We start from the raw sequence: 57671 nt of genomic DNA, 5'->3' as shown, positions 1-57671 counted from the left end.
GTTGGCGTGGTGCCTCTTATAATGATGCGGTGGTAGCATTTTCGAGTGAAAAAGCCTTGATGATGCCACAAGGATCATGGGCATTAGCGGCAATTAATCAACAGGATCCAAAATTTGAGGTGGGGATGTTTGCCTTCCCAGGAGAAGAAGTAGGAAAAGAAGTCACTGTTGGTGCAGGAGACATGGCATTATCAACTTCAGCTACTACCAAACATCCGAAAGAAACCGAAGAATTTATCAACTATATGACTAGTCCAAAAGCTATGCAGTCATACTATGATGTAGATGGATCACCTGTTGCGGTAAAAGGCATACAGGAAAAAGAAGATTCAGCGCTTGCAGATATTTCTAAACTGGCGTTTACGGATAAACATTATGTTTGGTTGGGCCAACGCTGGAACTCTGAAGAAGACTTTTTTAATCTAAGTGCAGGTTATCTGATGGATAAAAATCTGAAAAATATGGCAAACAATCTCAATGCTTTCTTTAATCCAATGAAGGCAGATTTGGACTAGAATAGGAGTTAAGATGATATGGCTATTCGAAAATTTTTAAATAAATACTGGGGTTGGACATTTTTGCTTATCCCGCTTGCTTTACAAGCGATCTTCTTTTACTTTCCAATGGTACAAGGTGCTTTCTATAGTTTGACTAACTGGACTGGATTGACCTATAATTATAAATTTGTTGGTTTGAATAACTACAAATTGCTGATGATTGATGGGAAATTCTTCACAGCCATAGCCTTTACTTTGATTTTAACTCTGGCATTGATTATTGGAGAGATTACGATTGGGATGGTTGTGGCACGAGCCTTAAATTCTAAGATGAAGGGACAGACCTTCTTTAGAGCTTGGTTCTTTTTCCCGGCTGTTTTATCTGGTTTGACAGTTTCCTTGATTTTTAAACAATTTTTCAACTATGGTCTTCCAACGATTGGAAAAATTTTAGGGATTAGTTTTTTACAAGAGAGTCTATTAGGAACACCTATCGGAGCGGTAGTGGCAACTATTTTTGTTCTTCTATGGCAAGGAGTAGCAATGCCAATTATTCTCTTTCTTGCTGGTCTTCAGAGTATTCCAAATGATATTTTAGAGGCGGCATCAATTGATGGTGCAACAAGTAAACAAACCTTTTGGAAGATTGAATTGCCCTATTTGCTTCCAACGATCTCTATGGTTTTTATCTTGGCCCTTAAGTCCGGTTTGACAGCCTTTGACCAGATTTTTGCATTGACAAGTGGTGGTCCAAATAATGCTACAACATCTCTTGGACTTTTAGTCTACAACTATGCCTTCAAGAGTAACCAATATGGATATGCGAATGCAATTGCCTTGATTTTATTCTTAATTATTGGAATTGTTTCTCTTATCCAAATCAAGCTATCTAAGAAATTTGAAATCTAATAGAGGAGTCCTACACATGAAAAAAGAAGAAAAATTGAATCAGTTTTGGAAATATGTCCTCTTGATAGTCGGTGGTATTCTTATACTTGTTCCTTTGTTGGTAACAGTATTTAGTTCTTTCAAAACAACTAAGGATATCATGAATCATTTCTTTAGTTTGCCTAATCCTTTTACATTAAGTAATTATGAACGCTTGATTTCGGATGGGATTGGAGGCTATTTCTGGAATTCAGCTGTTATTACGGTGTTATCATTGATTGTAGTAGCTTTCTTTATACCAGCTGCAGCTTATTCCATTGCTCGAAATATGTCCAAGAAAAAAGCCTTTGCAATTATGTATTCGCTCTTGATCTTAGGGATATTTGTTCCATTTCAGGTGATTATGATTCCCATCACAGTTATGATGAGTAAACTAGGTCTAGCAAATATGTGGGGGCTAGTAATACTCTACCTAACTTATGCTATTCCACAGACTCTCTTCTTGTATGTCGGTTATATAAAAATCAGTGTACCAGATAGTTTGGACGAAGCTGCGGAAATTGATGGGGCTGATCGTTTTACAATTTATCGTCGAATCATTTTTCCAATGTTGAAGCCCATGCATGCGACAACTTTGATTATCAATGCCCTCTGGTTCTGGAATGACTTTATGTTGCCACTGTTGATTCTGAATAAGGATTCCAAGATGTGGACTTTACCTCTTTTCCAATACAACTACCAAGGTCAGTACTTCAATGACTATGGCCCAAGTTTTGCATCTTATATTGTGGGAATTGTAACGATAACCATTGTCTACCTCATCTTCCAAAAACATATCATTTCAGGAATGAGTAACGGGGCAGTGAAGTAAGAAAGTGCTTAGGAAATCTATAATTTCAGATACAGAGGAACAGTTCAGTTTGTTGCCAATTCTATGTAGAAAAAAGTAGTACTTTGTAGCTTGCAGTCTATATTAGTACGAGTTCGATGTGAACAAAAATCTAAAAATATCTTTCATTTACGAAGCCAGGTCATATGAGACTTGGCTTTCATCAGAAAAAGGAGACCATCTATGTCCATTCAAAATAAAACTATGTTGATTACTTACTCAGATAGTCTTGGAAATAACCTTAAAGACTTATATGCGAATTTGGAAGAACATTTTGGCGATGCTATTGGGGGAGTTCACCTTCTACCATTTTTTCCGTCAACAGGTGATCGTGGATTTGCGCCTGTTGACTATGACGAAGTGGATCCAGCTTTTGGTGATTGGGAGGATGTTAAGCGTTTAGGTGAGAAATATTATCTTATGTTTGACTTTATGATTAACCATATTTCTCGCCAATCGAAATATTATAAGGACTATCAAGAAAAACATGAAGCCAGTGAATTTAAAGATCTCTTTTTAAACTGGGACAAGTTTTGGCCAGAAAACCGTCCGACACAAGCTGATGTAGATTTAATTTACAAGCGTAAGGATCGTGCACCAAAGCAAGAGATTATTTTTGCAGATGGTTCAGTAGAACATTTGTGGAATACCTTTGGTGAGGAGCAGATTGATCTTGATGTGACCAAGGAAGTAACAATGGAATTCATCCGTAAGACCATTCAGCACCTGGCAAGTAATGGGTGTGATTTGATTCGTCTAGATGCCTTTGCTTATGCAGTGAAGAAATTGGATACCAATGATTTCTTTGTGGAACCAGATATTTGGAATTTATTGGATAAAGTCCGAGATATCGCTGCTGAGTATGGGACAGAGCTCTTACCTGAGATTCATGAACACTATTCGATTCAGTTTAAAATAGCGGACCATGATTACTATGTTTATGATTTTGCCCTTCCAATGGTAACCCTTTATACTCTTTACAGTTCCAGAACAGAGCGTTTGGCTAAGTGGTTAAAGATGAGTCCGATGAAGCAATTTACGACACTAGATACTCATGATGGAATTGGAGTGGTGGATGTCAAAGATATCCTGACTGATGAGGAAATTGACTATGCTTCAAATGAGCTCTATAAGGTTGGAGCGAATGTCAAACGTAAGTACTCTAGTGCAGAGTATAACAATCTAGATATCTACCAAATCAATTCAACCTACTATTCTGCGCTTGGAGATGATGATGTCAAGTACTTCCTCGCTCGTCTGATTCAAGCCTTTGCTCCAGGCATTCCTCAGGTTTACTATGTGGGTCTATTAGCAGGAAAAAATGACTTAAAATTATTAGAAGAAACCAAAGAAGGTCGAAATATTAATCGTCATTACTATAGCAATGAGGAAATAGCAGAAGAAGTTCAACGTCCTGTGGTGAAGTCTCTTCTCAATCTATTTTCTTTCCGTAATCAATCGGAGGCCTTTGACCTAGAAGGGACTATTGAGATAGAAACACCGACAGCTCACAGCATTGTAATCAAACGTCAAAATAAAGACAAGTCCGTAACAGCAGTAGCAGAAATTGATTTGCAAAGTCAGACCTATCAAGTATTAGAAAACGGCAGAAAAATTCAGTTCTAGTGCTATATTAATGAAACAGTTTTTTTGTGGCGAAAACGTGTTCATTGTTCCCAAATGACGGAAAAAATGGTAGAATATAAAGATAGTTTAGCATTTATCTTCTGGAGAAATCCAGAACAGAAAGGATCCGTTTTGAAATCAATTGGATTACTGGATAAGATAAGAGGGCTTTCGAAAAAAGATTTCTTTTTGTATTTGATGATCATAAGTATCTTTTTACCTTTTTATTTATTCTTAGCGCTCTTTGCTTTATATTTGATAGGTTTACTTGTTACTGGGGAGATGAAGGGAATTATCAAAGGATTAATCAAACATCCTGTACTTCTCTTTTTTATTGCCTACAGTAGTATCATCTCTATCGTCGCCAAGAACTGGCTTGGATTGGTTGCATCTTTACTGATGTTTCTCTTCCTCATTTTCTTTAGTTTTTACCAGAAACGTCTGACACATGCTTTCTTTCGACTGATACTGCAGACAATCTTGTTTGGTAGTGTGCTCTCGGCTGTTTTTGCTACTTTGGAGCATTTCCAAATTGTAAAGAAATTTAACTATGCCTTTCTTTCGCCCAATATGCAAGTATGGCACCAGAACCGTGCAGAGGTGACCTTCTTTAATCCTAACTACTATGGGATTATCTGTTGCTTCTGTATTATGATTGCCTTTTACCTCTTTACAACGACGAAGTTAAGATGGTTAAAAATCTTTTGTGTGCTAGCAGGCTTTGTGAATCTATTTGGTTTGAATTTCACGCAGAATAGAACAGCCTTTCCTGCTATCATCGCTGGTGCAATCATTTATCTTTTTACAACAATTAAAAACTGGCGTGCCTTCTGGCTCAGTATTGGAGTTTTTGGGATTGGCCTTTGTTTCCTCTTCTCAAGCGATTTGGGTGTCCGTATGGGAACACTAGATTCTTCAATGGAGGAGCGTGTTTCAATCTGGAATGCGGGTATGACTTTGTTCAAGCAAAATCCGATCTGGGGTGAGGGTCCACTGACCTATATGAATTCCTATCCGAGAATCCATGCACCTTACCACGAACACGCACATAGTCTTTACATTGATACTATCTTAAGTTATGGTTTGATTGGAACCATTCTCCTATCCATTTCTTCGGTTATCCCGGTTCACATGATGATGGATATGAGTCAGGAGTCTGGCAAACGACCAATTATCGGTCTTTATCTGTCTTTCCTTACAGTAGTCGCTGTACATGGAATTTTTGACCTGGCTCTCTTCTGGATACAGTCAGGATTCATCTTCTTGCTGGTTATGTGCAGTCTACCACTGGAACATCGAACACTGGTGTCCGAAATGACAGATTAAGTTGATCAAGATTAGAGATCTTCTACTTTAGGTAGGAGGTCTTTTTTTGTTTGGTGGAAATTATTTCTAAATCGAAATAGTTGACAGATGGAATGGTAAGTATTACAATGGAATATAATTCGATATAGAAATAAATTGGAGAAGTCATGAAAGATAGTCATTTAGTAGCCCATCATATTCGTTTGTTAAATGGGCGGATTTTTCAAAAGTTACTGAGTCAGGATCCTGAGGCTCTTTATCGGAGTGAACAGGGCAAGATTCTCACGGTGTTATGGAATAGTGAGACAGGTTGCGCTACAGCCACAGATATTGCACTAGCGACAGGACTTGCTAACAATACGCTAACAACCATGATAAAGAAACTTGAGGAGCAAAACCTAGTCATCATTAGTCCATGTGGAATAGATAAGAGGAAGAAGTATGTCAAGCTAACGGAGCAAGGTTGGTCCCAGAAAGAAGTGGGCCATCGTGTCAGTCAAAAGTTGGATGCAATTTTTTATAAAGGATTCACTGAGGAAGAAATTCGTCAGTTTGAAGCTTTTCAAGAAAGAATTTTGGTCAATCTGAAAGAGAAGGAAAATGAGGTTTAGAATAGATTCAATTAGTTATTAAGAGGTTGGTAACTTGATCAACCGAGTGAAGTTTTAAAAGGAGATACTAAGATGAAAGCTGTGTTTGTCAAGGAAGCTGGAGGACCAGAAGTTCTGCAGGTTGTGGAAGTTCCAAAACCGACTGTTAAAGAAGGTTGGACCTTGGTCAAGGTGCAAGGATTTGGAATCAACCATAGCGAGATTTTTACTCGTCAAGGACTATCGCCGTCCGTTCAATTCCCACGGATTTTAGGAATTGAATGTGTGGGACTTGTAGAGGAGACCAATCGTCCCGATTTGCAGGTCGGGCAGCAAGTCATCTCCATAATGGGAGAAATGGGGCGCGCTTTTGATGGTGGTTATGCTGAGTATGTTTTGCTACCAGATGAACAGGTTTATCCTGTGAGGACGGAGCTTGATTTGGAAAGTTTAATCGCTCTGCCTGAAACCTACTATACAGCATTTGGCTCTTATCTCAATCTCAAGATTGAAGAGGGAGATCGAGTTCTGGTTCGAGCAGCGACTAGTGGTGTTGGGATTGCTTTTGCAAAGCTTCTCAAAGGGCAATTTCCAAAAGCCTATCTGGCGGGAAGTAGTCGTAGTCTGGGCAAGGAAGAGCAACTAAAAGAGGCAGGATTTGACCAGGTGATTTTGGACAAGGATGGTGTCTTGCAAACGGAAGAGCAGTTTGACAAGGTCTTGGATCTTGTCGGTCCGAGTGCTATTCTTAATACATTTGCTCGGACGGCAGATTGTGGTATCATCTGTTCTTGTGGCTTGCTGGGCGGTCAATGGACTATTCCAGACTTTGACCCGATCGAAATGCTTTACCGCAATCTCTACTTGACAACCTTTGCTTCTGGTAATGTGTCTCAAGACAAGCTTCAAGTTTTGGTGGACTTTGTGGAGCGTTATCGGGTAGATGTACGACCTGAAAAAGTATTTTCTATTGAACAAATCCAGGACGCGCATGCTTATCTGGAAAGTAGCCAATCTTTTGGCAAGGTTATCGTAAAAATTGAGGACAAATAATGATTGAATATAAAAATGTAGCGCTACGCTATACAGAAAAAGATGTTTTGAGAGATGTCAATTTACGGATTGAGAATGGGGAATTTATGGTTTTAGTTGGGCCTTCTGGGTCCGGTAAGACGACCATGATTAAGATGATTAACCGTCTTTTGGAACCGACTGATGGAAATATTTATATGGATGGCAAGCGCATCAAAGACTATGATGAGCGTGAACTTCGTCTTTCTACTGGTTATGTTTTACAAGCCATTGCTCTCTTTCCCAATCTAACAGTTGCAGAAAATATTGCTCTCATTCCTGAAATGAAGGGGTGGACTAAGGAAGAGATTGCTCAGAAAACAGAAGAGCTTTTGGCTAAGGTTGGTTTACCAGTAGCTGAGTATGGACATCGACTTCCTAGTGAATTATCTGGTGGAGAACAGCAACGGGTGGGCATTGTCCGGGCCATGATTGGTCAACCTAAGATTCTCCTCATGGATGAACCTTTTTCGGCCTTGGATGCCATTTCGAGAAAACAACTACAGGTTCTGACGAAAGAATTGCATAAAGAGTTTGGAATGACAACGATTTTTGTGACCCATGATACGGATGAAGCTCTGAAATTGGCGGACCGTATTGCTGTCTTACAGGACGGAGAGATTCGTCAGGTGGCGAATCCTGAGACGATTTTAAAAGCTCCTGCAACGGACTTTGTAGCAGACTTGTTTGGAGGTGTTCAACATGGCTAATTTGTTTTCTACCTTTCAAGAGCGCTTTGGCGAATGGTTGGCAGCCTTAGGGCAACATCTCCAGCTATCTCTTCTGACCTTACTTGTGGCCATCTTCCTGACTATTCCGCTCGCTATCTATCTCAATGGTCACAAAAAAGCAGCCAATTGGGTACTGCAAATTGCAGGAATCTTTCAGACTATTCCTTCAATGGCCTTGCTGGGTCTCTTTATCCCTCTCATGGGGATTGGTACACTGCCAGCACTGACTGCTCTGGTGATTTACGCTATTTTCCCAATTTTAGAAAATACTGTCACGGCTTTGGATGGGATTGATTCTAGTTTAGAGGAAGCTGGAATCGCCTTTGGGATGACCAAGTGGGAGCGACTCAAAAAGTTTGAACTACCTCTAGCTATGCCCGTCATCGTATCAGGAGTTCGGACGGCAACAGTTATGATTATCGGGACAGCGACTCTGGCAGCCTTGGTTGGAGCTGGTGGACTAGGTTCCTTTATCCTTCTAGGAATTGATCGTCGCAATGCCAGTCTGATCTTGATTGGAGCAATTTCATCCGCAGTTTTGGCTATTCTTTTTAACAGCCTCCTTAAATGGATGGAAAAGGCCAAGCTTCGGACGGTTTTTGCAGCTTTTGCGGTCTTAATCCTCGGACTAGGCGCTTCTTACTCGCCGAGTCTGATTCCAAAGCAGGAGAAGGATCATCTGGTCATTGCTGGGAAATTGGGGCCAGAGCCAGAAATTCTTATGAATATGTATAAACTTCTCATCGAGGAAAATACGGATATGACTGTGACGGTCAAACCAAACTTTGGTAAGACTGACTTCCTTTATCAAGCACTGAAAAAAGGTGATATTGATATCTATCCTGAGTTTACCGGTACGATTACTGGGTCTCTCTTGCAGCCTGCTCCAAAGGTCAGCAATGATGCAGAAGAGGTTTTTGAAGCAGCGCGTGATGGAATCAAAAAACAGGACAATCTAGTCTTGCTCAATCACATGGCTTATCAAAACACCTTTGCCATTGCAGTACCTAAGAGTGTCGCCAAAGAATACAATCTTAAAACCATCTCTGATCTTAAAGCAGTCCAAGACAAGCTTAAAGCAGGTTTTACCCTAGAATTTAACGACCGTGAAGATGGGAATAAGGGGCTTCAGTCGGTCTATGGACTCAATCTCAATGTATCAACTATGGAGCCAGCCCTTCGCTATGATGCGATTAAATCAGGTGATATTCAGATTATGGAAGTCTACTCAACTGACCCTGAAATTGAGCGCTATCAACTTCAGATTTTAGAAGACGATAAACATCTTTTCCCTCCTTATCAAGGGGCACCTCTCATGAAGGCTGAATTGTTAGAAAAACACCCAGAATTGGAATCTATTCTCAATAAACTAGCTGGTAAAATTTCTGAAAGCCAGATGAGCCAGATGAATTATCAAGTCGGCATTGAAGGCAAGTCTGCAGAACAAGTAGCCAAGGCATTTCTACAAGAACAAGGATTGTTGAAGAAATAAATAGAGAGGAAAGCCAGTGGGAGCCACTAGCAATTTTCTTCAGCAGACAAAATCCCATCTCGAATTATAGACGAGATGGGATTTTTAATATTAGAGTAAGATAAACAAGAGAGCAATCAAAGCCGCTAGTGTGCCCCTTATAATGTGGTGCGATATATGTTGGTTTTCTTGTTGTCGCCCATTCCAGTAAGCACCGTAGCAGATGATGCTAGAGCCCACTATCCATAAGATGATCGTTGCTAGTGGAACGAAGAAAAAGATAGCAAGAGCTAGTGAAGTGAGACAACTGCCGACCAAGATGCAAGTGTTTCCCAGACTGTAGTTCTTTTGTTTCATGGCTGCGAAAGCTGCCGCGAGATGAAGGAGGGAGAAAATAAGAGCCAATACAATCGTTAGAATTCCTAGGATAATAGAAGTTAACATGGTTGATTCCTTTCTTCGTGATAGGATTAAATTTCGAGTGATTTTGTAGAAGTCATCTCAATCACATCTAAGTAAAATCTCACCACTTGGTCTTCAGTATAAGATTTTCCTTTTTTTAGCCACCAGGTCAGTGTTTCGATAAAGTTTGTTACTACAAAATGTTTGAGGTAGGAAGCCGGAATGTTTGGATAGGACTCTTGCAAATCATCCGCCACCATGGGATAGACGTGGTGTTCGAGCTCCTTGTGTAGTTGGCGGAGGAAGTAGTCGTTTTTGGAAAAAAGAAGACTGGTGACATGGTCTTGATTTTTTTGAAAATGCAAAAAAATATGTGCGAGGTAGTCCTCGGTAGTAAAGTGTCCTTCCCTTTCAAAGAGATGATGAAAGAGGTAGCGACAGAGTTCATCTAAAAGCAGTTCCTTACTCTCGTAGTGACAGTAAAAAGTGGAACGCCCAACATCTGCCAAGTCAATGATATCCTGGACAGTAGTGGCATCATAGCCTTTGTCGTTCAAAACTTGTAGAAAAGCTTGATAAATGGCTTTTTTCGTCTTGCTAACCCGACGGTCTCTTTTTGGCATATAGACACTTGAGACAAACTGTTCAGAACTGAACATGGCTGACAGTTTGCTTCTATCCTTTCTTTGGATTTTATTAGATAATACAAATGAAAGAAGTATATATACCTATTATACCAAAGGAGGGAGAGAAATGAGTTCTAAAACATCTATCTGGTTAGCTTTTTTCTTGAATCTATCATTTTCTATTGTCGAATTTATTTTTGGGGGTATCTTCAATTCAAGTGCGGTCTTAGCGGATGCGGTTCATGATTTGGGTGATGCTCTTGCCATAGGTTTATCAGCTTGTTTGGAAACTATTTCCAATCGTCAGGAAGACAAACGTTACACTCTTGGCTACAAACGCTTCAGTTTGCTAGGTGCCATGCTGACTGCCTTGATCCTTTTGACAGGATCTTTCATGGTGCTCTTGGAGAATATCCCTCGTCTCCTATCCCCTCAGCCTGTCAACTACCAAGGGATGCTGTGGTTGGGAGTTATTGCGATTCTTATCAATCTCTTGGCTAGTCTAATCGTTCGTAAGGGTCAGACCAAGAATGAAGCTATCCTGACCTTGCATTTTTTAGAAGATATTCTGGGTTGGCTAGCGGTCATTCTGGTTGCTGGTGTTTTGTATGTGACTGACTGGTACTTTCTCGATCCACTCTTGTCTCTTTTAATTTCTAGTTTTATCCTCTGGAAAGCCATTCCTCGTTTTTGGTCAACACTTAAAATTTTCTTAGATGCTGTGCCTGAAGGGATCGAGACCGCTAAGCTAGAGAAAGAGTTAGCAGCGCTAGATAATGTTAAAAGTGTTAATCAACTTAGCATTTGGTCCATGGATGGTCTGGAAAATGACGCCATTGTTCATGTTTGCCTAGAAGAGATTGAACATATAGAGTATTGTAAAGAATCTATTCGTAATTTACTCAAAGATTATGGCTTTCAAAATGTTACCATTGAAGTTGATGCAAACCTAGCAAGTCACCAAACCCATAAGCGAAAAATTGAGGAGTTGGAAGTAGGTCAAAGTCATGGACATCATCATTCATAAGAAGTCGATTTTCCATTTGTTGATTATTTTTGATGAATTGTAAATGTAACATATTTACTCCAGTATGAAATTGTGATAGACTACATATATCACTGAAAGGAGATAGACGATGTTACAGCTACAACACATTTCAAAAGTCTATCATACGGGCAATCAAGAGTTCCACGCGCTAAAGGATATCTCGATTCGTTTTCGTGAGAGTGAGTTTGTCTCCATTCTCGGGCAATCGGGTTCTGGGAAAACCACCCTATTAAATATCATCGGGGGACTCGACCAATACACATCTGGTGATTTACTCATCCAAGGAAAATCAACAAAGCAATTTAAAGACCGCGATTGGGATAGCTACAGAAACCACACCATCGGTTTCGTCTTTCAGTCTTATAATCTCATCGGGCACCAAACTGCACTCTCTAACGTAGAAATTGCAATGACTCTTTCGGGCGTTTCAAAAGCAGAACGTAAGAAACGTGCTATCGAAGTGCTCGAACGCGTAGGCCTAAAAGACCATTTATATAAGAAACCAAGTCAAATGTCTGGGGGACAAATGCAACGAATCGCGATTGCGCGTGCTCTTGTTAATGATCCAAAAGTCGTTTTAGCCGACGAACCGACAGGAGCGCTCGATTCTGAGACTTCTGTTCAAATCATGGATTTATTAAAAGACATCGCTAAGGAACGTTTGGTTATCATGGTGACGCATAACCCAGAGCTGGCACAGAAGTACTCCACACGCATCGTACAAGTATTAGATGGAAACATCTTGAGCGACTCAAACCCATGCGAACCAACAGAGGAGACAAAGCAAGTCGACATTCAGTTCACGAAGACGAAGATGAGCTTTATAACCGCCCTTGTACTTTCCTTTAATAACCTATTGACGAAGAAAGGTCGTACCTTACTAACAGCTTTTGCGGGTTCCATCGGGATTATCGGGATTGCCCTTATCTTAGCCCTTTCAAATGGTGTGAGTGACTACGTTAAAAAGGTGCAGGAAGATACTCTCGTCTCTCTCCCACTGACGATTAGCGAGCAGAACCAGAGCAACTTGTTGGCGACCTCTCCAGATTTGAGCGAGAAGCCTTACAAGGATAATCATGAGCTGGGTATCAATACGATTTTAACGAATTTATTGAAAAAACAAATCGGAAAGAACGACTTAGCTTCCTTCAAGACTTACTTGGAGGAACACGCTTCGAAGGTCGGATCTCTCACAAAAGACATTCGTTACCGATACAATTTACAACCGTTTATCTATGCAAGTGATACTTCCAACGGACCCAAAAGTATTCTGCCTTCAACCTTAGCTGATGAAGTAGAAACAGCGAACCAAACGATGAAGGGATACTTACAAAACATCAACTACTGGAGTGAACTTTCTAGTGATTCTTCAATGCTAGAAAGCAAGTACGACGTGTTGGAAGGACGCTTCCCACAAGATAAGTCCGAGCTCGTCCTTATCGTAGATGAAAACAATCAAATTAGCGATTTGTCGCTCTATAGTTTACGTATCAAAGAACCTAGTGAATTGAACGATACGAAGAAGCTCGACGAACTCTCTTCTCAAACGTATCAATATAGTGATTTTATCGGAAAAACTTTCAAAGCAGTTGTCAATACAAAGCGCTTTGTGAAAGAAAATAACTTATGGGTCAATAAGATTGATAATGCTTCTTATATGAAAACTCAAATCGAGAATGGGCTCCAACTTAAAATTGTGGGTGTCCTTCGCCAAAAAGAAGGCACAAGTTCAGGCGTGAATGCTCCTTCAGGAGGAATCGCCTACACAAGCGCCCTTATTGATTACACTTCCGAATACATTCAAAATAGTGATATCGTTAAGGAACAGGAAGCCAATCAAAATCTAAATGTATTTACGGGTAAAGACTTTGCGAAAGATCCTAAACCATTCAGTTCGGAGAATTTAACCGAAGAAGAAAAAATTCAGTTGGCTAAAATGACGCCTGAAGAACAGGCGCAGTATGTCCAACAATATAACGACAATTCGGCTTCAACTTACGAGGAAAACCTCGCAAAAATGGGCGTCATCAACAAATCCAAACCAGCTGCCATTGAGCTCTACACCTCTTCGTTCCAACAAAAACAAGACTTAAAAGAGTTCATAAACGCCTATAACACAGCGAAAAAAGAAGCTGGAGAAGACGATAAAGTACTCGCTTATTCAGATGATATCCAATCTATCATGTCTTCAATTACGACATTGGTTGGCGTAGTGACAACAGTACTCGTTGGCTTTGTGGCCATCTCACTCATTGTATCTTCTATAATGATTTCGATTATCACGTACATTTCAGTTCTCGAACGTACAAAAGAAATCGGAATCCTACGTGCAATGGGGGCTTCGAAGAAAGATATTCGTCGTATCTTCACTGCTGAAACAGCCATTGAAGGATTGATCTCTGGGGTGCTCGGTATCACGATTACCTTTCTTGCGACATTCCCAATCAATGCGATTGTTGCGAAAATGACAAATGTGGGAAATGTAGCACAATTACCAATAGAAGTAGCTCTAATCCTTATCGGTATTTCGATTGTCCTTACCATGTTAGCCGGTCTAATCCCTTCACGCATCGCTGCTAAGAAAGACCCAGTCGAATCGCTTCGTAGCGAATAACAACTAAACCACAAAAAGGTGGATAAAGGAATATTTCTTTATTCACTTTTTCTATTGGCTGGAAACTATTAAAAACGTAATCGAAAAATCTCTCCTTATAAAACTTAAATCTCAAGAAGAAAAGACTATATTGGATTAAACTAGTGCCTTATCGCCGTTAATAATGATTGATACGAGCGAAAGCTTGACAAAAAGTGTATAATGAAAGTAAGAAACCAATAGAAAAGGAGTGGCTCTATGAAGAAAACAGTTTACACAAAAGCTGGTCAGGTTGGTCTTATTGAAGTGGAGCATCCGCAAATCATTGAGGCAGATGATGCCATTATTCGGATCGTTCGGACCTGTGTTTGTGGCTCTGATCTGTGGAGCTATCGCAATCCAGATATTGAAACAGGCCATCAGAATAGCGGGCACGAAGCGATTGGTATCGTTGAGGCAATTGGTGATGCAGTGACGACTGTTAAACCTGGCGATTTTGTCATTGCACCTTTCACCCATGGCTGTGGGGAGTGTGATGCCTGTCGCGCTGGCTATGATGGGACTTGTGACCGCCATATTGGCACCAATTGGTCTAATGGGGTGCAAGCGGAGTACATTCGCTTCGAATATGCCAACTGGGCTCTTGTCAAAATTCCGGGTCAGCCCTCTGATTATACAGAAGGCATGCTCAAATCCCTCTTGACACTGGCTGATGTCATGCCGACCGGCTATCATGCTGCGCGTGTTGCTAATGTTCAAAAAGGGGATAAGGTTGTCGTTATCGGTGACGGGGCTGTTGGTCAATGTGCTGTTATCGCAGCTAAAATGCGTGGGGCATCTCAAATTGTTCTCATGAGTCGTCACGAAGACCGTCAACAAATGGCTTTGGAGTCAGGGGCGACAGCTGTTGTGGCTGAACGTGGTGAAGAAGGAATTGCCAAGGTGCGAGAAATTCTTGGTGGAGGAGCAGATGCAGCTCTTGAGTGTGTCGGTACTGAGGCAGCGGTTGATCAGGCTCTTGGTGTCCTTCACAATGGTGGGCGTTTGGGCTTTGTTGGGGTTCCTCACTATAGCAATCGAGCTCTTGGTTCAACTTTTGCTCAAAATATTACGGTAGCAGGCGGAGCAGCCTCTGTAAAGACTTACAACAAACAGTTCTTACTGAAGGCAGTCCTTGATGGCGATATCAACCCAGGCCGTGTCTTTACTTCAAGTTATAAATTAGAAGAGATTGACCAAGCCTATAAAGATATGGATGAACGTAAGACGATTAAGGCTATGATTGTGATGGAATAAAAAAGAAAATCCTAATGGAGATTTGAGACTCTCTATTAGGATTTTTTGCGTTGCTATATTTGTTGAGTTATGGCAGCGTACTCTCTCTCAAAGTCAGTCTGGTTCCCAGCATGGTTAGGCTAGGGATTTTGCGACCGTGGAGAACTTCCTTGTTAAGAATATCCATACCTGCTCGGCCCATTTCCTCAGTATAGACCGTGATACTAGAGAGGGGAGGGTAGACTTGCTTGGTCAGGCTAGTGTCGTTAAAAGAAATGAGGCTGACGCGGTCTGGTAGGCTAATTCCAGCTTCTTGAAGGGCACGGAGGGCACCGATGGCTAAACTATCGCTGGCGGCGAAAAAGGCTGGTGGGAGTTGGTCTCCCAACTTGTGAATGGCCTTCTTCATCAAGTCATAGCCAGACTGGGCAGTAAAGCTTCCCTGAAAGACCAGTTCTTCATGGTAGATAACTTTTGCTTGGGTAATGTCTTTGAAATTTTCTAGTCGCTTATCCTGGATAATTTCTTCCTGGTCGGTTGTTTCCTCAAGTCCTGTGAGAATTCCGATACGGTTCATCCCTTGGCTGAGGAAATGGTCTACAACTTGTTTTACAGCAGTGTAAAAGTCAGTGATAATACAGGTGTGACCTAGTGAGAGGGTATCGCTGTCTATAAAGACTAAGGGTTTTTGGTATTCTTCAAAGGCAGAGATCTGTGCTCGGCTAAATTTTCCGATGCAGAGAATGCCAATCACTTCCTCGCTTAATGTAAAAGGATGGTCATTAAAATAGCGCAAGATATCATAGTCCAACTCTTGGGCTCTTTTTTCAATACCGAGACGAATCTGGTAGTAGTAGAGGTCGTCCAACTCCCCTTGTTCGCTGACCCATTGGATAATAGCAATCTTTTGCTTGGGTTTGTGGGATTCGCCTGTCTTGAGGTGCTTGGTGTAGCCCAGCTCTTCAGCGACGGTTAAAATGCGGTGTCGGGTTTCTTCTGTGACAGATAGGCTCTGGTCGCGATTGAGGACACGAGATACGGTCGCGATAGAGACAGAGGCTAGCTGTGCAATGTCTTTTAAGGTAGCCATAAATCCTCCTTCTTTTAGGTTAGTATATCATATTTTTCTTCTTTTTACCGATTGTTTAGTAAAACTTTAGTAAAAAGGATTGACCTTAGCAAAAGCCTTGGATACAATAGAAGAAAACGATTACACGTTAAGATGACTTAACGGACAGTCAAAGGAGAATTCATATGACACAACATCTTACTGCTGAAGCCCTTCGCAAAGACTTTCTTGCCGTTTTTGGTCAAGAAGCAGACCAAACTTTCTTTTCACCAGGTCGTATCAATCTGATTGGTGAACACACAGACTACAACGGTGGGCACGTTTTTCCAGCGGCTATTTCCTTGGGAACCTATGGAGCGGCTCGCAAGCGTGACGACCAAGTTTTGTGTTTCTACTCAGCCAACTTTGAGGACAAGGGTATCATCGAAGTGCCTCTTGCTGACCTCAAATTTGAAAAAGAGCACAGCTGGACCAACTATCCAAAAGGAGTTCTTCATTTCTTGCAAGAAGCTGGGCACGTGATTGACAAAGGGTTTGATTTTTATGTTTATGGGAATATCCCAAATGGAGCTGGCTTGTCATCATCGGCATCTTTGGAACTTTTGACTGGTGTTGTGGCAGAGCATCTCTTTGATTTAAAATTAGACCGTTTGGATTTGGTAAAAATCGGGAAACAAACAGAAAACAACTTTATCGGAGTCAACTCTGGTATCATGGACCAGTTTGCTATCGGTATGGGAGCTGACCAACGTGCTATTTACCTAGATACTAATACTTTGGAGTACGACTTGGTGCCACTTGATTTGAAGGACAATGTCGTTGTCATCATGAACACCAACAAACGTCGTGAACTGGCGGACTCTAAGTACAATGAACGTCGTGCTGAGTGTGAGAAAGCAGTGGAAGAATTGCAAGCTGCCTTGGATATTCAGACCTTGGGTGAACTAGACGAGTGGGCTTTTGACCAATACAGCTATCTGATTAAAGACGAAAATCGTTTAAAACGTGCTCGTCATGCTGTGCTTGAAAACCAACGTACCCTGAAAGCTCAAGTAGCTCTTCAAGCAGGTGATTTGGAAACATTTGGTCGCTTGATGAATGCTTCTCACGTTTCTCTAGAACATGACTATGAAGTAAGTGGTTTGGAATTGGATACTCTTGTTCACACAGCTTGGGCTCAGGAAGGTGTTCTCGGTGCTCGTATGACAGGGGCAGGTTTTGGTGGCTGTGCCATTGCCTTGGTGCAAAAAGATACTGTTGAGGCCTTTAAGGAAGCTGTAGGCAAGCACTACGAGGAAGTAGTTGGATATGCTCCAAGCTTCTATATCGCTGAAGTTGCAGGTGGCAGTCGCGTTTTAGACTAGGAGAGAAGTGTAAATGGACGCTGTAATATTTGATTTAGATGGCTTATTAGCTGATACTGAGATCATTTCTCTAAAAGTTTATCAAGAATTGCTTAAAGATTTTGGAATTCCTTTCACAGAAGAAACCTATTCTAGAGAATACAGTGGACATAGGGAAGAGGAGAATGTTCAACGATTTTTGGATACCTATGATTTACCTTGGAACTTTGACCAAACCTTGGAAAAAGTTTATGAACTGGAAGCTCGAATATTAGCCAAAGGTGTAAATTTAAAAAAAGGTGCTAAAAATTTGCTTGCTTTTTTGCAAAGAGAAGGTATTCCAATCGCTTTAGCAACTTCAAGTGTTGAATCTAGAGCTAGAATGATTTTGGATAGTAATGGTATACTGTCCCTATTTGACCATCTAGTTTTTGCAAAAGATGTAAAGCGAAGCAAACCTTACCCTGATATTTTTTTAAAAGCCTGTAGTGATTTGAATGTTTTACCAGAGAATTGCTTAGTATTAGAGGATAGTGAAGCAGGGATTGAAGCAGCGTATAGAGCTGGGATACCAGTTATTTGTATTCCAGACTTAAAAATGCCAGCACAGTCTTTCTTAAATAAAACAGAACAAGTTTTTCAGGATTTAGATGCTGTCAGAGACTATTTAGAAAGTAAGAAGGAGAATCAATGAGTCAGGGAGTTCTAGATGCATTTATCACGGAAGTCATTGCAGAAAGTTCATTTGAGGAAATGGATCGAATCTACTTGACCAATCGTGTCTTGGCACGAGTGGGCGAAGGTGTTTTGGAAGTTGAGACTGATCTAGATGAGTTGATTGACCTCAAGGACCAGCTTGTCGAGGAGGCGGTTCGATTAGAGATGATTGAGGACAGTCAGACTGCGCGTGAAATCCTTGGTGCTGAACTGATGGACTTGGTGACCCCTTGTCCAAGTCAGGTCAATCGTGACTTTTGGGCAACTTATGCCCAATCTCCTGAGCAGGCAATTGCGGACTTCTACCAACTTAGCCAGAAAAACGACTACATCAAGCTCAAGGCTATTGCTAAAAATATTGCTTATCGTGTACCATCTGACTACGGAGAGCTTGAGATTACCATCAACCTCTCTAAGCCTGAAAAGGATCCAAAGGAGATTGCGGCAGCCAAGTTGGTGCAAGCTAGCAATTATCCCCAGTGTCAGCTTTGTCTAGAGAATGAGGGCTACCATGGTCGGGTTAACCATCCAGCTCGTAGCAATCACCGCATTATCCGTTTTGAAATGGCTGGTCAGGAGTGGGGATTCCAGTATTCGCCTTATGCTTATTTTAATGAGCACTGTATTTTCTTAGACAGCCAGCACCGCCCCATGGCCATTAGTCGTCAGAGTTTTGAGCGTCTGCTGGCTATCGTAGAGCAGTTTCCGAGCTATTTTGCGGGTTCTAATGCGGACCTGCCGATTGTGGGAGGCTCTATTCTCACCCATGATCACTATCAGGGGGGGCGTCACGTATTTCCTATGGAATTGGCTCCCTTGCAAAAGACTTTCTCTTTTGATGGATTTGAGCAGGTCAAGGCTGGGATTGTCAAGTGGCCTATGTCAGTGCTACGTTTGATTTCGGATTCCAAAGAGGATTTGACCAACTTGGCTGATAAGATTTTGCAGGAATGGCGTCAGTATTCAGACCCTGAAGTGCAGATTTTGGCAGAGACAGACGGGACACCGCATCACACCATCACACCGATTGCCCGTAAACGCGATGGACAGTTTGAGTTGGACTTGGTCTTGCGGGATAATCAGACATCGCCAGAGCATCCTGATGGTATCTATCATCCCCACAAGGATGTCCAACATATCAAGAAGGAAAATATCGGCTTGATTGAGGTCATGGGCTTGGCAATCTTACCACCTCGTTTGAAAGCAGAAGTGGAGCAAGTCGCTAGCTACCTCGTAAGAGAAGAAGTCTCAGTTGCCGACTATCATCAGAAATGGGCAGACCAGCTCAAAGATCAACATCCGGACCTAGCGGATAAAGAAAAAGCCCTTGAAATAGTTAAGGACTCTGTGGGTGTTATCTTTGCTCGTGTTTTGGAGGACGCAGGGGTTTACAAGCAGACGAAACAAGGACAGGCAGCCTTTATGCGCTTTGTGGAGCAGGTCGGAATTTTGCCAGACTAGGAGCTTTCTCCTTGCACAGTCCTATAAAAAGTAGTATCATAGTGTCGTTTGAACTATCAGGAGGAAACGATGAAAGATTTTCATTTTGATGCTATATCTGCCTTTGAAAATTACGAAATAGAAAAAATGAGAGATGGTCATGTTGCGGTGACGACAAAAGTAGTGGACTCGTCGCTCAACTACTATGGCAATGCCCATGGTGGCTATCTCTTCACCCTTTGTGACCAGATTAGTGGTTTGGTGGTTATCTCGCTAGGGCTTGATGGAGTGACACTCCAGTCCTCTATCAACTACCTCAAGGCAGGAAAACTCGACGATGTGCTGACCATTAAAGGAGAATGTGTCCATCAAGGTCGGACAACCTGTGTCGTGGATGTCGATATCACCAATCAAGAAGGCAGAAATGTCTGCAAAGCAACCTTCACTATGTTTGTCACAGGCCAGCGGTCAGAAGACAGACAGGTAAGGATATAAAGTACTGAGAGTTGACCTGCACTCTAAGGGTTAAATATTTTTTGTCGAACTTTTGGAGTGCAGGTTAGTTTTGATTCTCGCAGATGAACCAACCGCTTCACTAGACCCCAAAAATTCTGAGGAGCTACTTTCTATCCTAGAATCTTTAAAAAATCCGAATCGAACGATTATTATTGCGACCCACAATCCTCTTATCTGGGAGCAAGTGGATCAAGTCATTCGAGTTACCGATTTATCTCATCGATGATAAGAGAACATTAAGTTAGAAGAAAGAGTCACAAATACACTTTGTGGCTTTTTTATTTCCGTAAAAATGGTAAAATAGTAGGAGTAGAAATGGAGTTTGAGACATGAAAGTAATCGATCAATTTAAAAATAAGAAAGTACTTGTTTTAGGTTTGGCTAAGTCTGGTGAGTCTGCGGCCCGTTTGTTGGACAAGCTGGGAGCCATTGTGACGGTAAATGACGGCAAGCCTTTTGAGGAAAATCCTGCTGCACAAAGTTTGCTAGAAGAGGGAATCAAGGTTGTCACTGGTGGGCATCCTTTGGAGCTCTTGGATGAAGATTTTGCTCTGATGGTGAAAAATCCAGGTATCCCTTATAGCAATCCCATGATTGAAAAGGCTTTGGCAAAGGGGATTCCAGTCTTGACTGAGGTAGAGTTGGCTTACTTGATCTCAGATGCGCCGATTGTTGGTATTACTGGATCAAATGGAAAAACGACTACAACGACTATGATTGGGGAAGTTTTGACTGCTGCTGGTCAACATGGTCTCTTATCAGGGAATATCGGCTATCCTGCAAGTCAAGTGGCTCAAACTGCAACAGCTAAGGACACGCTTGTCATGGAACTTTCTTCTTTCCAACTGATGGGTGTCCAAGAATTCCATCCTGAGATTGCGGTTATTACAAACCTTATGCCCACTCATATCGACTACCATGGTTCTTTTGAGGAGTATGTGGCAGCTAAGTGGAATATCCAGAACAAGATGACAGCAGCTGATTTCCTTGTTTTGAATTTTAACCAAGACTTGGCAAAAGAATTGGCTACTAAAACACAAGCCACTGTTGTTCCATTTTCAACACTTGAAAAGGTTGATGGAGCCTATCTTGCAGATGGTCAACTCTACTTCCGTGGGGAAGTGGTCATGGCAGCGAGTGAAATCGGTGTTCCAGGTAGCCACAATGTAGAAAATGCCCTTGCTACCATTGCTGTAGCCAAGCTTCGTGGTGTAGACAACCAAACCATCAAGGAAACTCTTTCAGCTTTTGGTGGTGTGAAACACCGTCTCCAATTTGTGGATGAGATTAAGGGTGTGAAATTTTATAACGACAGTAAATCAACCAATATCTTGGCTACTCAAAAGGCCTTGTCAGGGTTTGACAATAGTAAGGTCATTTTGATTGCAGGTGGTTTGGACCGCGGCAATGAATTTGATGAGCTGGTGCCAGATATCACTGGCCTCAAGAAAATGGTCATCCTCGGTCAGTCTGCAGAACGTGTCAAACGGGCAGCAGAGAAGGCTGGTGTGGCTTATGTAGATGCGATAGATATTGCAGATGCGACCCGCAAGGCTTATGAGCTAGCGACTCAAGGAGACGTGGTTCTCCTCAGTCCTGCCAATGCTAGCTGGGATATGTATGCTAACTTTGAAGTACGTGGCGACCTCTTTATCGACACAGTAGCGGAGTTAAAGGAATAATATGAAAAAAATTGTCTTTACAGGTGGGGGGACGGTTGGACATGTTACCCTCAACCTTTTGTTAATGCCTAAGTTCATCGAAGACGGCTGGGAAGTCCACTATATCGGGGATAAACACGGAATCGAACACCAAGAAATTCTCAAGTCAGGCTTGAATGTGACCTTCCACTCTATTGCGACTGGGAAGTTGCGTCGCTATTTCTCTTGGCAAAATATGCTGGATGTCTTCAAAGTTGGTTGGGGAATTGTCCAATCCCTCTTTATCATGTTACGACTGCGTCCACAGGCCCTTTTTTCAAAGGGTGGCTTTGTCTCTGTACCGCCGGTTATAGCAGCGCGAGTGTCAGGAGTGCCTGTCTTTATTCACGAATCGGACCTGTCCATGGGCTTGGCCAATAAAATTGCCTATAAATTTGCGACCAAGATGTATTCAACCTTTGAGCAGGCTGCTGGTCTCGTAAAGGTCGAGCATGTGGGGGCTGTGACCAAGGTCTCAGACCAAAAAATTCCTGAACCAGATGAATTGGTGGATATCCAAACCCACTTTAATCCTAAATTGCCTACAGTATTGTTTGTCGGTGGTTCTGCGGGAGCTCGTGTATTTAACCAATTGGTGACAGATCATAAGCAAGAACTGACAGAGCGCTACAATATTATCAATCTCACTGGAGATTCAAGCCTCAATGAGTTGAGTCAAAATCTCTTTCGTGTTGATTATGTGACGGATCTCTATCAACCTTTGATGGAGATGGCAGATGTGGTGGTGACGCGTGGTGGTGCCAATACGATTTTTGAGCTCTTGGCCATGACGAAACTCCATCTCATCGTACCATTGGGTCGTGAAGCAAGTCGAGGAGACCAGATTGAAAATGCAGCCTACTTTGTTAAGAAAGGCTATGCAGAAGAACTTCAAGAAAGTGACTTGACCTTGGAAAGCTTGGAGGAGAAACTCAGCCACCTGCTTAGTCACAAGGACCAATACCAAGCTAGTATGAAAACTTCGACTGAATTGAAATCTCTTGATGATTTTTATGCCCTACTAAGAAAAGACTTATCATAAGGAAAATCAATGTCAAAGGATAAGAACAAAGAATCAAACCCCAAGAAAGAATTGTCTGAATGGCAGAAACGAAACCAGGAATATCTGAAAAAGAAGGCTGAGGAGGAAGCTGCCCTAACTGAAGAGAAGGAAAAGGAAAAACAAGCTCGAAAGGAAGCAAACTCGAAACTACTGGCGGAATCCAAGAAATCATCGAGTGAGTCAGACGAGGAATCCACAAGCCCAAGCAAGGAACCATCTGAAAAAGAAGAACAATCTCAAAAGGATGATCATAAAGTCAAAGAGGAAAAAGAGAAGAAGAAAAAAGAAAAACCAGAAAAACCTGCCAAGCCTAAAATTGCGCCTGTTCATATTTGGCGGGCAGTTAGTATCTTGGTGCCGAGTGTTCTGGTTCTCCTCCTTTCTATCTATCTCTTGACTCCTCTTTCGACTATCAAGCATATCGAGGTTAAGGGAAATGTCCAGACCCAAGCGGATGACATTAAACAGGTTTCTGGCATTCAGGATAGTGATTATACCCTGTCTTTGTTGTTGAACAAGGAGAAGCACGCTGAGAAGATCAAGTCTAATCACTGGATCGAGTCAGCAAAGATTGACTACAAATTTCCGACAAACTTTACGATTGAAGTCAAAGAGTTTGAGATTGTTGGCTACTATGTGACAGGCGAAGACCACTATCCGATTCTTTCTAGTGGAACTGTTGAGTCAAGTCCTGTCAACCTTTTGAACCTGCCTGAGACCTACCTAACAGTCACCTTTAACGATGAGCAGCAGGTGAAGGATTTGATGACGGGTCTTTCTAGCATTAGTGAGGACATAAAGAGTCAAATTCAGAAGATCGAACTAGCGCCAAGTAAGGCAACTGCTGATCTTTTAAAAATTACTATGCAGGATACAGATGAAATCTTGGTTCCCTTGTCAGAATTGAGTAAGAAATTGCCTTATTACAGCAAAATCAAGCCACAGTTAGCAGAACCGAGCTTCATCGATATGGAGGCAGGAATCTATAGCACTAGCCTGGCTGATAAACGTTTGGAAGAAGCTGAGGAAAAGGCTAAACAAGAAGCTAAAGAAGCAGAGAAGAAAAAACAGGAAGAAAAAAAAGCTGAAGAAAAGAAACAAGAATAAGAATCTTCAGTTTTTACTTGACAAGTGTCGTTATAAATAATAGAATAGTAGAAAACTTTTAAAGCAGTCCAGAGAGGCAGCTAAGGTTAGACAGTGAAAGGGTGGAGACTACCCGTTTTTCGTGGGACCTAGCTGCTAGCAGGTTCCTTTTTTTGAGCAATGGACTGTTAGCAAAGAATAGGAGAAAAGAATGCGTGAGAGTCGCCCGGTCATTGCTCTGGATTTTCCAAGTTTCGAGGAAGCCAAAGAATTTTTAGCCCTTTTTCCAGCAGAGGAAAAACTCTATGTCAAGGTAGGAATGGAAATCTACTATGCAGTAGGTCCCGAAGTTGTGCGTTATTTGAAATCATTGGGACATAGTGTTTTTTTGGATCTCAAATTGCATGATATTCCAAATACGGTCAAGTCAACCATGAAAATCTTGTCAAGTCTGGGTGTCGATATGACCAATGTTCAGGCTGCAGGTGGACTTGAGATGATGCAGGCCGCGCGTGAAGGCCTTGGTGATCAAGGGATTCTTATCGCGGTGACCCAATTGACCTCAACATCTGAAGAACAGATGCAAGACTGTCAAAATATCCAAACTAGTCTGCAGGAATCAGTGATTCACTATGCTAAGAAAACAGCTGAAGCTGGATTGGATGGAGTGGTTTGCTCAGCCCAAGAAGCCCAACTTATCAAAGAAGCTACAAACGAAGACTTTATCTGCTTGACACCAGGTATTCGACCAGCAGGTGCTGAAGCAGGGGATCAAAAACGTGTAGTGACCCCTGGTCAAGCCTATCAAATCGGTAGTGACTACATTGTAATAGGCCGTCCAATCACACAGGCAGCAGACCCTGTAGCAGCCTACCATGCTATCAAGGAAGAATGGACACGCGATTGGGTCTAAAGCGTATTTGATTATAGATTTAAGGATAAGAAGGAGTATACCATGACACTTGCTAGAGACATTGCTAGCCATCTATTGAAAATTCAAGCGGTTTATCTCAAACCAGAAGAGCCTTTCACTTGGGCATCTGGGATCAAGTCACCGATCTATACGGATAATCGTGTGACCCTAGCTTACCCGGAAACTAGAAGTTTGATTGAAAATGGTTTTGTGGATGCTATCAAAGCAGCCTTTCCAGAGGTAGAAGTCATTGCTGGTACAGCGACAGCAGGGATTCCACATGGAGCTATCATCGCGGACAAGATGAACCTACCATTTGCCTACATTCGTAGCAAACCAAAAGACCATGGGGCCGGAAACCAAATCGAAGGCCGTGTAGCCCAGGGGCAAAAAATGGTAATTGTAGAAGACCTGATTTCAACTGGTGGTTCAGTTCTCGAAGCGGTAGCAGCTGCCAAGCGTGAAGGAGCAGATGTTCTCGGTGTAGTGGCCATTTTTAGCTATCAACTAGCAAAAGCAGATAAGAACTTTGCAAACGCAGGCGTGAAACTGGTGACTCTCTCAAACTACAGCGAGCTCATCCACCTAGCTCAGGAAGAAGGCTACATCACACCAGAGGGATTGGATCTCTTAAAACGATTCAAAGAAGACCAAGAAAATTGGCAGAATGCCTAAAACATAGAAAATCAGGTAGTCACTAGGATTACCTGATTTCTTTTTATTTTCGGAAAGTATTAGTCAACTTTTCCGCCTTCAACAACAAGGTCATCTGCCTTAGCAGCGTTACCGTAGGTTGGGTGAAGTGTTTTTTCATAGGCCTTGTGGAAGAAGTTTTCCTTGCCCAATTTTTCAATGTCTTTATTGATGAAGTCAAGCAATTCTTGGTTTCCTTTTTGAACTGCTGGTGCAATGGTATCTGGGTCACCGAGGGAAGTAATACCGACTTCAAATCCTTTATTTTCGAGAGCCCAAGCTAGGACTTCAGTATTGTCAGTAGAGAAGGCATCTCCACGTCCGTCCAGAAGAGCCTGATAAGCATCACTGTATTGGTCATATTTTTGAAGTTTGACTTCTGGGTGATTTTTCTCAAAGTAGGTTTCAGCAGTGGTTCCTTTTGTGACAATCAAGGTTTTGCCTTCTAATTCTTTAACGTCTTTGATGACTTTATCTTTTGGTGACACAACACCGAGGGAAACTTTCATGTAAGGAAGGGCAAAATCAACTTGTTTCTTACGTTCGTCGGTAACTGTGAAGTTGGCAAGGGTGATATCAACCTTGTTTGAAATCAAGTATTCAGCACGGTTGGCAGCATCAACAGAAACATATTTGACCTTTACCCCCAGGTCTTGAGCTAGTTGGTTCCCCAATTCGATATCGTAACCTTGGTAAGAACCGTCGTTGTCAACATAACCAAATGGTTTTTTGTCTCCAAATACGGCGATTCGAAGCTCACCGCTTTTTTTGATTTCGTCAATAGTGCGGGCTTTGGCAGTTGCTTTTCCTGATGAAGTATCAGAGCTTCCACCTGAGCTACAAGCTGTGACAAAGATAAGCGCAAATGCTAGAGCAAAAACAGTTAGAATTGGTTTGATGATTTTCATATAAATCTCCTTTATAGATATGAGCCAAACTGGCTAAAGTCAAAGACGTTTAAAAATTCCTGTGCTCGTTTGGTTTGTGGGTTGGTAAAGAAGTCTTGAGCCGTTCCTTCTTCAGCGATTTTCCCTTGGTCGAGAAAGATAATGCGGTCTGCAATGGCTTGGGCAAACTGCATTTCGTGGGTCACCAAAATCATAGTGCGCCCTTCTTGAGCCAAGTCATTGATGAGTTCGAGAACCTCGCGCACCATTTCTGGATCCAGCGAAGCCGTCACTTCGTCAAAGAGGATAATTTCTGGATGCATGAGCAGAGCACGGACAATGGCAACCCGTTGCTTTTGTCCACCAGATAATTGTCGAGCAAAGCTGTCTTTTTTATCAAGTAGTCCGACGCGTTCCGGTAATTGCAGGGCTTCTTCCGTCACCTCTTTCTTATCTCGACCTTGTGCTTTGATAGGACCTAGGATGAGATTTTGCAGGACGTCCAGATGGGGAAAGAGTTCATAACTTTGAAAGACCATCCCAATCTTTTGGCGAACCAAGTGAAAGTCTTTCTGGTTTCCAATAATGGACTGGCCATCCAGAAGAATATCCCCACCTTGTATGCTTTCTAGACCATTGAGGCAACGAAGGAGAGTGCTTTTTCCGCAACCAGATGGTCCTAGAATGACGACGACTTCTCCCTTTTTGATATCTAGAGAAAGGCCTTGGAGGATGGGATTGTCTCCAAAGGATTTTTTTAAGTCTTTGATTTCTAAAATAGTTTCAGACATTTAGTTCCTCCAATGTTTTTCTAAGTGAGTGGATAGTTTGGAAATAGGAAAACAGACTGCGAAATACAGGACCAGAATGGTTCCATAAATCCAAAAGGAAGCGGTTGGGATGGTCAAGCGATTGCTATCAATGATTTGTTGTCCAACCTTGGTAACTTCCACAACCCCAATCAAGACAACTAAGGAAGTCGTTTTGATCATCCGAGTGACAAGGTTGATGGCTTGTGGCAGCAGTCTTCTCAAGACCTGCGGGATGATGATGTGGTAGTAAAGTTGGAAGTTGGTCAAGCCCAGCGCCTGTCCGCTTTCAAACTGATGTTTGGGAAGGGAAGTGATGGCTCCACGTACCAAGTCCCCCATCTCAGCCGTTCCCCAGAGTGTAAAAACGATAATTGCAGAAGTCTCTCCCGATATATTGATATTAAAGTTTCGAGCTAAGCCGAAATAAACAATGAAGAGTAGCACCAGTTGGGGCATGATACGGATAAATTCTAGATAAAAACGTGTTAAAAAGCGAACGACTCTAGAATGAGAGGTCATGATGATTCCCATGACCGTACCGAAAATCATGGATAAGAGGACAGAGAGGATGGAAATCCCAATCGTGACTCCCAATCCTTGTAAAATCCGCAAGAGATTATTTCCCTGAAAGAGTACTTGGATTCCCGAATCCTGCATGGCGGAGCCTCCTTTCTATCCAGCTAAAGACTAGAGAGATGGGTAGAAGCATGATCAGGTAAGCAACTACCAACATGGCTAGTGCAATGTCTGTCTCATAATAGAGTCCAATCAAGTCCTTGGCGACGTACATGAGATCGGCTAAGGCTACCGCAGAGAAAACTGAGGTTTCTTTGATGAGAAAAATGACATTGGCACTAAAGGACGGTAGGGCTACCGCAGTCGCTTGCGGAAGAACCACATAGCGAAAGACCTGTACAGGCGTTAGACCAATGGCTAAACCAATCTCGTGCTGGGTTTGACTAACTGCTTCCAGTCCGCTTCTGAAAGATTCAGCCATGTAGGAGCCACCTAAAAAGATGAGACCAACTGTTGCACAGACTTCTGAAGAAAGAACAATCCCTATTCGGGGAAGCCCGAAATAGAGGAAGAAGAGCTGAATCAAAAGGGGCGTGTTGCGTGACAATTCGATGTAGGCTGTTGCTAACTGTGAAAAGATAGGAACGCGATAATGACGAATGACACTAACGATTAGACCAACAAGGAAAGAACCCAGAATTCCCCAAACTGCGATATGTAAGGTCAGAAAGAATGCCTTTTGATAGAGTGGTAAATATTGTTCAACAATGGACCAATCCAAAATAGAACCTCCCATCTAGGAATAATATAGCTATTGTAGCACTAAAGGGCATGTTTGGATAACATGAATTTTTTATCACAATGATAGAAAATATTTATCATGTCTGTGCTTTGAAATTTCCAGACAAAATTTTTGAAAGGATTCTGAAAAAGAGGTAAGATAGTTTATGCAAGAAAAAGTAAACGCTTACTTAATAAGGAGGACACTTTATGTCATATAAAACAAGCAATGCAGAAGGACCTGTAGATTTTATTAACACTTATGATTTGGAACCCATGGCGCAGCAAGTCATTCCTAAAGCTGCTTTTGGCTACATCGCGAGTGGAGCTGAGGACACGTTCACTTTACGCGAGAACATTCGAGCTTTTAACCATAAACTTATTGTTCCTCATACGCTCTGTGATGTGGAAAATCCAAGCACTGAGATTGAATTTGCAGGCGAAAAACTATCTTCACCAATCATCATGGCGCCTGTTGCGGCTCATAAATTGGCAAATGAGCAGGGGGAAGTAGCTACTGCGCGTGGTGTGCATGAATTTGGTTCTCTATATACAACTAGTTCCTACTCTACCGTTGACCTTCCAGAAATTACGGAAGCTCTTCAAGGAACACCTCATTGGTTCCAATTTTACTTTAGTAAGGATGATGGCATTAACCGCCATATCATGGACCGTGTGAAGGCTGAAGGCTACAAAGCGATTGTCTTGACGGCGGATGCAACTGTAGGGGGCAATCGTGAGGTCGATAAGCGCAATGGTTTTGTCTTCCCAGTTGGCATGCCGATTGTTGAAGAATATCTGCCAGAAGGTGCTGGAAAATCAATGGACTTTGTTTACAAATCAGCTAAACAACGCTTGTCTCCACGCGATGTAGAATTTATCGCCGCATACTCTGGTCTTCCTGTGTATGTCAAGGGGCCACAATGCCGTGAAGACGTTGAACGTTCGCTTGCTGCAGGTGCTTCTGGTATCTGGGTAACCAACCACGGTGGCCGCCAAATCGACGGTGGGCCAGCGGCCTTTGACTCGCTTCAAGAAGTCGCTGAAGCAGTTGATAAACGTGTGCCAATTGTCTTTGACTCTGGTGTTCGTCGTGGTCAGCACGTCTTTAAAGCCTTGGCTTCAGGAGCAGACTTGGTAGCTATTGGCCGCCCTGTGATCTATGGTTTGGCTCTTGGTGGTAGTGTTGGTGTGCGTCAAGTCTTTGAGCACTTGAATGCAGAATTGAAGACAGTCATGCAATTATCTGGAACTCAGACTATTGAGGATGTCAAACACTTCAAACTCCGTCACAACCCATACAACCCAACCTTCCCAGTCGACCCTCGTGAATTAAAATTGTATTGATAATGAAGATGGCCTCCACCTTATGTGGAGGTTTTTCTTCGTGTATAAAAAGATTAAATCGTTATTAGAAACTATATAAATATATTTTCCAGTCAAATATCTTGCTAGGGCTTTCATTTTTTGCTATACTGGTCCAGTAATTAAATAATAAAGACATTTGGGGTGCTTTAGGCTGAGATGATACCCATTGAACCTGATACAGTTAAGACTGGCGAAGGGAAATGTGAAAAGGTTTTTTTCGTATGTCGAAATGAACTGTCTAATCTTGTAAGGTAAACTCTAATTCTCGTTTGTAATTGGAGTTTTTTTGTTTATCAAAAGAGGATAGGCTTGACCGCAAGTCTTTCGGTAGCTCTCCTTGAATGCCCCACTTTTCTTTAAAAAAGGAGTTTTTTATGTTGAAAAAATGGCAATTAAAAGATGTTATCTTGCTTGCTTTCTTGTCTATCTTTTTTGGTGGCGTTTTTGTGGGTTCAGGCTATCTATTTGATATCCTCAACCTAATCTTGGCCCCTCTTGGTTTACAGGCTTTTGCCAATGAAATCCTCTTTGGTCTCTGGTGTATGGCTGCGCCCATTGCGGCCATCTTTGTTCCAAGAGTCGGAAGTGCAACGATTGGAGAAGTGCTCGCTGCGCTTGCTGAAGTCCTTTATGGTAGCCAATTCGGTCTAGGCGCTCTTTTGTCTGGCTTGGTTCAAGGCTTGGGAAGTGAATTTGGTTTTATCGTAACCAAGAATCGCTATGAAAGTTGGCTCTCTCTAACTGCTAATAGTATTGGGATTACTCTTTTTAGCTTTGTCTATGAATACATTAAATTAGGTTACTACGCCTTCTCCCTTCCTTTTGTCCTTTCCTTGCTGGTGGTGCGTTTTATTTCCGTCTTTTTCTTCTGTACCATTTTGGTTCGTGCCATTGTCAAACTCTATCATCAGTTTGCGGCTGGAGGAAAGGCGTAGATGGGGCTGGAACTACGGGGGATTCAGTCCCCAATCTTTTCGGAGCCAATTGATTTTACTTTTCATGCGCAAGCTTTTACCTTGTTAGTTGGGAGCAGTGGTTCAGGAAAATCCAGTCTCTTTCAAATCATTGCTCAAGTCAGTTCCTTGCCCTATAGTGGTCAAGTCCTGATAGAGGGAAGCCAGATCAGTCAGCTTTCTATCGTTGAACGTGTCCAAACAGTAGGTATTCTCTTTCAAAATCCCAATCATCAATTTACCATGGAGAACTTGTTTGAAGAGCTAATTTTTACCTTGGAGAATATCGGACATCCTGTGCAAGAGATTGATGCTAAAATAGCAGAGGTGGTCCGGCAATGTCGCTGCGAGGCAATCTTACACCGTCCCATCCATCACTTATCAGGTGGGGAAAAGCAAAAGGCTGCACTGGCTGTTCTCTTTGCCATGAATCCTAGGGTCTATCTCTTGGATGAACCCTTCGCTTCCATTGACCGCAAGAGCAGGCTGGAGATATTAGAGATTCTAAAAGAGTTGGTCCTTGATGGGAAGACAGTCATCCTGTGCGACCATGATTTATCAGACTATGAAGCCTACATTGACCATATGGTGGAGCTGAGAGACGGGCAACTAAGGGAAGTGTTTCAAATCCCTACCTCTGAGATGACACAGGTTGCTTCAAAGGAAGTTGCCTTTAGCCCAGAATTATTCCATATGGACCGTGTGACTTGTGAGCTGGGGAATCGCCCCTTCTTTTCGATTGCAGATTTCACATTTTACCAAGGGATTTCCTGTATCCTGGGTGACAATGGTGTCGGGAAATCAACCCTCTTTCGCTCTATTCTTCAATTTCAAAAGTATAAGGGGTGCATTATTTGGAAGGGTTGGCTTCTCAAAAAGAAAAAGAGTCTGTATCGTGACTTGACGGGTGTTGTTCAGGAAGCTGAGAAGCAGTTTATCCGAGTCAGTCTGCGAGAGGAACTTCAATTAGATGGTCCTGATACTGTGAGAAATCAGCGGATTCTCCAAGCATTACAATTTTTTAATTTGGACCAGGAACTCGATAAGAGTCCCTATCAATTAAGTGGTGGCCAACAAAAGATTCTTCAGCTTTTGACCATCTTGACCAGCAAGGCTTCTGTGATCTTGCTAGATGAGCCATTTGCTGGTTTGGATGATAGAGCCTGCGACTACTTTTGTCAGTGGATGTTGGAGGAGAGCAATCAAGGAAGAAGTTTTTTGATCATTAGCCATCGTTTAGATCCCTTGATCTCTGTGGTTGATTATTGGATTGAGATGACTAGTGAGGGGCTCAGTCATCTCCAAGACGTGACCATCAGCAAACCTCTCCCCTCTCTGAACAATGATACTCTAGGGGAGGTGAGATAGTATGATCAAAGTAGCAACCAAGACACCAGTTATCAGCCTCTTCTTTCTAATTTTATCCTTGGAAACATCTTTCCTTCCTTCGATTGCTCTTAATCTTTCTGTAGTCGCATTTTGCATCCTCTTTATGCTCTATTACCGTCGATTTAAAATGTTGGCTTGGATGCTCGTACTCGCCATTTTACCATCCTTTGCTAACTACTGGGCAGTTCAGTTACATGGGGATGCTTCTCAGGCAGTGATACTTGGAACGAGAGCTTTTGTGACCGTTTGTATCGGCCTTGTCTTTGTTTCCAGTATTTCCCTAAAAGAGCTTTTCTTGTACTTGGCCCAAAAGGGCCTATCACGGTCTTGGGCCTATGCCTTGATTGTGGTATTCAATGCCTTTCCCCTCATTCAGCAAGAAATCAAGTCTCTAAAAGAAACTTGCTTATTACGTGGTCAAGAACTGCATGTTTGGTCGCCCTTGATTTACAGCAAGGTTCTGATGACGGTCTTTAGGTGGCGCCATCTTTATCTGAGAGCTTTGTCTGCGCACGGATATGACGAACATGCACAGGTGGAGAATAGCTATCGAACCTTCTATATTCCTCAAAGGACAACATTGATTTACCTACTTTACTTTTTATTGCTTCAAACCAGCCTATTTCTATAAAGGAGTTATTATGGAATTTACAGATATTGCGATGGAATTATCCAAGGAAGCTTGGCAGGCTTCCTTTCACCATCCCTTTGTTCTACAGTTACAAGAGGGAACGTTAGAACCTTCCATCTTTCGCTATTACCTGATTCAGGATGCTTACTATCTGAAGGCCTTCTCAGAAGCTTATCACCTCTTGGCTGATAAGACTTCAAACCAAGAGATGAAAAGACTCTTGAAACAAAATGCCCAGAGTCTAGTGGAGGGTGAGTTGTTTATCCGCCAACAATTTTTCAAGGAATTGGGAATCAGTGACCAGGAAATGGAGCAACATCCAATCGCTCCAACTTGTTATCATTACATTTCGCATATTTATCGACAGTTTGCAGAGCCAAACTTGGGCATTGCTTTTGCTAGTTTGCTCCCATGTCCTTGGTTATACCATGATTTGGGCAAGGCACTTAATCGCAAACCATCCCCGAATCCTCTTTATCAACAGTGGATTGCAACCTATATCACCGATGAGTTAGAGCAGCAGATTAAAGAGGAAGAAGCCCTGGTCAATCAGCTCTATCGCGAAAGCAACGAGACAGACAAACAAAAAATGCTAGAGGCCTTCCACCGAAGTGTCCACATGGAAGCCAAGTTTTGGGAGATGGCTTACCAACATCAAACCTGGAAGAGTGATTTGCAGCCCTTAGAAAAAGAGAAGAAATAGAAAATGAGAAACCACCAACTACAAGTTCACAAATTAACCATTTTATCCATGATGATTGCTCTTGACGTAGTTCTTACACCCATCTTTCGAATTGAGGGAATGGCACCGATGTCCAGTGTAGTCAATATCCTAGCAGGGATCTTGATGGGACCTGTTTATGCCTTGATCATGGCTACAGCCACAGCCTTTATCCGTATGTCAACTCAGGGCATTCCCCCTTTGGCCCTAACAGGAGCGACTTTTGGAGCCCTTCTCGCAGGTCTTTTTTATAAGTACGGTCGAAAATTTCACTATTCTGCTCTAGGAGAGATTTTGGGAACAGGTATTATCGGTTCTATTGTTTCCTATCCTGTTATGGTTCTCTTTACAGGATCTGCGGCCAAGCTCAGCTGGTTTATCTACACTCCTCGATTTTTCGGAGCAACCTTGATCGGTACAGCCATAGCTTTCCTTGCCTTTCGATTTTTAATCAAGCAGGAATTCTTTAAAAAAGTGCAGGGATATTTCTTTGGAGAAAGGATAGAATGATGCAGAAATTGACAAATCCTTTCCCTCTGGCAACCAGTTCCTTGATTCACTGCATCACCAATGAGATTTCTTGTGAGATGCTGGCTAATGGGATTTTAGCTCTGGGATGCAAACCTGTCATGGCAGATGATCCCCGTGAGGTTCTTGATTTTACTAGGCAAAGTCAGGCCCTCTTCATCAATTTGGGACATTTGTCAGCTGAGAAGGAGAAAGCAATCCGTATGGCAGCTTCTTATGCAAACCAAGCTTGTCTCCCAATAGTAGTAGATGCTGTTGGCATAGCAACATCTCCCATTCGTAAGACCTTAGTCAGAGATCTTTTAGAGTACAAGCCCACGGTCCTTAAAGGAAATATGTCGGAAATCCGAAGTCTTGTTGGCTTAAAACACCACGGAGTTGGGGTTGATGCTAGTGCTAAAGATCAAGAAACTGAGGATTTGCTTCAAGTCTTGAAAGACTGGTGTCAGTTTTATCCTGGTATGTCTTTCTTAGTCACGGGTCCCAAGGACCTTATCGTTTCGGAGAATCAAGTTGCTGTATTGGGAAATGGCTGTGCAGAATTAGACTGGATAACAGGGACAGGAGATCTGGTTGGAGCCTTGACATCCGTTTTTCTCAGCCAAGGAAAGACTGCCTTTGAAGCTTCTTGTCTAGCGGTTTCTTATCTCAATATCTCTGCTGAGAGAATACTTGTTCAAGGAATGGGATTGGAAGATTTTCGTTACCAAGTTCTCAATCAGCTCTCTCTCCTAAAAAGAGATGAAAATTGGCTAGATGCTATCAAAGGAGATATTTATGAATAGAGAAGCACTTAGACTATACCTGGTAACCAATCGCTACCAAGATTCCTTGGAAAGCTTTCTTGAAAAAGTTGAGACGGCCTGCCGTTCAGGTGTTACCATTATCCAGCTACGAGAAAAAACCCTCACTACCAATCAATATTATCAACTGGCAAAACAAGTCAAGGAAATAACAGATGCCTACCAAGTACCCTTAATTATCGATGATCGGTTGGATATCTGTCTAGCAGTCGATGCTGCAGGTCTGCATATCGGAGACGATGAACTACCAGTTTCGGTTGCCCGCAAAGTCTTGGGTCCTGAAAAAATCCTCGGTGTCACTGCTAAAACAGTTAAAAGAGCCCTAGAAGCAGAAGAAGGAGGTGCGGATTACTTGGGAACAGGAGCCATTTTCCCGACTAGGACCAAGGAGAATGCGCCTATCACTCTGATTTCAACCTTGAAAACAATTTGCCAAACGGTCGCCATTCCAGTAGTTGCTATCGGAGGATTGACGTCAGAGAATATTGACCAACTTGTCGACACGGGTATAGCTGGAGTAGCAGTCGTACGCGATCTGATGCAGGCAGAAGATATAGAAGCAAAAACGCAAGCTTTTTTAACAAAGCTTGATGACATTATTTCCTAATCAAAAACTCTCTAATTCCCTTAAACTGGGAACTAGAGAGTTTTTCTTAATCTTTAAAACTTGTATGGTTGACTGGGCCAGAACCATGACCGAGTTGAGGGGCGTCTTGGATGGCTTTTGTGATAAAGGCCTTGGCCTTATCCACTGCCTGGTAAAGACTTCTGCCCTTGGCAAGTTCAGCCGTAATCACTGCAGCAAAAGTACATCCAGTACCATGGGTATGACAGGTTTGAATTCGTGGACTTTCCCAGACAAATTGCTCCTCCTTGGTAAAGAGGAAATCCTTGGCACCACCTTCAAGATGGCCACCTTTGATAACAACGGACTGAGGACCAAATTCTTTTAAAATCAGGCGACCAGCGCGCTGCATGTCTTCTGGATTATGGATTGAGAAACCAACAATTTCTTCTGCCTCAGGAAGATTGGGTGTAATAATAGTCGCAAGGGGAAGCAGGTTTGTTTTTAGGTAGCTTCTCGCACTGGTATCAATCAGGGTATCACCGCTTGTTGCGACCATGACAGGGTCAAGCACGTAGGGGCAGTCCAGCTTTTTAAGATAGGGTTGGATAATCTCCATGATTTCAGTAGTTGCCAGCATACCAGTTTTTACAGCCTGAGGCTTGATATCCGAAAAGACACTTTCCAGTTGAGCTTTCAGCATTTGGTTGGAGACGTGCTCGATTAATTGAACGCCTCTGGTATTTTGAGCGACAAGACTGGTCACAACGGCCATTCCATAGACATCTCTAGCTTGGAACGACTTCAAATCAGCCATAATGCCAGCACCGCCACTAGGGTCTGTCCCAGCAATAGTCAGAGCAACGGGTAAATAAGTCATCTAAAACCTCCCAACCAACTGAAGTATGTATTCTTAAGAACAAGCTAGTCTGTTTCAGGAAAGTAATAGAAGACCAGCTAGTCCTCATTATCATTTCCACTTCCATCAGCTAGCATTACCTAGATTGAGTCAAAGGGATCTAACAGTCGTTAATCTCAGCTTTACGCACCCCTAGTGGTTGTTTTCTTTTTTCTTCAGTATAGCATATTTTTATAGTTTATATAGTAAAATTTGACTGCAAATCTCTCCATATATGATTAAAATTCTATTTTTCGAAGAGATAAGAAGATTTATAATTGACAAATGTAGATTTTTAGAGTATACTTAGAATCGTGATTGACAAATGTAGATTTTGGAGGGATGCTAATGCAGATTTCAGATGCAGAATGGCAGGTTATGAAGATCATTTGGATGCAGGGCGAACAGACCAGTACGGATTTGATTAGGGTTCTGGCGGAGCGGTTCGACTGGTCCAAGTCGACCATTCAAACTCTTTTGGCTCGTTTAGTTGAGAAAGAGTGTCTGACAAGGAAAAAAGAAGGCAAGTTCTTTGTCTATTCAGCCCTTTTAACTTTGGACCAAAGTCGGGATTTACTTGTCCAAGATATCAAGGACAAGGTTTGTTCCCGTAGGATTAAGAACTTGTTGGCTGATTTGATTGCTGAATGTGATTTTACTCAGGCTGACTTGGAAGACTTGGAAGCTGTGATTTCTGAGAAAAAAGCTAGCGCAGTTGCTGAAGTAAGATGTAATTGTATGTAAAGGAGACGTCATGTTAAATAGTATTGTAACCATTATTTGTATTGCCCTTATCGCGTTTATCTTGTTTTGGTTTTTCAAAAAGCCTGAAAAATCTGAACAAAAGGCCCAGCAAAAAAAGGGTTACCAAGAGATTCGAGTGGAAGTCAAAGGGGGCTATACGCCTGAGTTGATTATTCTTAAGAAATCAGTGCCAGCCCGTATCGTCTTTGACCGTAAGGACCCTTCACCCTGCCTAGATCAGATTGTCTTCCCAGATTTTGGAGTGCATGCGGACTTGCCTATGGGTGAAGAGTATGTAGTGGAAATCACACCTGAACAGGCTGGAGAGTTTGGCTTTGCTTGTGGTATGAACATGATGCACGGTAAGATGATTGTAGAGTAGGAGGAAATGATGACAGAAATTGTGAAAGCAAGCCTAGAAAATGGCATTCAAAAAATCCGTATCCGAGCTGAAAAAGGTTATCATCCAGCCCATATTCAGCTTCAAAAAGGGATTCCAGCTGAGATCACCTTTCATCGTGCAACCCCTTCAAACTGTTACAAGGAAATTCTCTTCGAAGAAGAAGGAATTCTAGAACCAATCGGTGTGGACGAGGAGAAGACAATTCGTTTTACTCCTCAAGAATTAGGCCAACATGAATTTTCTTGTGGTATGAAGATGCAAAAGGGAAGCTATACCGTAGTTGAGAAGACTCGAAAATCTTTGTCACTCTTGCAGCGTTTTTGGATTACTAGCATCTTTACCCTGCCTCTTGTTTTCCTCATGATTGGGATGTTGACAGGGACTATCAGTCACCCAGTCATGCATTGGGGTACCTTTTTAGCTACAACGCCGATTATGTTGGTGGCAGGTGGTCCTTATATCCAGAGCGCTTGGGCCAGCTTTAAAAAGCACAATGCCAACATGGATACCTTGGTGGCACTGGGAACTCTAGTAGCCTATCTTTATAGTCTAGTTGCTCTCTTTGCTGGTCTCCCTGTTTACTTTGAAAGTGCTGGATTTATCCTCTTCTTCGTTCTTTTGGGGGCGGTTTTTGAGGAAAAAATGAGAAAAAACACTTCCCAAGCTGTGGAGAAATTACTGGATTTACAAGCCAAAACAGCAGAAGTCTTGCGTGATGATCGCTATGTTCAAGTTCCCTTGGAGCAAGTCAAGGTAGGTGATCTGATTCGAGTGCGACCTGGAGAAAAGATTGCGGTTGATGGTGTTGTAGTCGAAGGTGTCTCCAGTATTGACGAATCCATGGTGACAGGTGAGAGTCTGCCAGTGGACAAAACGGTGGGAGATACCGTTATTGGCTCAACGATTAATAACAGTGGAACTCTTGTCTTTAAGGCGGAAAAAGTTGGTTCAGAGACTGTCTTGGCTCAGATTGTAGACTTTGTGAAGAAAGCCCAGACCAGCCGCGCACCAATTCAAGACTTGACGGATAAGATTTCAGGGATTTTTGTTCCTGCAGTTGTCATTTTAGCGATTTTAACTTTTTGGATTTGGTTTGTCTTGCTTGGTGCTAGCTTTGTGGCCTCTCTACTTTATGGGGTGGCAGTTCTGATCATTGCCTGTCCTTGTGCCCTAGGTCTTGCAACACCAACGGCTCTCATGGTAGGGACAGGGCGTAGTGCCAAGATGGGAGTTCTCCTCAAGAATGGAACCGTCTTACAGGAGATCCAGAAAGTCCAAACTCTCGTCTTTGATAAGACAGGGACTTTGACGGAAGGAAAACCAGTTGTCACTGATATCATTGGCAACGAGATAGAAGTGCTCGGCTTAGCTGCCTCTTTAGAAGACGCCTCTCAGCATCCATTGGCTCAAGCCATTGTCAAGCGAGCGACTGAAGCAGGACTTGAGCTTCATACTGTAGAAAATTTCCAAGCCTTGCATGGAAAAGGTGTTTCAGGACAAATCAATGGGAAACAAGTTTTGCTTGGAAATGCTAAAATGCTAGATGGAATGGATATTTCTAGTGCTTATCAGGAAAAACTTGAAGAACTGGAAAAAGAAGCTAAGACAGTTGTGTACTTGGCTGTTGACAATGAAATCAAAGGCTTGCTTGCCCTACAGGATATTCCCAAGGAAAATGCCAAGCTCGCCATCAGTCAGTTGAAAAAATGTGGTCTCCGAACAGTTATGCTGACAGGAGATAATGCAGGTGTCGCGCGTGCCATTGCAGATCAGATCGGCATTGAGGAGGTTATTGCTGGTGTCTTGCCAGAAGAAAAAGCTCATGAAATCCATCAACTGCAACAGGCTGGTAAAGTAGCCTTTGTCGGAGATGGCATCAATGATGCGCCAGCCCTCAGTGTAGCAGATGTCGGGATTGCCATGGGTGCAGGAACCGATATTGCTATTGAGTCAGCAGGGATTGTTCTTACTCACAATGATTTGACAGGAGTGGTTCGAGCCTTTGATATGAGTAAGAGAACCTTCAATCGTATCTTGCTCAATCTCTTCTGGGCCTTTATCTATAATGTTATCGGAATTCCGGTTGCAGCAGGAGTCTTTTCAGGAATTGGATTGGCTCTCAATCCAGAACTGGCTGGTCTAGCCATGGCCTTTAGTTCTGTATCTGTTTTAACCAGTTCACTCATGCTAAACTTTAGTAAAATAGACTAAAAGCGAGCTTGCTCGCTTTTTTATTATAAAACAGTTCTGCGAAGCGTTTTCAATCTGTGCTGTAATAGAGAATGAAAACTTCTGAGCACATTCTTAGGATACTCAAAGTAAATGTGGTAAATTAGGATTGTAAATTTACTGAATCGCTTTCAAACAACATATAAAAGCGCTTTTTGTAAATGTATGAAATTATTTTGAAGGAGAGTTATCATTATGACTCAAGGGAAAATTACTGCATCTGCAGCAATGCTCAACGTATTGAAAACATGGGGCGTAGACACAATCTACGGTATCCCATCAGGAACACTCAGCTCATTGATGGATGCTTTGGCTGAAGACAAAGATATCCGCTTCTTGCAAGTTCGCCACGAAGAAACAGGTGCTCTTGCAGCGGTGATGCAAGCTAAATTCGGCGGCTCAATCGGGGTTGCAGTTGGTTCAGGTGGTCCAGGTGCGACTCACTTGATTAACGGTGTTTACGATGCAGCTATGGATAACACTCCATTCCTTGCTATCCTTGGATCACGTCCAGTTAACGAACTCAACATGGATGCTTTCCAAGAATTGAACCAAAACCCAATGTACAATGGTATCGCTGTCTACAACAAACGTGTCGCTTATGCTGAGCAATTGCCAAAAGTAATTGACGAAGCTTGCCGTGCTGCAGTTTCTAAAAAGGGTCCAGCTGTTGTTGAAATCCCAGTAAACTTCGGTTTCCAAGAAATCGACGAAAACTCATACTACGGTTCAGGTTCATACGAACGTTCATTCATCGCTCCTGCCTTGAACGAAGTTGAAATCGACAAAGCTGTTGAAATCTTGAATAATGCTGAACGCCCAGTTATCTACGCTGGTTATGGTGGTGTTAAAGCTGGTGAAGTGATTACTGAATTGTCACGTAAAATCAAAGCACCAATCATCACAACTGGTAAAAACTTTGAAGCTTTCGAATGGAACTACGAAGGTTTGACAGGTTCTGCTTACCGTGTTGGTTGGAAACCAGCCAACGAAGTGGTCTTTGAAGCAGACACCGTTCTTTTCCTTGGTTCAAACTTCCCATTTGCTGAAGTTTACGAAGCCTTCAAGAACACTGAAAAATTCATCCAAGTGGATATCGACCCTTACAAACTTGGTAAACGTCATGCTCTTGACGCTTCTATCCTTGGTGATGCAGGTCAAGCAGCTAAAGCAATCCTTGACAAAGTAAACCCAGTTGAGTCTACTCCATGGTGGCGTGCAAACGTTAAGAACAACCAAAACTGGCGAGATTACATGAATAAACTCGAAGGTAAAACTGAGGGTGAACTGCAATTGTACCAAGTTTACAATGCAATCAACAAACATGCTGATCAAGACGCTATCTACTCAATCGACGTAGGTGACACTACTCAAACATCTACTCGTCACCTTCACATGACACCTAAGAACATGTGGCGTACATCTCCACTCTTTGCGACAATGGGTATTGCCCTTCCTGGTGGTATCGCTGCTAAGAAAGACAATCCAGATCGCCAAGTATGGAACATCATGGGTGACGGTGCATTCAACATGTGCTACCCAGACGTGATCACAAACGTTCAATACGACCTTCCAGTTATCAACGTTGTCTTCTCAAATGGTAAATATGCCTTCATCAAGGACAAATACGAAGACACAAACAAACACTTGTTTGGTTGTGACTTCCCTAACGCGGACTACGCGAAAATCGCTGAAGCGCAAGGTGCTGTAGGATTTACAGTTGATCGTATCGAAGATATCGATGCAGTTGTTGCAGAAGCTGTGAAACTCAATAAAGAAGGTAAAACTGTTGTGATCGATGCTCGCATCTCTCAACATCGTCCACTTCCAGTAGAAGTACTTGAACTCGATCCAAAACTTCACTCAGAAGAAGCAATCAAAGCCTTCAAGGAAAAATACGAAGCAGAAGAACTCGTACCATTCCGCCTCTTCTTGGAAGAAGAAGGATTGCAATCACGCGCAATTAAATAATTCCTCTAAGAAAAATTGTTATTTAAAAGAGTCTGGGACAAAAAGATTTTGATTTTAGGAATTCTTTATTATAAATTTTTAAAATCGATAGATTAGACAAAAAAGCGAACAAGACAGAATTCTGAGTGTCAGATAACTGATTTTGTTCGCTTTTTATATTTAAGGTTAGACTTTTGTCCCAGTCTCTTTTAAATTTGCGTATTAAGTCCTTGAGGTAACATATGTTCATATATTTTTTTACAAATAGTGATATAATAGACCTATGGCATATTAAAAATTTGTTTGGAAAATTTTATTTATGGTAAAATAAGACTAATAGTGAAATTAAAAAGGAGATTAGCATGGATATTGACGGAAAAGCTATAGTAACTAGTGTAGCAACTGATATAGTAAAGAGTGGAATTAATCTAGGTTGGGAAAAAATTAAAAGTTATTTTAAAGATCTTGATGCTAGTGCAGCTATTGAATATAGAACAGCATATGAAGATTATCTAAAAAATACAAAGGACAGATATGGTAAAATAAAAACTATTATTTATAGGAGAGAAAGAAAAGATCTATACTCTTTTTATGAAGCTACAGGTATATCTTATGCAGGTCAAATACTCTCTTCTTCTGATATTAATAATTTATTAGAAATTGATAGTAAAATTTTAGTTACAGGAACTGGTGGAATTGGTAAGTCAATATTGTTTAAACATCTTTTTTTAAATTCGATGGAAGTTACAAATTTTATTCCAGTATTTATCGAATTAAGAAGTTTGAACACTTTAGAGAATAAAGAATTAAGTATTTCAAATTTAATATTTAAAACTTTGGTATCAAATGGATTTAGGTTGGAAAGAAAGTATTTTGACGATAGCTTAGAACAAGGTGCTTACATAATTTTTTTAGATGGATTTGATGAAATTCACCATGATAAGAAAGCTTCTATTACTAAAGAAATTAAGGTGTTCTGTGAAAGGTATGCCTCAAACCAAGTTTTTGTTTCCTCTAGACCATCAACAGAATTTATAGGCTGGTCAGATTTTAGTGAGTTTGAGTCATTACCATTAACTAAAGAACAAGCATTGAGTCTAATTAATAAGATTGATTTTGATGAAACGGCAAAATCAATCTTTTCTGAGGAATTAGATAAGAAATTATATAAAAAATATAAATCATTTGCTTCTAATCCTTGATTATTGACAATTATGTTATTAACATTCCAAAAACATGCATCAATTCCTGAGCGTTTAAATGATTTTTACGAGGAAGCATTTGTAACTCTATTTAATGTACATGATGCTACGAAAGATTCATTTGTAAGAGATATACGAAGTGGTTTAAGTTGTGAGGATTTTAAACTTGTATTCTCCTACATTTGCTTTAAATCATACTTTAAAGGAGAATATGAATTTTCTGAAACAAGATTACATGAACTAATTAATAGTGCGAAAGAAAAATTCAAAGACAAATTTAGTTTTAATGTTGATGACTTTCAGGAAGATTTAGTGCATTCTGTCTGTATGCTTGTGAAAGAAGGACTAGAATATAGATTCTCTCATCGCTCTTTTCAAGAATATTTTTCAGCATGGTACACTTGTAAATTACCCGATATTACTCAAGAAAAACTATTAGATGGATGGCTCAGAGAATCTTCAACAATACAAACGGATTCATATTTTTACATGTTGTTTGATTTGCAAAATGAAAAAGTAAACTATATTATTCTAAAACCTGTTATGGAAAATATTATTAAACTTTATGAAAAAGAAGGTCTGCTAATTTTTTTTAAAAACATTATTTGATAGATTTTCTATTGAAGAACAAGAAGAAAATCAAAAATATAGGGGTAGTTTGTATATTAAAGATAAATATTTATGTAATGGTTTAATACTATTAACTCGATTGAATAAGTACCAGAATGATAAAAAAGATTTCGTTTCAAAAGAGGATTATGAGATTTTTAATTCGAAAAAAAGAGAACACACTTATTTTATGAATATTAACGAAGGAATAGAGCTATTTGGTGAAGAAAAATTTGTAAATATGTTCTCTTGGTTATCTAATCAAGTTGAATTTATATATAAAATATATGAATCTACACATAATATGAAAACGAAAAAACGAAAGGTAGCTAGTATCATAGAGGAACTATAAATAATCTATTCAGGTGTATACAAATGAATTTAAATCAATTAGATCTTATCGTTTCAGATGTTCCTCAAGTCTGTGCTGACTTGGAGCGTATTTTGGATAAAAAGTCTGATTATGTTGATGACAGTTTTGCTCAGTTCACGATTGGCAGTCACTGTCTTATGTTGTCTCAAAATCATTTGATTCCTTTGGAAAAGTTTCAGTCAGGCATCATTCTTCACATTGAGGTTGAGGATGTAGACCAGAACTACCAACGGTTGAAAGAGCTTGGTGCCGACATTTTACACGGTCCGGCTGTAACTGATTGGGGTACGGAGTCGCTGCTAGTTAAGGGACCTGCTGGTCTAGTGATTGATTTTTATCGTATGAAGTAGGGCGCTTAATCATTTGACGTTAACCTTAGCTATTTTTAAAACAGAAATTGAGAATGTGAATTATTAAAAGATCGGAGCAATCCGGTCTTTTTCTGTTTCCTCTTTCTTATCACAAGATTGTGATAGTTTACATCTTCATAACAAAAGCTTCAAAGTCTTGATTGTTTTGAAGAAAGATTATAAAATATGATTCATAAAAATGAAAGAGGTTTTGAAAATGTCTGAAAAACAAATGAAAATTTTGGGTTGGGTAGCGACCTTTATGTCTGTTATGATGTATGTCTCTTACTTCCCACAAATCATGAACAATCTAGCTGGTCAAAAAGGAAACTTCATCCAACCCTTGGTCGCAGCCATCAACTGTAGTCTATGGGTTTACTACGGTCTTTTCAAAAAGGAAAGAGATATCCCCCTTGCGGCTGCTAATGCTCCAGGTATCGTTTTTGGCCTAGTAACGGCTATCACAGCTTTGATTTAAAAGAAGACTGGTTTCAGTCTTTTTTTGTACATAAAAATAGATTCTCAAGTAAAGGAAGTCTAATGAGAGTTGAGGAAAACAGCCGTTGACAGCGAGCTTTCTGAGTGCTGCTTTAGGGGTTCCTCCATCAAGTAAAAGATTATTTCGTCACTATTTTTATAAAATCTTCTCCCTACTTTATAATGTGTGAAAAAGAGTTCAATAAGACCTGGTTTTTTGCTATAATGAAGTGAGAAAAACAGACAGGAGAATAAGATGTCAGAACCATTATTTTTACAATCAGTTATGCAAGAAAAAATCTGGGGTGGAACCAAGCTACGTGATGAGTTTGGCTACGATATCCCAAGTGAAAAAATCGGAGAATACTGGGCTATTTCAGCCCACCCAAATGGGGTTTCAAAGGTCGCTAATGGTCGTTACGAGGGAACAGACCTAGCTACATTGTATGCGGAGCATCGTGAATTATTTGGCAATCGTCCAGAACCTGTATTTCCACTGTTGACCAAGATACTCGATGCCAACGACTGGCTCAGTGTCCAAGTTCATCCAGACGATGTCTATGGACTAGAACACGAAGGCGAGCTCGGAAAAACAGAGTGCTGGTATATCATCGCAGCAGACGAAGGTTCTGAGATTATCTATGGCCACAATGCCAAATCAAAAGAAGAACTCCGTCAGCAAATCGAGGACAAAAACTGGGATGCCTTGCTGACAAAAGTGCCAGTTAAGGCAGGAGATTTCTTCTATGTACCAAGTGGTACCATGCACGCTATCGGAGCAGGTATCTTGATTCTTGAAACGCAACAGTCTAGTGATACAACCTACCGTGTCTATGACTTTGACCGCAAGGATGACAAGGGCAACTTGCGTGAACTTCACCTTGAAAAATCCATCGATGTCTTGAACATTGGTGAACCTGCTAATAGCCGTCCCGTAACTATCAAAGCTGATGATTTACGTTCCACTCTCCTTGTTTCTAATGATTTCTTCGCAGTTTACAAGTGGGAAATCACTGGAAAAGTTGACTTTGAAAAGACAACTGACTATAGCTTGTTTAGTGTCTTGGCTGGTCAAGGTCAACTTACTGTTGACGGAAAAAACTATCCAATCCAAAAAGGTAGCCACTTTATCTTACCTAGTGATGTTGAAGCTTGGAGCCTAGAAGGACAAGATTTGGAATTGATTGTTAGCCATCCATAAAAAAGAAAGGGCCTGAGTTCATTACTCAAGTCCTTTTTGATTACATAAATTGGGCGATAAAGACCACAATGATGATGATTGGAATGATAAAGCGAAGAAGGAAGAGCCAGACTTGGAAAAGTCCCTGTTTCCATGCTCTTTCATCAAGGTGTAGTTCCTCCATGGCAAGAGCCTTTTTAAAGATATAGCCTGTAAAAAGTGACAGGCAGAGAGCACCAAATGGCATGAGGAGATTAGAAACCAAGAAGTCCATAGCATCAAAGAAAGTCTTTCCAAAAATGTGAACATTTGCCATGACACCGTAAGAAAGGGCTGAAGGAATTCCAAAAACAAAGGTCAAAATTCCTAAAATGGCACTCCATTTAGCACGCTTGCTGTTGTCCTGGTTGGTGATATTGCCCACATTGATTTCCAGCATCACGACAGAAGAAGTAACCGTTGCAAAGAGGAATAGCAAGAGGAAGAGGATGTAGAAAATGGTTCCAAAAGGCATCTTGTCAAAGAGTTGGGGCAAGACGATAAAGAGCAGGCTTGGTCCCCCTTCAGACTGGATATTGAAGGCTGACATGGCTGGGAAAATGGCTAGACCTGCCATGATGGATACCGAGATGTTCATGGCTACGACGGAAACCCCTGACTGGACCAGATTGGTTTTCTTGTCCAAGTAGGAAGCATAGGTCAGCATGGCTGTAACCCCTAGTGAGAGGGCAAAGAAAGATTGTCCCAGAGCGTAGAGGAGGCCAGCGCTAGTTAGTTTTGAAAAGTCTGGTTTGAGGAAGTAGAGAACCCCTTCCATGGCATTTGGCAAGCTAAGAGAGCGCCCAATGATCACGACAAAGATGATAAAGAGCAGAGGCATCATGACTTTCGAAGCTCTTTCAATCCCTTTTTGGACCCCACGTGATACAATAAAGATATTTAATAAGATAAAGGCAGCTTGTGCGCCAAGGGCAATGGCTGGATTTGAAATGATTGAAGTAAATAACTGAGCATAATCACCCGTTCCACCAAGTTGGAACAATTTCCCAAACTCAATACCCAGATAAACCAGAATCCATCCTCCGATAACACTGTAAAAGGAGAGAAGGATAAAAAGGGCAAAGGCACCAATCCAACCGATAAAGTTGTACTTGCTATTGTTGCCCAGTTTTCCAAAGGTTTTGATAGCGGAAACGCCAGCACTACGACCAAGGGCAAATTCAGCCAGCAGGAGCGGGAAACCGATTAAAATAGTGGAGATGAGAAAGACCAGTAAAAAGCCTCCTCCACCGTTAGCAGCAGTCATGTAAGGGAACTTCCAAACGGCACCAAGCCCAATGGCTGAACCAGCAGATGCTAGAATAAAGCCTAGTTTTGAGCCCCATTGCGATTTTTCTGACATAGTTTAAACTCCAATCTCGTTTTTAAAATAAGAAAAGGCTACTTGAATTGTCAAATAGCCTTCTCTCAATGGCTCTCTATGAGCCTTCTGTTTGATTGATAGACTTGACTATCCTATCATGTTTTCTAAGGTCTGTCAAGAAAACCATTTTCAAGTTTTCACACCTTTCTCAAAAAGTTAAAAATTTTTCTCAAAAACGCTTGACTCTGACCTAAGGGGAGGGGTTATACTATTTCTTGTAAGGAGGAAATCATGTACCATATAAAAGAAGCTGCGCAGCTTTCAGGTGTCTCTGTCAAGACCCTGCACCACTACGATAAGATAGGGCTCTTGGTTCCCTTAAAGTCGGAAAACGGCTATCGAACCTACAGTCAGGAGGATTTGGAACGCCTTCAGGTTATTCTGTATTACAAATATCTAGGTTTTTCTTTAGAAAAAATAGCAGAGCTGTTAAAGGAAGAAAGGACAGATTTATTGCCCCATTTGACCAGGCAGTTGGACTATTTGACTCGAGAAAGGCAACATCTGGATACCTTGATTTCCACCTTGCAAAAAACCATTCAAGAGCAAAAAGGAGAAAGAAAAATGACGATTGAGGAAAAATTCACTGGATTTAGCTATCAAGACAATCAAAAATACCACCAAGAGGCGGTAGAGAAATATGGTCAAGAAGTCATGGGACAAGCGCTTGAACGCCAAAAAGGTCGCGAAGACGAGGCCACAGCCGCCTTCAACCAAGTTTTTCAAGCTTTGGCTCAAAATCTTAAAAATGGACTAGCTACAACAGCAACCGAAAACCAAGAAGAGGCAGCCAAACTCTTGCAAGCCCTTCGTACTTATGGATTTGACTGCTCTATTGAGGTATTTGGCCATATCGGCAAAGGATACGTCTACAACCCAGAGTTTAAGGAAAACATTGACAAGTTTGGTTCTGGAACAGCCCAGTACACATCAGATGTCATTGCTCACTATGTTCAAACTCAGATAACATAAGCATCGCTGGAGATTTGTCCTGCTCCGCTAAAAAAGCTAAATCTTCTGTTTAACTTTTTAGGGAGCAGGTCATTTTAGTTGTTACTTTTTTGAAAAGCATTCTTGTCCCAGACTCTTTACTTTATTACTAAAAGAAAATTCATTTTTAAAGTTTTTGCATTGTCAACTCTGAGTGATTAGTTCGCCTTGATAAAATCAGTAAAAAAAGATATGATAGTAGGAGAAAAATGAGGTTAAGAGTGATGGACAAAAGTAGAATTAAAACAGAAACACAGCAGGTAATTGAAGATGTTTTGGAAAAGGCTGGATTGCGTGAAGGAAGCCTCTTTGTCCTAGGTTTATCCTCTAGCGAAGTTTTAGGTGGCCATATTGGCAAGGAATCCAGCCAAGAAATTGGGGAAATCATTGTGAAGACCATCCTAGATATCCTAGAAGAAAAAGGAATACACCTAGCTGTTCAAGGCTGTGAGCACGTCAATCGTGCCCTCGTTGTTGAACGCCAGGTGGCAGAGCAGTTTGGTCTGGAAATCGTCAGTGTCCTTCCAACTCTTCATGCAGGCGGTTCAGGTCAGCTAGCTGCCTTTAAGTTTATGAAAGACCCTGTTGAGGTGGAGTTCATCATGGCTCATGCGGGAATTGATATCGGAGATACCGCAATTGGCATGCATGTCAAGCATGTGCAGGTTCCGATTCGACCAGTTTTGCGTGAGATTGGTCATGCCCATGTAACCGCTCTAGCTAGTCGTCCCAAACTCATCGGGGGTGCGCGTGCGCAGTATCCAGAAGATTCTATTAGAAAGATATGAGAATGAAAAAAAGAAAAGAACAGTTTCAAAAAAACCTAAAGTATTCTATTCGTAAATTGACTGTTGGAGTTGGTCCTGTAGCAATCGGGGCCTTTCTTGTTGGTGCCAGCTTGTTATTAACTGGTAAAGTCCAAGCAGATGAATTAGCTGAAGTGAATTCAGTCCATTATCGATATTTGGCGGAGCAAGAATTAACCGAGTCTGAAAAAGCCTTGATTCATCATGAAGTTCCTACAGAATTTCAAGATGAAGATATTATTTATGTGGTTTATCGCAAGAAAGCAATTAACAGTCAACAACTTCCCTATACAGGAAGTAAAGAATTTGCTTTAGCAGGTTTTGGTCTTGCAACAGCATCTTTAGCTGTTTTTTTGGTGTCTAAAAAACAGCGTCAGAAAGTTCTTGGAGTGCTTTTGATTGGTTCTCTTGGTGTCAGCAACTTCATTCCTTTTGCTACTTTTGCCTTTGAGAATAAAGAATTACTTTCTTACAATCAAACGATCTCGGCCTCCTCAAATGAAGAACTAGCGAAAGGTGTGATCGATATTGGAGGATATGAGTATATTGGTTATTTTAAAGGAACTGACATAAAAGTAGCTAGTTTTTCTAAAAAAGGGAAGCTCCTCGATCAAGATAGTTTGCCAGCGTATACTGGAAAACTTGAAAGCAAGGGTACTCAGGAGTCTGGTAAAGAAGGTGAATCCCTTGTTCAAGATAGTTTGCCAGCCTATACTGAAAAACTTGAAAGCAAAGGCACTCAAGAAGAAGACAAAGAGGGTCAATCTCTAATTCAAGATAGTTTGCCAGCGTATACTGGAAAACTTGAAAGCAAGGGCACTCAAGAAGTAGGTAAAGAAGGCGATTCCCTTGTCCAAGATAGTTTGCCAGCCTATACTGAAAAGCTTGAGAGTAAGGGTACTCAGGAAGCTGGAAAAGAGGGTGAATCCTTAGTTCAAGAGCCTCGGGCAGAATATACTGGAAAACTTGAGAGCAAAGGTACACAAGAGTCTGGTCAAGAAGGTGATTCCCTTGTCCAAGATAGTTTACCAGCCTATACTGAAAAACTTGAGAGCAAGGGTACTCAGGAATCCGGTAAAGAAGGCGATTCCCTTGTCCAAGATAGTTTACCAGCCTATACTGGAAAGCTTGAAAGCAAAGGGACTCAGGAAACTGGTAAGGAAGGTCAATCCCTTGTCCAAGATAGTTTGCCAGCCTACACTGAAAAGCTTGAAAGTAAAGGCACTCAGGAATCTGGAAAAGAAGGCGAATCTCTAATTCAAGATAGTTTGCCAGCCTACACTGAAAAGCTTGAAAGTAAGGGTACCCAGGAAACTGGTAAGGAAGGTGACTCCCTTGTTCAAGATAGTTTGCTAGCCTATACTGAAAAACTTGAAGGCAAAGGTACTCAGGAAACTGGTAAGGAAGGTCAATCACTAATTCAAGATAGTTTGCCAACGTATACTGGGAAACTTGAGAGCAAAGGTACACAAGAACCCGGCAAGGAAGGTGACTCCCTTGTTCAAGAGGACCTTTCAGAATATACAGTAACTGAAGGAACAATTACTAAAGACACAATCGCAGAGATTGATTACCAGACGGAAATCATTGATGATCCTACAAAGTACACTGACGAAGAAACAGTGGTTCAAAACGGTGAAAAAGGAATCCAAGTTACCAAAACGACTTATAAAACTGTCGAAGGTGTTGAGACTGACCAAGTTTTAAATACAACAACCACTGTCATCAAAGAACCAGTCACTAAAAAAATAAGTCATGGTACGAAACCAATAGAAGGAACTCTTGTAGAAGAAAGTCTTGAAAAAATTCCGTTTAAGGAGATAGTCGAAGAAGACGCGCAACTGAAAAAGGGCGATAAAGTTACGGTCCAAGAAGGAAAAGACGGTCAGAAAAAGGTTATCAAAACCTACAAGACCATCAAAGGAATCAAGACGCAGGAAGCGCCTGAAATTCTTGAACAGGTCATCGAGTTAGCCCAAAACCGTATTGTTAAACTAGGTACCAAAAACTTCGAAAAGCCAGTGTTGACTTTTTCAAGGGTTGATATTCAGGATTTGAAACGCTCATCTCAGATTTACTATAATCTGGAAAATCCAAGTAAGGCAGCGATTAAATCGATCACTTTAACCCTGAAAAAAGGCAACGAAGTTGTCAAAACCATGACGGTTTCACCGAATAACTTGACTGCAACTCTAACAGATTTGCAGTATTACAAGGATTATAAACTCGAAACAAAAATGGTTTATGATCGTGGTGAAGGAAACGAGGAAGAAATTCTCAAAGAAGAACCACTGAGAATTGATTTAAAAAAGGTCGAAGTTAAAAATATAAAAGAAACAAGCCTCATAAGTGTTGACGACAATGGCGTGGAAATGGATAGTAGTTTCTTAACTTCTGTTCCAAGTGATGTAAGACCTTACTATCTAAAAATTGCTACACGTGATAATAAGATGACGCGTCTTGCGATTGACAAAATTGAAGAAGTGACAGTTGATGGGAAAACACTTTATAAGGTCACTGCCAAAGCGCCTGACCTCGTTCAGCATACAGATGGTAACCAGCTCAGTGAAGAATACGTCCATTATTTTGCCAAACCAAAAACTCATGAGGAGAATGTATACTACGATTTCAATGAACTTGTAAAGGCTATGCAGGTCAATCCGTCTGGTGAATTTAAAATTGGTGCGGACTTGAATGCGGTCAATGTTCCTGCAGCTGGTAAATCATATGTAACGACGAAATTCCGAGGCAAGCTATCAAGTGTAGACGGTCAACAGTATACGATTCATAACTTGGAACGTCCACTATTAGGTGATACCGAAGGCGCCCACATCCATGACCTTAACCTTGGTAAGGTAAACATTCATATGCCATGGGCCAATAGAGTTGCTCCCTTGGCTGCTGTTATAAAAAACACAACGATCAATAATGTGAAAGTAACGGGTATAGTTGTTGGAAATAATGACGTATCAGGTTTGATCAATAAAATTGATAATAACGGTAGATTAACAAATGTGGCATTCATTGGTAAGCTTCATGCTGGTGGGAACCAAGGCGCCTTTCTTGCTGGAATTGTTGGAGAAAACTGGAAGGGTTCTGTTGAGAAGGCCTATGTTGATGCACAAATAACGGGTAATAAAGCGAAAGTTGCTGGTATCGCCTATTGGTCACAAAATGGTGGGGACAACCATGCAGTTTATCGGGACGGAGCCATTAAAAAATCTGTAGCTAAAGGCACTATCGATGTGAGAGAACCGATTAGCGCGGGTGGTGTTGTAGGCAGTACAAATGCCTTGGGTTCCGTTGAAGACACTGTTTCAATGATGAAAGTTAAGAACGGTGAGATTTTCTATGGCTCATCTGATATTGATGATGATCCTTATTGGACAGGTGACCGCTTGAACAGAAACTTTGTTGTTACTGGTGTGAGTGAAGGAAAATCTTCATATAGATATTCTAAACAACAGCATCGTATTAAGTCTATTTCGCAAGAAGAAGCAGACAAGAAAATTGCTGCTCTGGGAATCACAGCGCATGAGTATGAAATCAATGAGCCTATTGTAGATAAATTAAACCGTTTGACACACCGTGAAGACGAGTACAAGGCCATTCAAGACTATAGAGCTGACCGCGAACTTGCCTATCGCAATATTGAAAAATTACAACCATTCTATAATAAGGAGTGGATTGTCAATCAAGCTAATAAACTAGATGCTAGTTCAAAATTGGTGACCAAAGAAGTCCTTTCTGTTACTGGTTTGAAAAATGGGCAGTTTGTAACAGACTTGTCAGCTATTGATCAGATCATGATTCACTATGCTGATGGTACCAAAGAAGAATTGGCCGTTACTGGCAAAGCTGACTCTGATGTAAAACAAGTCAAAGAGTACGAAGTGACCAACCAGAATATCGTTTATACGCCAAATATGCTAGTGAAAGATCGTTCTGGTTTGATTGCAAAGGCAAAAGAAACATTATCCAGTGTGGAGTTGATTTCTCCTGAAGTGCGCGCTCTTATGGACAAGCGGAACAAACCGCAAGAAAACACGGATGAACGGAAAAATGGTTACATTCGCGATTTATTCTTAGAAGAAAGTTTTGATGAAGTAAAACAAAATCTTGGAAACTTGGTGAAACAAATTGTTGAAAATGAAGATCATCAACTAAATGATGATGAGGCAGCTCAACGTGCTTTCGTTAAGAAAGTTGAAGACAATAAGGCCAACATTATGATGGGGCTTGCTTATTTGAACCAATACTATGGCATTAAATATGATGGATTATCGATCAAAGATATTATGATGTTTAAACCAGATTTTTATGGTAAGAACGTGAATGTCTTAGATCGCTTGATCACTATCGGCTCAAAAGAGAATAATCTTAAGGGCGACCAATCCCAAGATGCGTATAGTCGAGTGATTGCAGGTGCTACAGGTAAAGGAAGCCTTCATGAGTTTCTAACATATAACATGAAATTGTTTACAAATGAAACCGATATGAATGTTTGGTTTAAAAAGGCAATTGAAAAGAATGCTTATGTGGTAGAACAGCCATCATTGAACCCCGATTTTGCTCATAAGAAGTATCGTCTGTATGAAGGGATTAATAATGGCGTGCATGGTCGGATGATTTTGCCTCTATTAAACTTGAAGAACTCGCATCTTTTCATGATTTCGACCTATAATACCATTTCTTTTAGTGCTTTTGAAAAATATGGTAAGAATACTGAGGAGGCTCGTGAAGCCTTCAAGAGTGAAATCAATAAAAGAGCAAAAGAGCAGGTGAACTACTTAGACTTTTGGTCAAAATTAGCTGCTGATAATGTACGTAATAAGCTCCTCAAGAGTGAAAATAGTGTTCCTACACCTGTTTGGGACAATCATGATGCGCCGGGTATCGGTTGGGCAAACCGATATGGTCACAAGGATGGGAAACCAGATTATGCTCCGATTCGAGAGTTCTTTGGACGGATCCATAACTATCATGGTTATCAGTATGGATATGGTGCTTACGCTTATATCTTTGCCGCTCCAAATCAGCAAGATGCTGTCTACTTTGTTATGACAGAGTTGATAAGTGATTTTGGTACATCGGCCTTTACGCATGAAACGACTCATGTGAATGATCGTATGGCTTACTATGGTGGTTGGTATCATCGTGAAGGGACGGACTTAGAGTCCTTTGCGCAAGGTATGCTCCAGTCACCATCGTTGACAAATCCAAATGGTGAATACGGTGCCTTAGGTTTGAACATGGCTTATGAACGTCAGAATGATGGCAATCAAATCTACAATTATGATCCAAACAAGTTAAAGAACCGTGAAGAAATTGATCACTATATGAAGAACTATAACGAGGCTCTGATGATGCTGGATCATCTAGAAGCAGATGCAGTTATTGGAAAACACTTGAACGACAACAGCAAGTGGTTCAAAAAGATGGACCGAGAATGGCGTACGAACGCTGAGCGAAACAATCTGAAAGGCGAGCCACATCAATGGGATAAATTACGTGATTTAACGGATAATGAGAAGAAATTGACGATTACGAGCATTGATCAATTGGTTGATCATAACTTTGTTACAAAACATGGTATGCCAGGGAATGGACGTTATCGTTCGGAAGGTTTTGACAGTGCTTACCAAACCGTAAATATGATGTCGGGTATCTTTGGTGGTAATACTAGCAAGAGTACAGTTGGTTCGATTTCATTTAAACATAATGCTTTCCGTATGTGGGGATACTATGGTTATCTTAACGGATTTATTGGTTACGCTTCAAACAAATATAAGGCGGAAGCCAACAAGGAAAACAAAGGGTTGTTGGGTGATGACTTCATTATCAAGAAAGTCTCTGATGGCCAATTTGATACTCTTGAAGCATGGAAGAAACATTGGTATAAAGAAGTCTATGACAAAGCTCAAAACGGCTTTACTACAATCGAAATCAATGGCAGATCTATCTCTACTTATGCTGAGTTGAAGTCCTTATTTGATGAAGCTGTTCAAAAAGACCTAGATAGCATGGAAAATCCAAATATAAAGAATCATTATAAAAATACTGAGGATCTTAAATGGAAGGTTTACAAACAGCTCCTTCAAAAATCAGATGGATTCTCTGGAAGTTTATTTGCCAAAGCATCGTTATAAAGTCGAAATGACTAAAAAGGTGGATCAGCTTAAGCTGCATCTGCCTTTTTGTGCTATACTTAAGATATGCATAGAGAAACAGTGATTGATTTTAGGGCTTTGGGGGAGAGATACACCTTTACCCAGCCGATTAAAGAGTTAAAAACGAGAGATTTATCAGAAGTGGCAGACTTGCTGGCACAAGTGGAAAGCTACCAAGAGCAAGGCTATTATGTCGTGGGCTATGTCAGCTATGAGGCTGCACCTGCTTTTGAGGAAAAATTAGCAGTTCACAAGCTTCCTCTACTGGGCGAGTATTTGCTTTACTTTACCGTTCACGATAGGGTGGAAACATCCCCTATTCCTCTGACTTATGAAGAAGTAGATCTGCCTTCAAAGTGGCGGGAACAAACATCTGCAGAGGACTATGAAAAAGCTATTTCCCAGATTCACCATCATTTGCGTCAGGGGGACACCTATCAGGTAAATTACACTGTTCAACTCAAGCAAGATTTAAGTGCCAATCCTTTTGCCATTTACAATCGCATGGTGGTAGAACAGGAGGCGGGTTACAATGCCTATGTTGAACATGATGAGATGGCAGTGATTTCCATGAGCCCAGAGCTCTTTTTTGAGCAAAATGACCGAGAATTAACGACTCGTCCAATGAAGGGAACAACTAAACGTGGCCTGGCTGAAGATGAAGATTTGCAAGAGGCAGCTTGGTTGAAGCAGGATCCTAAAAATCGCTCTGAAAATATGATGATTGTGGACCTCTTACGCAACGATATGAACCGTATTTCTGAAGTGGGCAGTGAGCGTGTAGAACGTCTTTGTCAAGTGGAGCAGTATTCAACCGTTTGGCAGATGACTTCGACCATAAAGAGTCAGTTGCGAGAGGATGTGGACTTGGTTGCCATTTTTCGGTCTCTCTTTCCTTGTGGTTCCATAACGGGTGCACCCAAAATTGCGACCATGAAAATCATCAAGGACTTGGAGCCACAACCCAGAGGAGTCTACTGCGGAACGATTGGTCTCTTGCTTCCAAATGGGCGACGAATTTTTAATGTCGCCATTCGGACTATCCAACTGCATCAAGGGAAAGCTATCTATGGGGTTGGCGGAGGGATTACTTGGGATAGCACCTGGGAATCTGAATACCGTGAGGTTCATCAAAAAGCGGCTGTACTCTATCGTAAACAAGCTCGTTTCCAATTGATTACAACTGGGAGAATCAGCCAGAAGAGCTTGTTGTTTGAAGAACAACATTTAGAAAGAATGACAAAGGCGAGTCGATATTTTGCCTTTCCTTTTGATTCAGAATACTTTAGACAAAAGATAGAGGAAGAGTGTCAAGCTTGTGCTTCCTACCAAGACTACCGTTTGCGAATCAGCCTCAGCAAATCTGGAGAGATAGAACTCAGTCGCCAAATCTTAACACCCCTTAGTCCAAGTTTCTGCAAAGCCAAACTTTGTCTGCAAGAAGCAGATTTGAATCAATCCTTTACCTACTTTAAAACAACTCATAGACCGCATTTGAGCCTAGGGGAGCAAGAGAAGATTTACCACAATAAGTCAGGAGAACTGCTTGAGACCTCCATTGGAAATCTGGTTCTGAAAATTGCCGGAAAATTCTATACACCGCCTATCAGACTTGGAATTTTGCCAGGAATTTACCGTCAGCATTTGCTAGAAACAGGACAGGTAGAGGAAAAAGTCTTGACTTTGGCAGACTTGAACCAAGCGGAAACTATCTATGGCTGTAATGCAGTCAGAGGTTTGTATGAGTTGAAAGTGATATAACTATGGATTTTTCAATTAAGTTTTAGATTTATTTCTGAATATTTAATATTTGATTTGAAAGCAAAATAAAGTATATGGTATACTATAGGTATAAATCGTTAAAATAATGGAGATTTTTATGAAAAAATCAAAAAAAATTTTAGTAACCAGCTTAGCAACTGCAACACTGGGACTTATTTCATTTGCAGATACAACTGAAGCCTTTCCTTTTTCGGCTCAGCATGTTTCTGCTCAAGAAAAGGATGTATCTAAAAACGGTAAGATTGTAAAAGAGAATACAACTTCGGCGCCAAATCAAGCTGAGAAACCGAAAACACCAGCGCAAAATCCTGCTGAGAAATCGAAAACACCAGCGCAAAATCCTGCTGAGAAATCGAAAACACCAGCGCAAAATCCTGCTGAGAAACCGAAAACACCAGCACAAAATCCTGCTGAGAAAACAAAAACACCAGCACCAAAACTCGCGCCGAAGCCGGCACCAAAACCCGCGCCGAAGCCGGCACCAAAACCCGCGTCGAAGCCAGCACCAAAACCTGCGCCGAAGCCGGCACCAAAACCTACACCGAAACCCGCGCCGAAGCCGGCACCGAAACCCGCACCG

51 protein-coding genes, 2 pseudogenes and 2 riboswitches (1 of these 55 only partly in view) are annotated in these 57671 nt (G+C 41.4%); of the genes and pseudogenes, 44 read left to right on the top strand and 9 right to left on the bottom strand.

Features of this window, described 5'->3' with window-relative positions:
* From SORDD05_RS09290 to SORDD05_RS09250, 9 genes are all read left to right on the top strand, one after another.
* Nucleotides 1-515: the end of an extracellular solute-binding protein gene (locus SORDD05_RS09290; RefSeq protein WP_061419368.1), read on the top strand. It extends 736 nt beyond the left edge of the window; the window shows 515 of its 1251 coding nt (coding positions 737-1251); the start codon falls outside the window, past its left edge; its stop codon occupies nucleotides 513-515.
* 18 nt (nucleotides 516-533) lie between these two features.
* Nucleotides 534-1406 (top strand): carbohydrate ABC transporter permease, encoded by an 873-nt coding sequence (locus SORDD05_RS09285; RefSeq protein ID WP_061419366.1) that lies wholly within the window; start codon nucleotides 534-536, stop codon nucleotides 1404-1406.
* Nucleotides 1407-1422: 16 nt separating this feature from the next.
* Complete coding sequence (locus SORDD05_RS09280; protein WP_000711270.1) at nucleotides 1423-2256, top strand: carbohydrate ABC transporter permease; 834 nt, start codon at nucleotides 1423-1425, stop codon at nucleotides 2254-2256.
* Nucleotides 2257-2457: 201 nt separating this feature from the next.
* Nucleotides 2458-3900, top strand: coding sequence for a sucrose phosphorylase (gtfA, locus tag SORDD05_RS09275; RefSeq protein ID WP_061419364.1), 1443 nt, complete (start codon nucleotides 2458-2460; stop codon nucleotides 3898-3900).
* Between the two features lie 132 nt (nucleotides 3901-4032).
* Entirely contained in the window at nucleotides 4033-5226 is a 1194-nt protein-coding gene (locus tag SORDD05_RS09270; protein ID WP_061419395.1) for an O-antigen ligase family protein, read from the top strand.
* A gap of 146 nt (nucleotides 5227-5372) precedes the next feature.
* On the top strand, nucleotides 5373-5816 hold the full coding sequence (locus tag SORDD05_RS09265; RefSeq protein ID WP_061419361.1) for a MarR family winged helix-turn-helix transcriptional regulator: 444 nt from the start codon (nucleotides 5373-5375) through the stop codon (nucleotides 5814-5816).
* 72 nt (nucleotides 5817-5888) lie between these two features.
* Nucleotides 5889-6848 (top strand): zinc-binding dehydrogenase, encoded by a 960-nt coding sequence (locus tag SORDD05_RS09260; protein ID WP_061419358.1) that lies wholly within the window; start codon nucleotides 5889-5891, stop codon nucleotides 6846-6848.
* The gene (locus SORDD05_RS09255; RefSeq protein WP_061419355.1) at nucleotides 6848-7576 is read left to right on the top strand and encodes an ATP-binding cassette domain-containing protein; all 729 of its coding nucleotides are present in this window, start codon (nucleotides 6848-6850) and stop codon (nucleotides 7574-7576) included. Before SORDD05_RS09260 ends, SORDD05_RS09255 begins: the two co-directional genes overlap by 1 nt.
* Nucleotides 7569-9089 carry an ABC transporter permease/substrate-binding protein gene (locus SORDD05_RS09250; protein ID WP_061419353.1) on the top strand — a complete coding sequence of 507 codons (1521 nt, stop codon included), beginning with the start codon at nucleotides 7569-7571 and terminating at the stop codon, nucleotides 9087-9089. The genes SORDD05_RS09255 and SORDD05_RS09250 overlap by 8 nt, the downstream gene beginning before the upstream one ends.
* 90 nt (nucleotides 9090-9179) lie before the next feature.
* Here the strand turns inward: SORDD05_RS09250 and SORDD05_RS09245 are convergent, their stop codons facing one another.
* Both SORDD05_RS09245 and SORDD05_RS09240 read right to left on the bottom strand, forming a co-directional pair.
* On the bottom strand, nucleotides 9180-9512 hold the full coding sequence (locus SORDD05_RS09245) for a hypothetical protein (protein WP_000958079.1): 333 nt from the start codon (nucleotides 9510-9512) through the stop codon (nucleotides 9180-9182).
* 26 nt (nucleotides 9513-9538) lie between these two features.
* Nucleotides 9539-10093: a TetR/AcrR family transcriptional regulator gene (locus tag SORDD05_RS09240; RefSeq protein WP_061419392.1), complete on the bottom strand. Its 555-nt coding sequence runs from the start codon at nucleotides 10091-10093 to the stop codon at nucleotides 9539-9541.
* A gap of 130 nt (nucleotides 10094-10223) precedes the next feature.
* Here SORDD05_RS09240 and SORDD05_RS09235 point away from each other — a divergent pair, with 130 nt between their 5' ends.
* The 3 genes from SORDD05_RS09235 to SORDD05_RS09225 all read left to right on the top strand — a co-directional run bounded on the left by SORDD05_RS09235 (nucleotide 10224) and on the right by SORDD05_RS09225 (nucleotide 15033).
* The gene (locus tag SORDD05_RS09235) at nucleotides 10224-11123 is read left to right on the top strand and encodes a cation diffusion facilitator family transporter (RefSeq protein ID WP_061419350.1); all 900 of its coding nucleotides are present in this window, start codon (nucleotides 10224-10226) and stop codon (nucleotides 11121-11123) included.
* Between the two features lie 109 nt (nucleotides 11124-11232).
* On the top strand, nucleotides 11233-13758 hold the full coding sequence (locus SORDD05_RS09230) for an ABC transporter ATP-binding protein/permease (RefSeq protein ID WP_061419347.1): 2526 nt from the start codon (nucleotides 11233-11235) through the stop codon (nucleotides 13756-13758).
* Between the two features lie 237 nt (nucleotides 13759-13995).
* Nucleotides 13996-15033 carry a zinc-binding dehydrogenase gene (locus tag SORDD05_RS09225; RefSeq protein WP_061419345.1) on the top strand — a complete coding sequence of 346 codons (1038 nt, stop codon included), beginning with the start codon at nucleotides 13996-13998 and terminating at the stop codon, nucleotides 15031-15033.
* 67 nt (nucleotides 15034-15100) lie between these two features.
* On the opposite strand, the gene galR is transcribed toward SORDD05_RS09225, so the two are convergent.
* A complete protein-coding gene (gene galR / locus SORDD05_RS09220; RefSeq protein ID WP_061419342.1) occupies nucleotides 15101-16102 on the bottom strand; it encodes a DNA-binding transcriptional regulator GalR in 1002 nt (333 codons plus the stop codon).
* Nucleotides 16103-16266: 164 nt separating this feature from the next.
* On the opposite strand from galR, the gene SORDD05_RS09215 reads away from it, so the two are divergent.
* From SORDD05_RS09215 to pyrE, 10 genes and pseudogenes are all read left to right on the top strand, one after another.
* Nucleotides 16267-17445, top strand: coding sequence for a galactokinase (locus SORDD05_RS09215; RefSeq protein WP_061419339.1), 1179 nt, complete (start codon nucleotides 16267-16269; stop codon nucleotides 17443-17445).
* Nucleotides 17446-17458: 13 nt separating this feature from the next.
* Complete coding sequence (locus SORDD05_RS09210) at nucleotides 17459-18118, top strand: HAD family hydrolase (RefSeq protein ID WP_000340244.1); 660 nt, start codon at nucleotides 17459-17461, stop codon at nucleotides 18116-18118.
* Entirely contained in the window at nucleotides 18115-19602 is a 1488-nt protein-coding gene (locus SORDD05_RS09205; protein ID WP_061419335.1) for a UDP-glucose--hexose-1-phosphate uridylyltransferase, read from the top strand. The genes SORDD05_RS09210 and SORDD05_RS09205 overlap by 4 nt, the downstream gene beginning before the upstream one ends.
* A gap of 69 nt (nucleotides 19603-19671) precedes the next feature.
* Complete coding sequence (locus tag SORDD05_RS09200) at nucleotides 19672-20076, top strand: PaaI family thioesterase (protein WP_000651194.1); 405 nt, start codon at nucleotides 19672-19674, stop codon at nucleotides 20074-20076.
* A gap of 70 nt (nucleotides 20077-20146) precedes the next feature.
* Nucleotides 20147-20323 (top strand): annotated as a pseudogene (locus SORDD05_RS09950) (AAA family ATPase); the annotation flags it as partial.
* Between the two features lie 103 nt (nucleotides 20324-20426).
* Nucleotides 20427-21779: a UDP-N-acetylmuramoyl-L-alanine--D-glutamate ligase gene (gene murD, locus SORDD05_RS09195; RefSeq protein WP_061419332.1), complete on the top strand. Its 1353-nt coding sequence runs from the start codon at nucleotides 20427-20429 to the stop codon at nucleotides 21777-21779.
* 1 nt (nucleotide 21780) lies between these two features.
* Nucleotides 21781-22839: a UDP-N-acetylglucosamine--N-acetylmuramyl-(pentapeptide) pyrophosphoryl-undecaprenol N-acetylglucosamine transferase gene (locus SORDD05_RS09190; protein ID WP_061419329.1), complete on the top strand. Its 1059-nt coding sequence runs from the start codon at nucleotides 21781-21783 to the stop codon at nucleotides 22837-22839.
* Nucleotides 22840-22848: 9 nt separating this feature from the next.
* Nucleotides 22849-23967, top strand: coding sequence for a cell division protein FtsQ/DivIB (locus SORDD05_RS09185; protein WP_061419326.1), 1119 nt, complete (start codon nucleotides 22849-22851; stop codon nucleotides 23965-23967).
* 190 nt (nucleotides 23968-24157) lie between these two features.
* Nucleotides 24158-24859 carry an orotidine-5'-phosphate decarboxylase gene (gene pyrF, locus SORDD05_RS09180; protein ID WP_038804435.1) on the top strand — a complete coding sequence of 234 codons (702 nt, stop codon included), beginning with the start codon at nucleotides 24158-24160 and terminating at the stop codon, nucleotides 24857-24859.
* Nucleotides 24860-24901: 42 nt separating this feature from the next.
* Nucleotides 24902-25534, top strand: coding sequence for an orotate phosphoribosyltransferase (gene pyrE / locus SORDD05_RS09175; protein WP_061419323.1), 633 nt, complete (start codon nucleotides 24902-24904; stop codon nucleotides 25532-25534).
* 59 nt (nucleotides 25535-25593) lie between these two features.
* Here pyrE and SORDD05_RS09170 read toward each other — a convergent pair whose 3' ends face one another.
* Genes SORDD05_RS09170 through SORDD05_RS09155 form a run of 4 tightly spaced genes read right to left on the bottom strand, consistent with a single transcriptional unit; the run spans nucleotide 25594 to nucleotide 28548 of the window.
* Nucleotides 25594-26460, bottom strand: coding sequence for a cysteine ABC transporter substrate-binding protein (locus SORDD05_RS09170; RefSeq protein WP_061419320.1), 867 nt, complete (start codon nucleotides 26458-26460; stop codon nucleotides 25594-25596).
* A gap of 11 nt (nucleotides 26461-26471) precedes the next feature.
* On the bottom strand, nucleotides 26472-27230 hold the full coding sequence (locus SORDD05_RS09165; RefSeq protein WP_000004992.1) for an amino acid ABC transporter ATP-binding protein: 759 nt from the start codon (nucleotides 27228-27230) through the stop codon (nucleotides 26472-26474).
* Nucleotides 27231-27908 carry an amino acid ABC transporter permease gene (locus SORDD05_RS09160; RefSeq protein WP_061419317.1) on the bottom strand — a complete coding sequence of 226 codons (678 nt, stop codon included), beginning with the start codon at nucleotides 27906-27908 and terminating at the stop codon, nucleotides 27231-27233.
* A complete protein-coding gene (locus SORDD05_RS09155; RefSeq protein ID WP_000384103.1) occupies nucleotides 27868-28548 on the bottom strand; it encodes an amino acid ABC transporter permease in 681 nt (226 codons plus the stop codon). Before SORDD05_RS09155 ends, SORDD05_RS09160 begins: the two co-directional genes overlap by 41 nt.
* Nucleotides 28549-28757: 209 nt before the next feature.
* On the opposite strand from SORDD05_RS09155, the gene lctO reads away from it, so the two are divergent.
* From lctO to thiE, 8 genes are all read left to right on the top strand, one after another.
* Entirely contained in the window at nucleotides 28758-29894 is a 1137-nt protein-coding gene (gene lctO, locus SORDD05_RS09150; RefSeq protein ID WP_061419314.1) for an L-lactate oxidase, read from the top strand.
* A 148-nt stretch (nucleotides 29895-30042) separates the two neighbouring features.
* Nucleotides 30043-30131, top strand: a riboswitch (TPP riboswitch).
* 158 nt (nucleotides 30132-30289) lie between these two features.
* Nucleotides 30290-30850 carry an ECF transporter S component gene (locus SORDD05_RS09145; protein WP_061419311.1) on the top strand — a complete coding sequence of 187 codons (561 nt, stop codon included), beginning with the start codon at nucleotides 30290-30292 and terminating at the stop codon, nucleotides 30848-30850.
* Complete coding sequence (locus tag SORDD05_RS09140; RefSeq protein WP_061419308.1) at nucleotides 30851-32236, top strand: ATP-binding cassette domain-containing protein; 1386 nt, start codon at nucleotides 30851-30853, stop codon at nucleotides 32234-32236.
* Nucleotide 32237: 1 nt separating this feature from the next.
* Nucleotides 32238-32888: an energy-coupling factor transporter transmembrane component T gene (locus SORDD05_RS09135; RefSeq protein ID WP_061419305.1), complete on the top strand. Its 651-nt coding sequence runs from the start codon at nucleotides 32238-32240 to the stop codon at nucleotides 32886-32888.
* A gap of 10 nt (nucleotides 32889-32898) precedes the next feature.
* Nucleotides 32899-33591 carry a thiaminase II gene (gene tenA, locus SORDD05_RS09130; RefSeq protein WP_061419302.1) on the top strand — a complete coding sequence of 231 codons (693 nt, stop codon included), beginning with the start codon at nucleotides 32899-32901 and terminating at the stop codon, nucleotides 33589-33591.
* Between the two features lie 3 nt (nucleotides 33592-33594).
* A complete protein-coding gene (gene thiW / locus SORDD05_RS09125) occupies nucleotides 33595-34119 on the top strand; it encodes an energy coupling factor transporter S component ThiW (protein ID WP_061419299.1) in 525 nt (174 codons plus the stop codon).
* On the top strand, nucleotides 34119-34922 hold the full coding sequence (locus SORDD05_RS09120) for a hydroxyethylthiazole kinase (RefSeq protein ID WP_061419389.1): 804 nt from the start codon (nucleotides 34119-34121) through the stop codon (nucleotides 34920-34922). The genes thiW and SORDD05_RS09120 overlap by 1 nt, the downstream gene beginning before the upstream one ends.
* Nucleotides 34915-35547: a thiamine phosphate synthase gene (gene thiE, locus SORDD05_RS09115; protein ID WP_061419296.1), complete on the top strand. Its 633-nt coding sequence runs from the start codon at nucleotides 34915-34917 to the stop codon at nucleotides 35545-35547. Before SORDD05_RS09120 ends, thiE begins: the two co-directional genes overlap by 8 nt.
* A gap of 46 nt (nucleotides 35548-35593) precedes the next feature.
* On the opposite strand, the gene thiD is transcribed toward thiE, so the two are convergent.
* Nucleotides 35594-36385 carry a bifunctional hydroxymethylpyrimidine kinase/phosphomethylpyrimidine kinase gene (gene thiD, locus SORDD05_RS09110; protein WP_061419293.1) on the bottom strand — a complete coding sequence of 264 codons (792 nt, stop codon included), beginning with the start codon at nucleotides 36383-36385 and terminating at the stop codon, nucleotides 35594-35596.
* A gap of 84 nt (nucleotides 36386-36469) precedes the next feature.
* A riboswitch (TPP riboswitch) is annotated at nucleotides 36470-36568 on the bottom strand.
* Between the two features lie 183 nt (nucleotides 36569-36751).
* Between thiD and SORDD05_RS09105 the strand changes: the two genes are divergently transcribed.
* The 9 genes from SORDD05_RS09105 (at nucleotide 36752) to manA (ending at nucleotide 45941) form a co-directional block, all read left to right on the top strand.
* Nucleotides 36752-37147, top strand: a complete 396-nt coding sequence (locus tag SORDD05_RS09105) for a CopY/TcrY family copper transport repressor (RefSeq protein ID WP_061419290.1) — start codon at nucleotides 36752-36754, stop codon at nucleotides 37145-37147.
* A 10-nt stretch (nucleotides 37148-37157) separates the two neighbouring features.
* Nucleotides 37158-37529, top strand: a complete 372-nt coding sequence (locus SORDD05_RS09100) for a cupredoxin domain-containing protein (protein ID WP_061419285.1) — start codon at nucleotides 37158-37160, stop codon at nucleotides 37527-37529.
* A 9-nt stretch (nucleotides 37530-37538) separates the two neighbouring features.
* On the top strand, nucleotides 37539-39761 hold the full coding sequence (locus SORDD05_RS09095) for a heavy metal translocating P-type ATPase (protein ID WP_061419282.1): 2223 nt from the start codon (nucleotides 37539-37541) through the stop codon (nucleotides 39759-39761).
* 213 nt (nucleotides 39762-39974) lie between these two features.
* Nucleotides 39975-41750: a pyruvate oxidase gene (gene spxB / locus SORDD05_RS09090; protein ID WP_000191808.1), complete on the top strand. Its 1776-nt coding sequence runs from the start codon at nucleotides 39975-39977 to the stop codon at nucleotides 41748-41750.
* A gap of 341 nt (nucleotides 41751-42091) precedes the next feature.
* The gene (locus SORDD05_RS09085; protein ID WP_061419280.1) at nucleotides 42092-42931 is read left to right on the top strand and encodes an NACHT domain-containing protein; all 840 of its coding nucleotides are present in this window, start codon (nucleotides 42092-42094) and stop codon (nucleotides 42929-42931) included.
* A gap of 12 nt (nucleotides 42932-42943) precedes the next feature.
* Nucleotides 42944-43540, top strand: coding sequence for an NACHT domain-containing protein (locus tag SORDD05_RS09080; RefSeq protein ID WP_061419278.1), 597 nt, complete (start codon nucleotides 42944-42946; stop codon nucleotides 43538-43540).
* Nucleotides 43541-43915: 375 nt separating this feature from the next.
* Entirely contained in the window at nucleotides 43916-44263 is a 348-nt protein-coding gene (locus SORDD05_RS09070) for a VOC family protein (RefSeq protein WP_061419271.1), read from the top strand.
* 217 nt (nucleotides 44264-44480) lie between these two features.
* On the top strand, nucleotides 44481-44741 hold the full coding sequence (locus tag SORDD05_RS09065) for a SemiSWEET family transporter (RefSeq protein WP_001291473.1): 261 nt from the start codon (nucleotides 44481-44483) through the stop codon (nucleotides 44739-44741).
* A gap of 255 nt (nucleotides 44742-44996) precedes the next feature.
* On the top strand, nucleotides 44997-45941 hold the full coding sequence (gene manA / locus SORDD05_RS09060; RefSeq protein ID WP_061419267.1) for a mannose-6-phosphate isomerase, class I: 945 nt from the start codon (nucleotides 44997-44999) through the stop codon (nucleotides 45939-45941).
* 40 nt (nucleotides 45942-45981) lie between these two features.
* On the opposite strand, the gene SORDD05_RS09055 is transcribed toward manA, so the two are convergent.
* Entirely contained in the window at nucleotides 45982-47322 is a 1341-nt protein-coding gene (locus SORDD05_RS09055; RefSeq protein ID WP_061419264.1) for a sodium-dependent transporter, read from the bottom strand.
* 252 nt (nucleotides 47323-47574) lie between these two features.
* On the opposite strand from SORDD05_RS09055, the gene SORDD05_RS09050 reads away from it, so the two are divergent.
* The 5 genes and pseudogenes from SORDD05_RS09050 to SORDD05_RS09940 all read left to right on the top strand — a co-directional run.
* Nucleotides 47575-48315, top strand: a complete 741-nt coding sequence (locus SORDD05_RS09050) for a MerR family transcriptional regulator (protein WP_061419261.1) — start codon at nucleotides 47575-47577, stop codon at nucleotides 48313-48315.
* Nucleotides 48316-48557: 242 nt separating this feature from the next.
* Complete coding sequence (locus SORDD05_RS09045; RefSeq protein WP_061419258.1) at nucleotides 48558-49121, top strand: TIGR01440 family protein; 564 nt, start codon at nucleotides 48558-48560, stop codon at nucleotides 49119-49121.
* Between the two features lie 2 nt (nucleotides 49122-49123).
* A complete protein-coding gene (locus SORDD05_RS09040; RefSeq protein ID WP_061419255.1) occupies nucleotides 49124-55288 on the top strand; it encodes a ZmpA/ZmpB/ZmpC family metallo-endopeptidase in 6165 nt (2054 codons plus the stop codon).
* A 66-nt stretch (nucleotides 55289-55354) separates the two neighbouring features.
* On the top strand, nucleotides 55355-57070 hold the full coding sequence (gene pabB, locus SORDD05_RS09035; RefSeq protein ID WP_061419252.1) for an aminodeoxychorismate synthase component I: 1716 nt from the start codon (nucleotides 55355-55357) through the stop codon (nucleotides 57068-57070).
* 118 nt (nucleotides 57071-57188) lie between these two features.
* A pseudogene (locus SORDD05_RS09940) lies at nucleotides 57189-57671 on the top strand (N-acetylmuramoyl-L-alanine amidase family protein); the annotation flags it as partial.

The organism is Streptococcus oralis (assembly GCF_001578705.1).
In the GTDB taxonomy this organism is placed as follows: domain Bacteria; phylum Bacillota; class Bacilli; order Lactobacillales; family Streptococcaceae; genus Streptococcus; species Streptococcus oralis_J.
The sequence above is the reverse complement of the archived record's forward strand: the minus strand, read 5'-3'. Positions and strand labels throughout refer to the sequence as shown.

Bases quoted from the DNA above. Each gene is read 5' to 3' on its own strand.
- SORDD05_RS09285 (WP_061419366.1), top strand. From the start codon at position 534: ATGGCTATTCGAAAATTTTTAAATAAATACTGGGGTTGGACATTTTTG.
- SORDD05_RS09280 (WP_000711270.1), top strand. From the start codon at position 1,423: ATGAAAAAAGAAGAAAAATTGAATCAGTTTTGGAAATATGTCCTCTTG.
- gtfA (WP_061419364.1), top strand. From the start codon at position 2,458: ATGTCCATTCAAAATAAAACTATGTTGATTACTTACTCAGATAGTCTT.
- SORDD05_RS09265 (WP_061419361.1), top strand. From the start codon at position 5,373: ATGAAAGATAGTCATTTAGTAGCCCATCATATTCGTTTGTTAAATGGG.
- SORDD05_RS09260 (WP_061419358.1), top strand. From the start codon at position 5,889: ATGAAAGCTGTGTTTGTCAAGGAAGCTGGAGGACCAGAAGTTCTGCAG.
- SORDD05_RS09255 (WP_061419355.1), top strand. From the start codon at position 6,848: ATGATTGAATATAAAAATGTAGCGCTACGCTATACAGAAAAAGATGTT.
- SORDD05_RS09250 (WP_061419353.1), top strand. From the start codon at position 7,569: ATGGCTAATTTGTTTTCTACCTTTCAAGAGCGCTTTGGCGAATGGTTG.
- SORDD05_RS09245 (WP_000958079.1), bottom strand. From the start codon at position 9,512: ATGTTAACTTCTATTATCCTAGGAATTCTAACGATTGTATTGGCTCTT.
- SORDD05_RS09240 (WP_061419392.1), bottom strand. From the start codon at position 10,093: ATGCCAAAAAGAGACCGTCGGGTTAGCAAGACGAAAAAAGCCATTTAT.
- SORDD05_RS09235 (WP_061419350.1), top strand. From the start codon at position 10,224: ATGAGTTCTAAAACATCTATCTGGTTAGCTTTTTTCTTGAATCTATCA.
- SORDD05_RS09230 (WP_061419347.1), top strand. From the start codon at position 11,233: ATGTTACAGCTACAACACATTTCAAAAGTCTATCATACGGGCAATCAA.
- SORDD05_RS09225 (WP_061419345.1), top strand. From the start codon at position 13,996: ATGAAGAAAACAGTTTACACAAAAGCTGGTCAGGTTGGTCTTATTGAA.
- galR (WP_061419342.1), bottom strand. From the start codon at position 16,102: ATGGCTACCTTAAAAGACATTGCACAGCTAGCCTCTGTCTCTATCGCG.
- SORDD05_RS09215 (WP_061419339.1), top strand. From the start codon at position 16,267: ATGACACAACATCTTACTGCTGAAGCCCTTCGCAAAGACTTTCTTGCC.
- SORDD05_RS09210 (WP_000340244.1), top strand. From the start codon at position 17,459: ATGGACGCTGTAATATTTGATTTAGATGGCTTATTAGCTGATACTGAG.
- SORDD05_RS09205 (WP_061419335.1), top strand. From the start codon at position 18,115: ATGAGTCAGGGAGTTCTAGATGCATTTATCACGGAAGTCATTGCAGAA.
- SORDD05_RS09200 (WP_000651194.1), top strand. From the start codon at position 19,672: ATGAAAGATTTTCATTTTGATGCTATATCTGCCTTTGAAAATTACGAA.
- murD (WP_061419332.1), top strand. From the start codon at position 20,427: ATGAAAGTAATCGATCAATTTAAAAATAAGAAAGTACTTGTTTTAGGT.
- SORDD05_RS09190 (WP_061419329.1), top strand. From the start codon at position 21,781: ATGAAAAAAATTGTCTTTACAGGTGGGGGGACGGTTGGACATGTTACC.
- SORDD05_RS09185 (WP_061419326.1), top strand. From the start codon at position 22,849: ATGTCAAAGGATAAGAACAAAGAATCAAACCCCAAGAAAGAATTGTCT.
- pyrF (WP_038804435.1), top strand. From the start codon at position 24,158: ATGCGTGAGAGTCGCCCGGTCATTGCTCTGGATTTTCCAAGTTTCGAG.
- pyrE (WP_061419323.1), top strand. From the start codon at position 24,902: ATGACACTTGCTAGAGACATTGCTAGCCATCTATTGAAAATTCAAGCG.
- SORDD05_RS09170 (WP_061419320.1), bottom strand. From the start codon at position 26,460: ATGAAAATCATCAAACCAATTCTAACTGTTTTTGCTCTAGCATTTGCG.
- SORDD05_RS09165 (WP_000004992.1), bottom strand. From the start codon at position 27,230: ATGTCTGAAACTATTTTAGAAATCAAAGACTTAAAAAAATCCTTTGGA.
- SORDD05_RS09160 (WP_061419317.1), bottom strand. From the start codon at position 27,908: ATGCAGGATTCGGGAATCCAAGTACTCTTTCAGGGAAATAATCTCTTG.
- lctO (WP_061419314.1), top strand. From the start codon at position 28,758: ATGTCATATAAAACAAGCAATGCAGAAGGACCTGTAGATTTTATTAAC.
- SORDD05_RS09145 (WP_061419311.1), top strand. From the start codon at position 30,290: ATGTTGAAAAAATGGCAATTAAAAGATGTTATCTTGCTTGCTTTCTTG.
- SORDD05_RS09140 (WP_061419308.1), top strand. From the start codon at position 30,851: ATGGGGCTGGAACTACGGGGGATTCAGTCCCCAATCTTTTCGGAGCCA.
- SORDD05_RS09135 (WP_061419305.1), top strand. From the start codon at position 32,238: ATGATCAAAGTAGCAACCAAGACACCAGTTATCAGCCTCTTCTTTCTA.
- tenA (WP_061419302.1), top strand. From the start codon at position 32,899: ATGGAATTTACAGATATTGCGATGGAATTATCCAAGGAAGCTTGGCAG.
- thiW (WP_061419299.1), top strand. From the start codon at position 33,595: ATGAGAAACCACCAACTACAAGTTCACAAATTAACCATTTTATCCATG.
- SORDD05_RS09120 (WP_061419389.1), top strand. From the start codon at position 34,119: ATGCAGAAATTGACAAATCCTTTCCCTCTGGCAACCAGTTCCTTGATT.
- thiE (WP_061419296.1), top strand. From the start codon at position 34,915: ATGAATAGAGAAGCACTTAGACTATACCTGGTAACCAATCGCTACCAA.
- thiD (WP_061419293.1), bottom strand. From the start codon at position 36,385: ATGACTTATTTACCCGTTGCTCTGACTATTGCTGGGACAGACCCTAGT.
- SORDD05_RS09105 (WP_061419290.1), top strand. From the start codon at position 36,752: ATGCAGATTTCAGATGCAGAATGGCAGGTTATGAAGATCATTTGGATG.
- SORDD05_RS09100 (WP_061419285.1), top strand. From the start codon at position 37,158: ATGTTAAATAGTATTGTAACCATTATTTGTATTGCCCTTATCGCGTTT.
- SORDD05_RS09095 (WP_061419282.1), top strand. From the start codon at position 37,539: ATGACAGAAATTGTGAAAGCAAGCCTAGAAAATGGCATTCAAAAAATC.
- spxB (WP_000191808.1), top strand. From the start codon at position 39,975: ATGACTCAAGGGAAAATTACTGCATCTGCAGCAATGCTCAACGTATTG.
- SORDD05_RS09085 (WP_061419280.1), top strand. From the start codon at position 42,092: ATGGATATTGACGGAAAAGCTATAGTAACTAGTGTAGCAACTGATATA.
- SORDD05_RS09080 (WP_061419278.1), top strand. From the start codon at position 42,944: ATGTTATTAACATTCCAAAAACATGCATCAATTCCTGAGCGTTTAAAT.
- SORDD05_RS09070 (WP_061419271.1), top strand. From the start codon at position 43,916: ATGAATTTAAATCAATTAGATCTTATCGTTTCAGATGTTCCTCAAGTC.
- SORDD05_RS09065 (WP_001291473.1), top strand. From the start codon at position 44,481: ATGTCTGAAAAACAAATGAAAATTTTGGGTTGGGTAGCGACCTTTATG.
- manA (WP_061419267.1), top strand. From the start codon at position 44,997: ATGTCAGAACCATTATTTTTACAATCAGTTATGCAAGAAAAAATCTGG.
- SORDD05_RS09055 (WP_061419264.1), bottom strand. From the start codon at position 47,322: ATGTCAGAAAAATCGCAATGGGGCTCAAAACTAGGCTTTATTCTAGCA.
- SORDD05_RS09050 (WP_061419261.1), top strand. From the start codon at position 47,575: ATGTACCATATAAAAGAAGCTGCGCAGCTTTCAGGTGTCTCTGTCAAG.
- SORDD05_RS09045 (WP_061419258.1), top strand. From the start codon at position 48,558: ATGGACAAAAGTAGAATTAAAACAGAAACACAGCAGGTAATTGAAGAT.
- SORDD05_RS09040 (WP_061419255.1), top strand. From the start codon at position 49,124: ATGAAAAAAAGAAAAGAACAGTTTCAAAAAAACCTAAAGTATTCTATT.
- pabB (WP_061419252.1), top strand. From the start codon at position 55,355: ATGCATAGAGAAACAGTGATTGATTTTAGGGCTTTGGGGGAGAGATAC.